The sequence below is a fragment of the Flavobacterium laiguense genome (assembly GCF_003097655.1).
GTDB classification, from domain to species: Bacteria; Bacteroidota; Bacteroidia; order Flavobacteriales; family Flavobacteriaceae; genus Flavobacterium; species Flavobacterium laiguense.
Genome location: NZ_QCZH01000027.1, coordinates 1 through 45,155, shown reverse-complemented (window position 1 = coordinate 45,155; position 45,155 = coordinate 1). Strand labels below are relative to the sequence as shown.

Here is a 45,155-nt window from a genome sequence, read left to right as displayed (position 1 = left end):
CCTCTTGTATTAGGCGGAGGTTCTCCATCAAGTGGTATTTATTCTGGAACAGGAGTCAGCTCGGGTATTTTTGATCCGAATGTCGCGGGAGAGGGTACTCATTTGATTACTTATTTTTATGTTGATGTTTACGGTTGCAATGATTCTGCATTTTCTTCCATCACAGTGAATCCAAAACCAATAGTATCTTTAAGTGGTTTTCCTTCCCTTTGTTTAGGAAGTGCCCCTCTTGTATTAGGCGGAGGTTCTCCATCAAGTGGTATTTATTCTGGAACAGGAGTCAGCTCGGGTATTTTTGATCCGAATGTCGCGGGAGAGGGTACTCATTTGATTACTTATTCTTATACCGATGCAAATGGGTGCAGTAATTCTGCTTTATCAACCATTACCGTGAATCCTTTGCCAGTTGCAAATGCGGGTGCTTCAACAACCATTTGTGGGGGAAATATTGTTCCGATAGGTGCAACGGCAGTGGTGGGCAGTACTTATCAATGGATTTCCAATCCTATTGGATTTACTTCTACAATGGCTAATCCTTCAGTTAGCCCAGTAGTTACTACCACTTATACGGTAACAGAAACAGTAACAGCAACAGGATGTGCAAAATCTAATGATGTAACTGTAATAGTTGCGGATGCTGAAAATCCAACTATCGTTTGTGCACCCGATGTCACCATCAATACCACACCGGGGTTAAGTACGGGAACAACTGTATTAATAAACCCAACAATAAGCGATAATTGTACTAATTCGTTTGGTAATGCACTGAATTTTGATGGGTTGAATGATCATATTTCTATTGCTAATACAAACTTACCCGCTGGTAATAGCCCAAGAACTTTTACCGTATGGATAAAAACTACTCAAACAGGCACAATAGGAGATATTATTTCCTATGGAAATGGTGCAAACGGGGAGAATTTTAACGTTGGAATATTAGGAGGCAGTATTTTTGTATCTAGCTGGGCAGATCCTCAGTACTTTGTACCGGCCAGCAATGTAAATAATGGTTCATGGCATCACGTTGCTGTATCTTATGATGGTACAAATGCTCAAACTTATGTAGATGGAATATTGCTTGACGACAGGGCTTTTGCAATCAATACGGTTCTTAATACTGCTAAAATTGGGGCAAGACGTGATGCGCTATTTGAATTTTTTGAAGGGTCAATTGACGAATTAAGTATTTGGAATATTGCGCTTACCCAAGGACAAATACAAGCAAACATGAATAGTGAGCTTGGTATACAACCCGGTCTGGTTGCTCTCTATCATTTTAATCAGGGTGTTGCAGGTGTCACGAATACAGGATTAACAACTGTCGCAGATACTTCAGCTAATAGTAATAACGGAACCCTGAATGGTTTTGCACTCACTGGATCAGCTTCCAACTGGGTTTTAGGAAATGTTGTTGGAGGGGAACTTAGTGTTACCAATGATGCTCCTAATGAATATCCGATAGGAAACACAACAGTAACCTGGACTGCGACAGATGCAAGTAATAATACAGCAACCTGTACGCAAAAAGTAACAGTAGTGGATACAGAAAATCCAACTATCGTTTGCGCTCCTGATGTCACTATCAATACCACGCCGGGGTTAAGCACGGGAATAACCACATTAATAAACCCAACGGTTAGTGATAATTGTTGTACCGTTGGAAATGCTTTAAGTTTTGATGGCGGCTATGTTGATGTGCCACATAACGATTTGCTTAATCCTATCGACCAATTGACAATTGAAACCTGGGTTAAAAGAATATCCAACGGCTTGCAAGAAAGTTTGATAGAAAAATATGCTAATCAAGCAGATACTTTTGGTTATTTATTACGAATTACAGATGCTAACAAGGCTTTTACCATGGTTTTAAATGCAAGCAATCAAGGTGTAGAACTCACCGGCTCCACAACCATTTTACCCAATGTATGGTATCACCTTGCAGCTACATTTAACCGAAATACAGGTGTTTTGAAACTGTATGTGAATGGCGTTCTTGACGGACAAATCACGGGCATAAGTGGATTACCCACAACACCGGGTGCTCAGTCGCTTAAAATTGGTGCAAGGGGAGATGATGCCGCAACACGATTAATAAATGGTGGTGTAATTGATGAAGCAAGAGTATGGAATATTGAACGCACGCAAGCACAAATACAAACTGACATGAACCGTGAACTTAGTGCACAGACAGGCTTGGTTGCTTTATATCATTTTAATCAAGGCATAGTTGGTGGCGCGAATACAGAATTGGCAACAGCTATGGACGATTCAGGTAATGGATTTAACGGTACCCTGAATGGTTTTGCACTCACTGGATCAACTTCTAACTGGGTTTTAGGAAATGTTGTAGGAGGGGAACTTAGTGTTACCAATGATGCTCCTAATGAATATCCGATAGGAAACACAACAGTAACTTGGACAGCGACAGATGCAAGTAATAATACAGGAACCTGTACGCAAAAAGTAACAGTAGTGGATACAGAAAATCCAACTATCGTTTGTCCGTCAGATGTCACAATCAATACTACTGCAGGGTTATGCACAGGAACAACATTATTAGTAAGTCCAGCAGTTAGTGATAATTCTATTAATTCTTTTGGGAATGCACTGAATTTTGATGGGGGCTATGTTGATGTGCCACATAATGATTTGCTTAACCCCATCAATCAATTGACAATTGAAACTTGGGTTAAAATTACTTCAGGTGGAAAAAGTTTAATTGAAAAATATTCTTATTATGGAAATGATTTTGGATATTTATTGAGAATTTCCCCTGAAAACAAGGCGTTTACTATGGTTTTAAAACCCTGTTGTGGTGGTCCGCAACTAACAGGGGCTACAACTATATTACCGAATGAGTGGTATCATCTCGCTGTTACATTTAATAGAACTACAGGGGTTTTAAAACTGTATGTGAATGGAGTTCTTGATGGGCAAATAAATGGCATAACTGATTTACCTGAAAATCCTGGTACTTTATCACTTAAAATCGGTGCTAGAGGAGACGATGCAGCGATATACAGCAATGGAGATTTAATGGACGAGGTAAGAATATGGAATGTAGAGCGAACCCAGTCACAAATACAAGCTGACATGAATAAAGAACTTAGTGCACAGGCAGGTTTAGTCGCTTTATATCATTTTAATCAAGGTATAGCCGGAGGAAATAATTCCGCTTCACCCGGGCCGGCAATTAATACAGCTATAGATGATTCCGGTAATGGATTTAACGGAACCCTGAATGGTTTTACACTCACCGGTGCAACTTCTAACTGGGTTTTGGGAAATACTATAGGAGGTGAACTTAATGTTATCAACGACGCTCCAGAAACATATCCAATAGGAAACACCACAGTAACTTGGACAGCGACAGATGCAAGTAATAACACGGCAACCTGTACACAAAAAGTAACGGTTGTTGATAATCAACAGTTAGCCAATGCTGGTGTTTCCTCCTCAATATGTTCGGGTAACAGTGTAGCTTTAGGAACTGCAACAGTAGCGGGACATACATACAGTTGGGTTTCCAATCCTTCAGGATTTGCTTCTACAGTTGCTAATCCGTCAGTAAGTCCAATTGTAACTACGACTTATACATTAACAGAAACGGTAACTGCTACAGGATGCTCAAAATCGAATGAGGTAACGATAACAGTTAATCCTTTGCCGGTTGCAAATGCAGGTGCTTCAATAGTTATTTGTAGAGGAAACAGTATTGTAATTGGAGCAACTGCGGTTTCAGGAAATACTTATAGTTGGGTTTCTAATCCTGCTGGATTTACTTCCACAGTTTCTAATCCTTCAGTTAGTCCAACTGTAACGACGAGTTATACTTTAACAGAAACAATAATTGCTACAGGCTGTTCAAAATCTAATTCAGCGACCGTTACGGTAAATCCATTACCGGTTGTAACTTTAAATGCATTTAGCCCTGTTTGTATCAGTGCTACAGCCTTTACATTGACAGGTGGACTACCAACTGGAGGAATTTATGCAGGTACTGGGGTTAGTTCAGGAATTTTTAATCCCTCGGTAGCGGGAGTGGGAGTACATCCAATTACTTACTCTTATACTAATATTAATGGTTGTACCAATTTAGCAACGGCTAACATACAAGTTAATGGTCCAATTGCAAATGCAGGAGCAGACGCAACGATTTATATTGGCTATACGCAAACTAAATGTGTTACACTGAGCGGTTCGGCCACCGGAGGTTTACCTCCCTATAAATATTTATGGAGTACTGGGTCAAAAAATACTAGTATCAGTGTTTGTCCTACCGTAAAAACAACCTATACATTAAAAATAACTGATGCTCAAGGATGTTTTCAGTCAGATGATGTTGTTGTTAATACAGTTGATATAACTTGTGCTAAAAACAGTGTGTATATTTGTCATAATGGAGTAACTCAATGTGTAAAAACGACTGATGTTAAAACACATTTGGCACACGGGGACTATTTAGGTTCCTGCATCAATACCGCTAGATTTGCATCAAATACGGATTTTTATGTGGTTGAAAATAGCGACACTTTTGTGATATATCCAAATCCTACTACTGGTTCCTTTACGGTAGAAGTTAATAAAAAAGATGTTGTAGAGGGAGCAATGATTCAAGTTCTCGATTTTAATGGAAGAATTATTTACTCTAAAGCACCATTTGTAATAGACGGTCACATGAAAGAAACTATTGAACTTAATGATGCATTACCGGTCGGTGTCTATTTTGTAAATTTAATAGTTGGAGAAAATGTAGAAACCAAAAAATTAATTTTGAAAGAATAATTTAGAACGAACATTGCGTTGATAGAAATATTTCGAATTTATTACTGTAATTAAAAAAGCCAGACAAAAAATAAATTGTGTCTGGCTTTTTTTATGATTTATGATGTTTTAGTACAAACTCGGAAACTTAGAAGGATTTACTTCATTCATCATAGCATATACCTTTTCATAAATATCTTCTGCAGAAGGTTTAGAGAAGTAATCTCCATCTGTTCCGTAAGCAGGTCTATGTTCTTTGGCAGTCAAGGTTTGTGGCTTACTGTCTAAATGATTGTAAGCATCTTGTTGTTCTATAATTTGCTGCAAAATATAAGCAGAAGCTCCACCGGGAAGATCCTCGTCAATAACCAACAATCTATTGGTTTTTGCAACACTTTTTATAATATCCTGATTCACATCAAATGGAAGTAAAGACTGTAAATCGATAATTTCGCAATCAATACCTGCTTCAAATAATTCATTGGCAGCCTGTTCTACTAATCGTAAGGTTGATCCATAAGAAACAAGCGTAATGTCAGTCCCTTTTCTCAACGTTTCCACAACTCCAATTGGCGTTTTGAATTCTCCGTAATTCAAAGGCATTTTTTCTTTCAATCGGTAACCATTCAAACATTCGATCACCAAAGCAGGTTCATCACATTCTAATAAAGAGTTGTAAAAACCAGCGGCTTGTGTCATGTTTCTTGGAACCAAAACATGGATTCCTCTAATGGCATTGATGATCATTCCCATTGGAGAACCAGAATGCCAAATACCTTCTAATCTATGTCCGCGGGTACGGATAATAAGTGGTGCTTTTTGTTTTCCAACGGTTCTGTATTGCAAAGTGGCTAAATCGTCACTCATGATTTGGATAGCATATAATAGGTAATCCAAATACTGAATTTCGGCAATCGGACGTAATCCTCTCAATGCCATTCCAATTCCTTGTCCTAATATAGAAGCTTCGCGAATCCCAACATCGGCAACGCGTAACTCTCCATATTTTTCTTGCATACCTTCAAGACCTTGGTTTACATCACCAATGTTTCCTGCATCTTCCCCAAAAATTAATGATTCTGGGTATTTAGAGAAAATAGCGTCAAAGTTATCTCTCAATATCATTCTGCCATCAGTATCTTCTTTGGCATTATCTGGATAAACAGGTAAAACTTCTTTAACAGAAAACACATTTTTATCAGAGTTCGAAAATAAGTTACTGCTAAATTTCTCCTGTGTTTTATTGATATAGTTCGTAATCCACCTGGATAATTCTAATTTGTCCTCTTCATTGATAATGGAACGCAACGTTTTTCGGGCCATTACCAATAATTCCTTTTTCAAAGGGGATTTTATGCCTTTTAAACTAGCAGTATTTCTAAGAATTTCTTCTTTTTTAAGGCTTGTTACCGCTATTCTTTCTAATATGGCAACCAATTCTTTTTGTTCTTCAACAATCGGCTCTATAAAAGCATTCCAAGCGGCTTTTTTGCCTTCAAAGACTTCTTTTTTCGCTTCTAAATCAATGGCTTCAATCTCTTCTGGCGATGCAATATTGATAGCAATCATCCATAATTTCATTTGGCGAATACAGTCAAAATCTTTTTCCCAAGCTAATCGGGCTGCGTTTTTATATCTTTCGTGTGAACCAGAACTAGAGTGTCCTTGAGGTTGTGTTAGTTGATTCACGTGAATTAACACTGGAACGTGTTTTTCACGCGCGATTTCAGCGGCTTTTTCGTAAGTGGCAATCAAATCGACATAATCCCAACCTTTTACTCTTAAGATTTCAAAACCGTTTGTTCCTTCTTCTTTTTGATACCCTTTTAAGATTTCAGAAATGTTTTCTTTGGTAGTTTGATGTCTTGCATGTACCGAAATACCGTACTCATCATCCCAAACACTCATGACCATAGGTACTTGCAATACACCAGCAGCATTTATGGTTTCAAAAAACAAACCTTCAGAGGTACTTGCGTTTCCAATGGTTCCCCAAGCAATTTCGTTTCCATCTATAGAAAAATTACTTGCATTTTCGATACCAGAAACATTTCTATATATTTTCGATGCTTGTGCTAATCCCAATAAACGAGGCATTTGTCCAGCTGTTGGAGAAATATCAGAACTAGAATTTTTTTGCTCTGTTAAGTTTTTCCAAGATCCATCTTCATTCAAGCTATGGGTGGCAAAATGACCTCCCATTTGTCTTCCTGCAGACATTGGTTCTTGCTTTATATCAGTATGGGCATATAATCCGGCAAAAAATTGTTGTATGGTCAATTCGCCTATAGCCATCATAAAAGTTTGATCGCGATAATATCCGGAACGGAAATCCCCATTTTTAAAGGATTTAGCCATAGCAAGTTGTGGAACTTCTTTACCATCTCCAAATATTCCGAATTTGGCTTTTCCGGTTAATACTTCTTTTCGACCCAATAAACTACATTCTCTGCTTATTATGGCGATTTTGTAATCATTTATGACTTCGGTTTTAAAGTCTTCAAATGTTAAACCAGTATTCACTTTCTCTTTTATCATAATATTTAAAAGTATAGCTTTTGAGCTGCAAATCTAATCAAAAACTATCTATATATCATTATACACTTTTGTATTTTTATAAATAATTAACAAATAATTTTTAGTAAAACAGTTTTATTTTTATTGAATATGTAATTTTTATTCCATTTATCGAATAATAATTCAATATTTTAAAGTTTTTGTTTTGAATTAAAACCATTTTCGGGTAAAAAGATTCATTAATGATTTAGGGCTAAATATGAAGATAAATCGCACTTTATCGCTGTATTGTTTTTGTGTTATTTCAAAACCATTTGAAGAATAGACTGGAAAGAACAATTCAAAATAATCTTGTACCAGATTTAGTCGTAATCCACTATCGTATATAAATGCATTATTTTGGCCTTTATTTTTGACAAACCCAAAATCGGCGTAAGCATCAACCCAATTCCAAATCGTATAACTCATATTAGTGGTGGTCATCCATTTGTTAGATTCTGATGGGGTTACAAACGATTTGAATCCGCCTTGTGCCAATATATATTGCTGACTTAAAATACCTGTGGTCTCAGAGCGGGCATAAATATTGTAATCAAAAAGATAATCATTGGGTCTGGATACTCCAAAATTATAGTTTTGGGTATTGTTGGTATTGTATAAAAATGTCCCTCCAAATACCCTAATATTAAAAAAACGTTTGTTGTTAAAAAGTTTTCGGTACTCCACGTCAGCGGATACTTTTCCGAAATAACCTGAAAATTGTACATCCGTGAAGAATTTTACATGACTCGTTACTTCGGTTTTAACATTGTAGTATTTTAGATTCAGAATAGAATAATTGTCTGTACTGTCAATTACAATAGCTGATGGTTCTTTGTTTATGATATTGTATTTTACAAAAATGGTTTGTTTTCTATTGTCTCTATAATTGGGCTCGCGTATAGACATGGTTAAACTGGGATTCAATTTCAAATAAGCGGCATCTGGTGCATAATGAAAATAAGAACCGTTTAGGGAGTATCGTACATTGTATAGTGTTCCAGTTCTATAATATTTATTAATGCCCAATGAATAACTACCCACAATTGAATTTGTGTTTATGGAATACATAGGATTCAGGTTAAACATAAATGGTTTATCAAAGAAGCTATAGTTGTAAAAACTAATTCCAGGCGAAAGTCCATCATAAAGATTATAATAAAAGGTAGGATTGTAAAAAAATTGAGAGCAATGCGGGTCTTCTAAATCCTGAAAAAAGGTTGGTTTTAAAGGCCGATTGAGTGAAAAGGTTTTCAATGATTTCCAATTGTTTCTCAAATTGAATTCGGGTACTTCATTATTATAATTGAGAACCAATTTATCCACATTTTTTCTATCGAATATAAGAGTAGTATCTATTTCATTGGTTTCTAACCATTTTTTGAATATAATTTGTTTTTTTTTAATCCCAAATATTGGCATAGGCACCAATGGAACTCCCTTGTTTTTTACAAAAAAAGTTACAGTGTCTTTTGTTTTAGATACATCTCCAAATTTGTAGTCAATAGTTTCTCGACTATCAATGATATATTTAAAAAACCAATCGATATTTTTGGGAGTACTTGATTTTAGTATATTTTCAAAATCGCTTCTTGAGGTTGTTTTTTCTTTGTTTAGCGTATAAAACTGTCGAATTCCGTTGGTAACCAATGTATCGCCAAGATAGGAGTCTAAATATTTAAAGCTCAATCCCGCTTTGTATTTATTGGCAATTTGAACATTGTATTTTATCAATGAATTTTTTGGTGCATTGAGTGGTTGGTCCAGGTTTTTCCGGGCCATGAGCATATAATAATAACTGTATTGCTCGTTAAAATCGGTTTGGGCCATTTTGAATCCCCGTAATAAGATAAATTTAGAAGCCGATCCCATCATCTTACTTTCAGGATGATATTTGTCGATATAATCGATCATGGTAAAAACCTGAATACCATCATAAATCCAGTTGTCTTTTCGGGCATCTAATTGCAAGCTGTTTTTTATAAAATTATTCAAATAGGTTTTTAAAAACTTTATTTCGAATATAAAATCGGAATGGAAAGGTCGCATGAATTTAGGCAGTTGATTCAGTCCATAAAATGGATTTTTTTCATAATCAGCTTCCGAAATGATTATTTTATCAAACGGATATTTTCCAATTTGGTTACTGCTAAAATCAACAATTTGTTTAATAATTGCTGTTTTTAATGAGTCTTTGAATTTTCCAGAATTGATATTGGTTAGGACTTCTAAATCTCCAATTTTATAACTTTTATAAGTGGGGTCTTTTTCAATAATGAGGCTAAAATCAGGAATGTTTTTGCCCGTTAAAGTGTAGGTTGTTTCAGCGCCAGTTTGGGTGGAGTCGCTAACATTAAGATCGGTAACCAGTGTACTGCTTTTTGGTATTTTAAAATGAATGTCAAAATCAGAAACAGCATTGGCAATATCATCTAAGTTTTCATTACTGTATTTAATAAATTGATGATCTTCATAACGAGCAGGAGTCAGGAACCAGTTTTTTAGGTTTATGCTTTTATCGTCCGAGTAGCCGTATTTAGTAAATCGATCACTCGGTATTTTACTGGCATAGGAAAGGTGTAAAGTGATTTTTTGGTTGGGTTCCAGTTTTTTGCTTAATGCGAGCTCAATATAATCAGGATGTCTCTTAGTTCGATCCCAAAGTAGGACGTTTTTGTTTTGGTCTTCAATTATCAAATTGATTGTTCCTCCTCGTTCTTCTACCGTAGCAAAATGAAAGTGATTGTAAAACTCATCCGAAAAACGCTTACCCAAAGGACTTTCTTTGTCGGAGAAAGCATTATTCCAATCATTCAAAACGATAGAAGACAGAGTATCATTGCTTGTATTGTAATACGTGATTTCTTGATGAACAAACAAGGTCTTGGCATCCATATTTACGTCAACAGACATTTGAGAGTGATGCTGTGCGTATTGTTTTTGTGAAACTAACAAAACAATAAGAAATAAGGTGATTTTACCGTAAGTTTTCAATCTGGGGGCTTATAAGATTACTTAAAAGTATAAAACTAATACAATTTACAAATAATTAAGAAAAGTTCAGTATTAAATAGGTCAAAATACGTAAAAAAAAAGAGCCGTTTTGGGAACGGCTCTTAGAATTTTAAAAATTAGGACTTAAATCGTATTTCTTATAGAAATTATCCAAAACAGCCACTACCTCGTCTTCGGTGTCTACTAACTTGAATAAGTTCAAATCGTCGGCACTTACCGTATGTTCTCTTTCAACTAATACTGCTTTTACCCAATCAATCAATCCAGACCAAAAACTAGTTCCTACTAATATAATCGGGAACTTACCTATTTTTTTGGTCTGAATTAAGGTAATGGCCTCAAATAATTCATCCATAGTTCCAAAACCTCCCGGCATGACCACAAAACCTTGCGAGTATTTTACAAACATTACTTTTCGAACAAAGAAATAATCAAAGTTCAAGTTTTTATCTCTGTCGATATACGGGTTAAAATGCTGTTCAAAAGGCAATTCGATGTTCAATCCCACCGAGGTTCCACCGCCTAAATGCGCCCCTTTGTTACCCGCTTCCATAATTCCGGGACCACCACCAGTAATTACACCATAACCTGCTTTACTTATTTTGTAAGCAATTTTCTCGGCTAGTAAATAATAATGATCCTCCGGTTTTATCCTTGCCGAACCAAAAATAGTCACACAAGGCCCAATACGACTCATTGAATCATATCCATTCACAAACTCGGCCATAATTTTAAAAATCGCCCAACTATCATTGGTTTTAATATCATTCCAAGTTTTTTGTTTCAGTTTGTCTTGGATTATTCTATCCTCGTCGTTGTCAAAATCTTCTAATCTCATATTGTATCTTATTATATTTTATTTAACCCTGAGCGAAGTCGAAGGGGAGCTATTTACTTCGTCAGTTCGCTTCGCTCGTGTCCAGCTATCCGCTTGTATCTTTATATGGTGAAGAAAAATCACCTTATAAAGGATACCGCTTCACACGAGCGAAGCGAATTGGCTTAGCAATCTGGGCTAGGGCATCCGTTTTTAATTCAACTTTTTGTTTTAATTTAAAGAACTTATTTTCTTCGGGTTTTCCATATTTGAGGATTTCTACTAGTGTGAAAAACAGCAAAAATTTCAACATAAAATAGATCTTCATTAATAGAATAATGAACTAAAAATGGGAACTTTTTTATAACCATACAATGTACATCATCATAACGTTTACTGCATATATTTGGATTCTTTTTTAAAGAGTTAATTTGAGATTTAACCTGCTTTTGAAAACGAGAACCCAAACCTTTTAACTGATTATTGTACCAATCTGTAATTTCAAGAATATCTTGAAAAGCTTCTTCATCAATTTTAATTTTAAATTGAGGCATTAATCAACTAGCTTTTTTGATACTTCATCCCAATCTAGCATTCTGTTTGGGTTTGCTTTACTTTTTTGGATTCTATCATTAACTAATTGTTGATGCTCCATAGGAATCTCGGTATCGTTATCCCAAATGGCTTCATTAAGTTTTAATTTTTCAGAAGGAGACAATTGTTTTACAACATCCAAGAGTTGTTGGAAATTCAAATCGACTTTTAAACTCAAACTATTCATAGCGGTTAATTTTATATTAATCTAAGATAACTCTTTTTTCAAAAACTGTGCCGTATAGCTTTTTTTATTTTTTATAATTTCTTCGGGCGTTCCTTTGGCTACAAGCTGTCCACCGCCTTTACCACCTTCGGGGCCAATATCAATAATGTAATCGGCTAGTTTGATTACATCCATATTATGTTCTATAATCAAGATGGTATTGCCTTTGTCTACCAATTTGTTAATCACATCCATCAACACCCGAATGTCTTCAAAATGCAAACCCGTTGTTGGCTCATCGAGAATATAGAACGTATTTCCGGTGTCTTTTTTAGACAATTCACCTGCCAGTTTGATGCGTTGCGCTTCTCCGCCAGAAAGTGTGGTGCTTTGTTGACCAAGCGTGATATATCCCAAACCAACATCCTGAATCGTTTTTACTTTTCTGTAAATCTTCGGAATCATTTCAAAGAAAGGAACAGCTTCATCAACCGTCATATTCAATACATCCGAAATGGATTTTCCTTTATAACGAATCTCCAAGGTTTCTCTGTTAAAACGTTTTCCTTGACAAGTCTCGCATTCCACATACACATCGGGCAAGAAGTTCATTTCTATCGTTCGTACTCCGGAACCTTCGCAGGTTTCGCAGCGTCCGCCTTTTACATTAAAACTAAAACGTCCCGCTTTATATCCGCGAATCATACTTTCGGAAGTCATCGTAAACAAGTTTCGTATTTCGGTAAAAACTTCTGTATACGTTGCGGGATTCGAACGTGGTGTTCGTCCAATTGGACTTTGGTCAATATCAATCACTTTATCAATATGCTCCAAACCTTCAATCTTTTTATACGGCTTTGGAATTTTAACGCCATTAAAATAATAGGCATTCAAAATAGGGTAGAGGGTTTCATTAATCAATGTCGATTTTCCACTTCCCGAAACGCCCGTAACACAAATCATTTTACCCAAAGGCAAATCAATAGTGACGTTTTTTAGATTATTTCCTGTAGCTCCAGTTAGTTTTAGGAATTTTCCATTTCCCTCGCGTCGTTTTTCAGGTATTTCCAACTTCATTTTTCCATTCAAATACTGAGCAGTAATAGTGTTGGAAGCCAAAGTTTCGGCAGGAGTTCCAATACTGATGATTTCTCCACCATATTTTCCTGCTTTTGGACCAATATCAATTACATAATCGGCGCGTTCAATCATGTCTTTGTCGTGTTCTACCACGATAACCGAGTTGCCAAGGTCTCTTAATTGTTCCAAAGAATGAATCAGTTTGTCATTGTCTCTTTGGTGTAAACCAATGCTTGGTTCATCCAAAATATACAAAACACCCACCAATTGTGACCCAATTTGTGTCGCCAATCGGATGCGCTGCGCTTCACCACCCGAAAGTGATTTTGAACTTCGGCTTAAGGCCAAATAATCCAAACCTACATTCATCAAGAAAGCCAATCTATCTTTGATTTCTTTAATGACTTCGGTAGCGATTCGCTTTTGTTTATCAGATAAATGTTGGTCCAAATCTAGAAACCAAGCTGTCAAATCCGAAATATCCATATCGCACAATTCGGATATGCTTTTTTCATAAATTCTAAAATAATTCGCTTCTTTTTTCAAACGGGAACCTTCGCAAACAGGGCATTTTATTTCATCCATAAAGGCCGCAGCCCAACGCTTTATAGTAGTTGATCCGCTTTCGTCGTGTTGGTTTTTGATAAAATGGGCAATTCCTTCAAAGTCAATTTTATATTCTTTGGTAATACCTGCAGTTTTTGATTCAATACTGAATTTTTCTTTTCCACCATTCAAAATCATTTCCATCGCTTCCGCTGAAATACTTTCAATGGGATCCGTCAATTTAAAGTCATATTTCTCGCCTATAATTTCCAATTGCTTGAAAATCCAAGACGATTTGTATTCGCCCAAAGGCGCAAAACCACCCGCTTTAATCGATAATTTGGGGTTGGGTATAATCTTTTTGACATTGATTTGGTTTACCGTTCCCAATCCGTTGCAAGAATCACAAGCTCCTTTTGGGGAGTTGAAAGAAAATAAATTGGGTTCCGGATTCTGATACGATATTCCGGTTGTAGGACACATCAAATTCCGACTGAAATAACGAACTTCATTCGTGTCTTGGTCTAGAACCATCAATACATTATCGCCGTGATGCATGGCGGTGTTAATGCTTTCGGACAAACGTTTTTCGTTGTCTGGGGTATCGTCGATAACCATCCTGTCGACAACAATTTCAATATCGTGGGTTTTGTAACGGTCTAGTTTCATTCCGGAAACTAAATCCTGAATTTCGCCATTGACGCGTACTTTCAAAAATCCTTGTTTGGTAATTTGTTGAAAAAGCTCAGCATAATGTCCTTTTCTGGCTCGAATAACCGGAGCAAGAATGTTGATACGTTTTCCTGCAAAATCTTGAATAATCAAGTCTTTAATTTGATCATCCGAGTAGGATACCATTTTTTCGCCAGTATTATAACTGTAGGCATCGGCACCACGGGCATAAAGCAAACGCAGAAAATCATAAATTTCGGTAATGGTACCAACGGTAGAGCGCGGGCTTTTGCTGGTCGTTTTTTGTTCAATGGCAATAACAGGGGAGAGTCCGTCAATTTTATCGACATCGGGACGTTCCAATCCACCCAAAAACTGTCGTGCATAGGCCGAAAAAGTTTCTACATAACGGCGTTGTCCCTCGGCATAAATAGTGTCAAATGCCAATGAGGATTTTCCCGACCCCGAAAGACCTGTAATGACTACCAGTTTTTCTCTCGGAATGGAAACATCTATATTTTTAAGATTGTGAACGCGTGCACCTTGAACTTCAATCGTATTGTCTGTATCTAGCATAATTTTTGCAAAAAAGCAAAGTTACCATTTTGGTTGCTACTTTTTATAGAACAGTATGGAAGTTTGTGTTAAAAATTGAGCATAAAAAAAACGCTAACTCAAAGCTAGCGTTTTAAAATTTGATGAATTTTAAAAATTATTCTGCAACAAATTCTGCATATGTTTTAAGTACAAATGGTAAACTTTGTTCTTTAGCTTGTTTTAAATAAGTCGCTTCATTTTTAGATTTTAGTGTTTTGAATTCAGTCATAGCACTATCAAATCTTATTAGAATTGCTTCTTTATTTTCCATTTGGGATGCGGAAGGAGCTGTGAAATTACCAGCAATAGAAGCGTATAAATCTCCTAGTTTTTCTCTCAATTGAGGTTCAGCTGCTCCTACATAAGAGTCTCCTGTTGTAACAACCATTTTTGCTTTTAAAGTTTCAAAATCAGTTTTGATTTTTGTTCCTTGTTTGGCAAAACTTTTGTTTTTTACAATTATTTGGTCTAATAATTTTATGGTTTCATCTATCTCATAAACTGTATAAGCTAATTCTTCATTTTTATTAAAGAGTTCGCGAGTAGTTTCTTTTTGTTTTAAACGATCAGAAGCTGATATACTACTTTTAGGATCATTTAATACTTTTAAATCATGGGTATAGGTTTCTTTTCCTTTGGTCAATATCACTTTATAAGTGCCTTCTTGAACCCTTGGAGCTGTAAAACCAGAATAGGAAAGGGTTTTTCCTGCAGCAATCTTAGGGTTTTTCATGTTGTAATCCCAATTTACTACATTAATTCCTTTTTGTTTTCCTGCTGATAATGAAATGATTTTAGCACCTTTTTCATCCTGAATTTCAATATCCATTTTACCTAAAGTGTGTCTTTTTTTCAAATAATAAATGATTTGAGCACTAGTAGAAGGATTACGACCAACAAACTCTAATTCGGTAGCTGTTCCACCAAAACTAGATTCTTCTTCAATAATTGCGGGTTTTAAGTCAAAAAAATGTAGGTCTTTTGTAAGTATATCTTGATTTATTTGTCTTAGTGGAGTGATATCATCTAATATAATTATACCTCTACCATGAGTAGCCAAAATTAAATCGTTTGTTTTTTTACTCAATTCTATATAATGGACAGCTACATTTGGCATTTTGTTTGTAAAATGGGACCAATTGCTTCCACCATCAATAGTTATATACAACCCCTTTTCGGTTCCTAAAAACAATAAATTTTCATTTACAAAATCTTCTTGAATATTTCGGACAAAACCATCTACATCTGGAGTAATAATTGATTTCCATGTTGCTCCAAAATCAGTTGTTTTATAAGTATAAGGAGTGTAATCATTTTTGGCATGACCTTCAAAAACAGCATAAGCAGTTCCTTCTCCAAAAACACTAGCTTCAATATGATAACACCATGTATTTTTTGGTAAACCAATAATATTTGCAATTACATTAGTCCAAGATTTTCCTCCATCTTTTGTTACTTGTATGTTTCCATCATCAGTACCAGCCCAAATAACATTTTCGTTCTTTGGAGATTCAGCAATTGTAAAAATGGTACAGTGCTTTTCGGCTCCCGAATTGTCAACAGAAAGTCCTCCTGATTTTTCAGTATTGTATTTTAAAGGATCATTAGTAGTTAAATCGGGTGAAATTTTGGTCCAAGTTCGTCCCATATCTTCTGATTTATGTACAAACTGACTCCCCATATAAAATCGATCCGCTTGTTTTTTACTGATTTCCATTGGAGCATTCCAGTTAAAACGCAATTTTGGATCTCCTTTCACTGCAAGGGGTTGAATTGTGATTAGCTCTTTTGTATCGGTATTAAAACGCCAAACATTTTCGGCACCTTGCATTTCGCTATAAATAATGTTTTTAGTAGGGTGTTTGATTACTCTAAAACCATCTCCTTGACCAATTCGTGTCCAATCTCTAGATTCTATACCACCCGGACTTTTGGTAGGTCCGTACCAAGATCCATTATCTTGTAAACCTCCATAAACATTATACGGTTCTTTGTCATCTATACTAACATGATAAAATTGTGAAACTGGAATATTACTTACCATTTCCATAGTACTACCACCATCCCAACTTCTGTAAACACCTCCGTCAGTTCCGCAAAACATTCTATTGCTGTCTAAATTATCAAAAGAAATATCATGTATGTCGGCGTGCATGTATCCTAAGTTTTTGAACGTTTTACCACCGTCTCTACTTATAGAACCACTCAAGCCTCCTTTTACAACAATGTCTGGATTTCTAGGATCAACAACTATTCTAGAAAAATAGAAAGGCCTAACTACTAATCCAAAATCACTATTTAGGTGTTTCCAATTGGCACCAGCATCATCAGAACGATACAATCCATTTAATTCTGGTTTTTCAGTTTCTAATACTGAATATAAAATATTTGAATTTGAAGGTGCTACAGCAATTGCAATTCTACCCAATTTTCCAACTGGAAATCCTGTATGAATTTTGCTCCAAGATTTCCCACCATCAATAGATTTATACAAAGCAGAATTAGATCCTCCTGAGCTAAAAGACCATCCTGATCTTCTGAATTCCCAAAAGGAAGCGTACATTATATTGGTGTTTTTTGGATCAACAATTAAATCAGAACAACCCGTTTTATTGTCAACAAAAAACACTTTGTTCCAGGTAGTTCCACCATCTGTTGTTTTGTAGATCCCTCTTTCGTCGCTATCACCCCAAAGTGCTCCAAGTACACCAACCCAAACAATATCACTGTTTTTAGGATCTATTATAATGGAACTAATTCGATCGGATTTTGGCAATCCCATATTTTTCCAGTTTTGCCCTCCATCTGTCGATTTATAAATACCATCTCCCATTGAAACGCTATTTCTCGTCCAAGTTTCCCCTGTACCTACCCAAATGTTTTGGTCTGGTTTAGAAGGGTCTATTGCAATGCAACCTATAGATTGGATATGTTCGTCAAAAATGGGGTTGAATGAGGCTCCTCCGTCATTACTTTTCCAAACACCACCACCAGCTGTGGCTGTGTACATAATTTTATTGTTTGTAGGATGCATCTCTAAGTCAGTAATTCGACCGCTCATTAGTGCAGGGCCAATGTGTCTGGCTTTCATGTCACCAAACAATTCTTTTCCTTTCAAAACAATTTTTTCTTGAGCAAATAGGGTTGTTACAGATAGTAATCCAATGCAAGCAACCAGAAGTCCTGTTTTTTTCATAACTAAATTTTAAAAAAAAATCCTTATCTATAAAATAAGGATTTTAATGATTTTTGAAGGTTTTTATTGTACTGGAAAAGCAAATGCTTTTGCGTCTACCGTTGGGTTAAGTGTTATTTTTTTAATTTTCATTTCTTGACCTCCTTGATTCATTGAGAAAGGAAAATAAAGACCTTCAACTTCTTGATAGTCACTCATTGTAGATGCTGATTTTTGCCCTTTTGATGGTCCTTGTTTAATTTCAGATTCTGTTGCAATTGGCAGGTTGTTTTCGGTTTCAAAAAAGTAATAGGTAATATCATCTGCTTTTACTCCATCAACAGTGATTGGTTTTTTTGTGAACTTTACTTTAAAACATTCTGTTCCTTCTTTGGTTTCTTTACCTACAAATTCAGCAGCATATCCTTTTGCTTTGTAGTCTAACATCGCATCGGGGAAATCATTATTATTAAGTTTTGAATTTGCTGTAGTTTCAGCGTCAGATTTTTCAGCTTTCATAGTCATGAAACTGGTACTCCAAACTGTTTCTCCATCAGAAGCCATTTGAGTAATTTCTTTTCCTTGTAAATTGATTTTTACATACATTTTACCGCCAGTTTGTTGTATAAATTCAACTGGAATTTCCATCCCTTGTGCATTTATAACCATATCCATTTTTATTCCTTTTAATGCTTTTAGTTTTTCTGCACCACCTATTGTAGTAATATATTTTGATATAATTTCATCTGCAGTTTGAGCAAATGCTCCAGAATTTGTTCCTAAAACAAAAAGGAAAATTAATGATGATTTTAGTGCTTTCATAAGTTTTTATTTGGTTAAATTGTTTTGTAAAAAAAGTTAGTCTTTTAGGTAGTAAAATTGTTACAGTATTCTTTTGCTATTTTTTAAGAAAAAATAAAATTTATTCCGTTTAATTTTTTGAATAATCCATATAATATCAATTTCCGGTCAATAATCTATTCTATCGTCATTGATCTTAACTTGGTTCTATAGGCCTCGAGTGCTATAGATTTCGAGATAAAGCCGTAATAGATACCGTTTTTGAGTACAGGCAGGAATGATACTCTTGTTTTTTCAAATTTATCCATTACAATTTCCATGCTATCGGTAGGGTATATAATGTCAATTGAAGTTTTCATTATTTCTTTTACCAAAGTGTATTTTACTCGATATGGATTAAAAATAATTTCTCGGATGTCATTAAAATGGACTATCCCTAGGAGTTGTTTTTCTTTGTTGACTACTGCGAAAATCACTTGATTCGAATGGGAAATCAGATCAACTAATTTTTCTAAATTTTCATCAGCAGAAATGGTTAGATAATCCGTTTGGATAATGGTATTGGTGTCTAATGTAGAAAGGACATTCGTGTCTTTATTACTCGTAAAAGCATGTCCTTTTCGGGCTAAACTTTTTACATCCAAAGAATGTTTTTCAAACGATTTTGAAATAGCAAAACTAATGGATGAGACAATCATAAGAGGAATCATTAATCCATAACCTCCAGTGATTTCGGCGATCAAAAATATGGCGGTCATAGGCGCATGAAACAATCCGCTTAATATTCCGGCCATACCGACCATAGTAAAATTACTTACGGGTAATTTGGTTAAGCCCGTTAAGTTTAAAAATTTAGAAAAGAAAAAACCAACATAAGAGCCTAAAAATAGGGAAGGGGCAAAATTCCCACCGTTTCCGCCACTTCCTAAAGTGATTCCGGTGGCAAACGCTTTTAGCATAAAAGAGCAACCTACAAAAGCAAGCAAAGCCCAATTGTTATTTCTAAAATCACTGAAAAGGGTGTTTTCCAATAATTGCCCTGGGTCGCTCTCTGATAAGGTTTTGATACTTTCATACCCTTCTCCAAAAAGCGTTGGGAAAATAAAGATTAAAAGTGCTAAAATGGATGCGCCAAAAAAAGCTTTTTTATAGGGGGAAATTTTGATTCGGCTAAAAAAATGTTCTGTTTTTTGAAAATTTCTGGCATAAAAAATAGCCACGAATCCAGTAAGAATGCCTAAAAGAATGTAATAAGGGATGTTATGGTAATTAAAGGTTTGTCTCCCTGTAAAATTCAACAAAATGGTTTCGTCTAAAACCATTGCAGAAACTAATGCTCCTGTTGCTGCAGCAATCATGATAGGAGTAAATGCCGAAATACTAACATCTACAAGTAATACTTCTATGGCAAACAAAACTCCTGCAATAGGAGCGTTAAATGCAGCTGCTATTCCTGCTGCAACTCCACAACCAATGAGTAATGTTCTGTCTTTGTAGTTTAAACTGTATTTTTGGGCATAATTGGATCCAAAAGCAGCTCCCGTAATTACAATTGGACTCTCAAGTCCCGCAGAACCACCAAGCCCAACGGTAAGTGAACTTGTTGCTATTTGGGCATACATTTGTTTCCTTGGAATGATACTTGCCTTTTTTGCTACTGCATACAAAATTTGAGAAGTTCCTTTTTCAATTGTGCCTCCCAAAAACCTTTTTACTACAAACACTGTAAGCATAATACCAATTACGGGTAACATTATTTTAAGTAATCCAACCTTAAAAAAGTTGACATGAAAGTTCACATAAGTGGCAAATCTAAAAACCCAGTGTGCAAATGTTTTTAAAACTATTACGGCAAATGCTGATGAAATACCTACCAAAACACTGGATAAGAAAATAAACTGTTTATTGGTTAATTTATCTTGAGCCCAAACAACTAGGTATTCGAGTTTATTGATGATTTTTGTGATCATTTTGTATTTGAAAAGAAGGCTAATTTAATAAAATTATTTAGTTTAACTTAGATTTTTCAAGGCTTCTTTTTTGCTTAGAGGCATTAAAACTGTTTGGGCAACAAAACTCCGTACGGCTTTAGGATTTGTTTTTGCATATTCCCTTAACGCCCAGCCAATGGCTTTTTGTATGAAAAATTCGGTTGACATTTTGTGTTTCTCACAGACCAATTTTAATACATCAAAATTTGTTCTATCTTTATAACTCAACTGAAAAAGAATGGCAGATCGATTAAGCCACATGTTTTCGGAAGAGGAGAATTTTAAAATCACGGAATCCGTTTCTCCAGGGAATTGCAATAAATAGTTTCCCAATAGATATTTGGCCAGAAATCGACGTTATCCCACCATGAGTTAGTAATAATTAATTTTTCGATAAGTTGAATATCCTCTTTTATGTATTTTCTGTTTAGTTCTTGTATCAGAATTTCAACGGCACAATAGTGAAATTCCCGCTGCTGTTTTTGAAATAATTCTAGGGCAATTTCTCTGACGTTTAGAGAAACTTCCTGCTGATTTGCTTTCCATAATTTTTTTAAAATTTGTCTTCTGTCATTTGTTTTTATTCCAAAAAAAGGAAAAAGATTTCTCATGTATTTTGACATGGCAACAGCATTCTCGACATTACTATTATATTTAAATGTTTTTTCTAAGGAGGATATAAAATTCATATAATAAAAAAATCAATGTCAATATCAATGTCAATGGCAATGACAATAGGGAAAAAATCTACAATCTAAAACCCCACCGCTTTATTATCGGCTCTTTTATCAGCTCCTCCTTCTAGTTTTCCATTTGGAAGCATCAGTATCGCATCAACTTGGCCAATGATTTGATTGTTTTTCTCATTGATGATATATTCTTTCTTTTTTAAATCTTCGAGTAATGATTTTGTAAAGGAATTGGGTTCAAAAACAACTTCATCAGGCAACCATTGATGATGAAAACGAGGAGCATTGACTGCTTCTTGCATACTCAAATTAAACTCATAGACATTCAAAATCGTTTGCAAAACCGAAGTAATAATAGTTGATCCTCCTGGAGTTCCAACGACCATAAAAAGTTTTCCGTTTTTCTCAACGATAGTTGGTGACATAGAACTCAACATCCTTTTTTGAGGAGCAATACTATTGGCTTCAGTTCCTGTAAGTCCATATAAATTGGGTACTCCCGGTTTGGCACTAAAATCATCCATTTGGTTGTTTAAAAAGAAACCCAATTCATCACAATAAATTTTCGAACCATAATTGTCATTTAAAGTTGTAGTGACTGAAACTGCGTTACCCTCAGCATCTACAATCGAATAATGAGTAGTTTGCTTGCTCTCGTAACCTTGAATTGCACCATGAGCAATATCGGCCGATTTTGTGGCTTTATCGAATGAAAAATCACTCATTCTGTTTTTTAAATAAGTTGGATCTTGCATTTCTTTCAATGGAAGTTTTACAAAATCAGGATCTCCCAAGAAATAGTTTCTATCTGCATAGGCTCTTCTTTCGGCCTCAGTAATTACCTGAATGGCTTTCGTACTATTATGTCCCATTTCGGCGAGATCATAAGGTTCAATCATTTTCATAATTTGATTCAAACAGATTCCGCCACTACTTGGGGGTGACATAGAAATAATCTTTAGATCTTTGTAATTAAAAGTGATTGGAGTTCTCCATTTCGCTTGGTATGTTGCTAAATCTTCGAGAGTTATAATTCCCCCTTTTTTGTTTAAAAATGAAACTAATTTTTGTCCAGTTTCCCCTTTATAAAATTCAGCTGCACCATTTTTTGAAATTCGCTTCAAGGTTTCAGCCAAAGCTAAATACTTGATGGTATCATTTACTTTATACACTTTCGAAAATAGACTATTGGGTCCATTTGCTTTTATAATCAAAGCTCTATGCTCTGCTAAATTCTGTGCCTGATATTGAGTAACGACCACACCTCTTTCCGCTAAAGCAATGATAGGTTTTAGAATCTCACTTATAGGTAAGGAACCATATTTTCTATGTACTTCAAATACACCGGCAATTGTTCCTGGAATCCCAGAAGCCAAAGCGGTTTCAGTACTTTTTCCCTCTATAACATTTCCTTTTTCATCGAGATACATGTCTTTTGATGCTGACAATGGTGCTTTTTCTCTGTAATCCAAAGCTCCTGTTTCTCCATTGGCTTTTCTAAAAACCATAAATCCTCCGCCTCCAATATTTCCTGCTTGAGGATGGCTTACCGCCAAAGCCAATTCTGTGGCAACCATGGCATCAAAGGCATTCCCGCCTTTTTTTAAGATTTCTGTTCCAATTTTGGAAGCTTCTTCCCGTGCCGAAACCACCATAGCTTTAGACGTTACTAAACCTGTAGGTTCGACTATTTTTTCATTCGATTTACAGCTTAAAAAAAGGACTGTAAGTAGTAGGATGTATTTTCTCATAGCGTTATTAATTTTTGATGGGATTGTTCTTTTAAATCTTTAAAAAAAGTGGTAAACTCTTGTTCAAAATCGGTATAGTATTCAATAAGTTCATGGGTGGCAAACCGCATTTTCGACTCATTTTTGGTTCGGCTGTCCATCTGGGTTAAAATTCTATTAATCCCTTCTGTGGTTTGGTAACTCACTAACCAATTTTGATTAATCATATAAGGCATCATTCCTTTGGTTCTTTCGGATAAAAACTCATAATTGTCCTGCAATGATTGGTAAAAACGGGCAACATATAATTCTAAATTTTCATCGGAATAGTGATTCCAATTTTTTGCCAAAAAATGATCGTAAAATACATCTACAATTACTCCAGCATAGTGATGGTATTTTTCGTGTAACCGTTTGGTGCTTTTTCTAAAAACAAGATGTGCATCCGTATAAGTATCTATAAATCGATGCAAAATAATTCCTTTTTGAATTTCTAAAGGATAACCTTCAAAATGTTTTCCACGAATACCATCGGCCATAAAGTTTCCGATTTTTATCAAATCATTGTCTCCTGATAAATAAATGTGAGCTAGGAAATTCATTCAGTAAGTTATGAGTTTAGGAAGTTGAGAAAGTTTAGGTTTTGTAAATTTAGAAAATACTTTGAATAAACCCATTATGCAATTGTTTAAGTTTAATTATATTTGCTTTCAAATAATCTAAACCTTCTAAACTCATAAACTTTTAAACATAAATTAAATGACTTTAATAAAATCAATATCTGGAATTCGAGGAACCATAGGTGGGAAAGTTGGGGACAATTTGACTCCGGTAGATGCCGTAAAATTTGCTTCGGCGTATGGAACATGGCTGAAAGAATATTCAAAAAAAGACAAGCTAACCGTTGTTGTAGGTCGTGATGCCCGTATTTCTGGGCCTATGATTCACAATTTGGTTATAAACACACTTATAGGTCTTGGAATCGATGTAATTGATTTAGGGCTTTCTACAACACCAACTGTTGAAGTTGCGGTTCCATTGGAAAAAGCGGATGGTGGTATTATTCTAACGGCTTCTCATAATCCAAAACAATGGAATGCCTTGAAATTATTGAATGAAAAAGGAGAGTTTTTGAATGGTGCTGAAGGAGAAAAAATTCTTCAAATTGCCGAGGATGAAGCTTTCGATTTCTCGGATGTAGATAATTTAGGCGAAATTACTCAAAATGATGCCTACATGGATATTCATATCGATGAAGTATTGAACTTGCCGTTAGTTGATGTTGAAGCCGTAAAAGCAGCCAAGTTTAAAGTAGTTGTTGATGGTGTAAATTCATCAGGAGGAATTATTATTCCAAAATTATTGGAGTTGATGGGTGTTGAAGTGGTAAAATTATACTGTGAACCTAACGGGCATTTTCCTCATAATCCAGAACCTTTAAAAGAACACTTAACCGATATTTCTGAGTTAGTAGTTAAAGAAAAAGCGCATTTAGGTGTTGTTGTAGATCCAGATGTAGATCGTTTGGCTTTTATTTGTGAAGATGGAGAAATGTTTGGCGAAGAATATACTTTGGTAGCTTGTGCTGATTATGTTTTGAGTAAAACTTCTGGAAATACAGTTTCTAATATGTCATCTTCCCGTGCCTTGCGGGATGTAACGAACAAACACAACGGAACTTACGAAGCGAGTGCTGTAGGTGAAGTAAATGTAGTGGAATTGATGAAAAAGAACAATGCCATCATTGGAGGAGAAGGTAATGGCGGAATCATTTACCCAGAATCACATTATGGTCGTGACAGTATGGTAGGTGTGGCTTTGTTTTTGACACATTTGGCCAACAAAAAAATGTCGGTTTCGGCTTTGCGTGCTTCGTATCCCGAATATTATATGAGTAAAAACAAAATTGAATTGACACCACAAATAGATGTTGATGCGATTCTTGTTGCTATGACTGAAAAATACAAAAATGAAGATATTACCACTATCGATGGAGTTAAAATTGACTTTGCCGAAAACTGGGTGCATTTAAGAAAATCAAACACCGAACCAATTATTCGTATCTATACGGAAGCATCTAGTCAACAACTGGCAGATGATTTGGCTTTGCGAATTATTGACGAGATAAAGGCTGTGGCTGGGATTTAGAACCACTTTTTTATAGAAATAACACCTTCAGAGTTCAAAACTCTGAAGGGGTTTTGTTTTAGAACGAAAGATTGGGATTCTTTTGGAGATATTGTTTTCGCTATAAACAAAGTTCACTGAAGTCCTATGAAAATAGACGTAAAGTGAAATAATCGGGGCTCATCTCTTTGACGAAGTTAAAAATATGAAATGTATCTTTGAAATACAACAATTGATAGGCAAAACGGAATGGCCAAATTCTATCACCATGCCCGCCACATTATTAAGTATCATGTCAATGCTAATTCAGATGATGTTTCCATAACGTATGGAACTGAAATGATTAAACTTCAACAATCGTAATTTGCTGCTCATATTTTTGTAAATTTACTTGTAAAAACTTGTAAATCAAATAAAAAGGTCATGAGAAAAATTTTAATATTCATCGTGGTTATATTTATTTTTTCCTGTAAAAAAGAGCCTCAAAAAAATGAGGATGCAGTAATTAACCAAGCTAAAAAATCCTCTTACGGGTGTGCGCCACAAACCACTGATTCGGACTGGTATTTAACTAACAGTAAAGCTCCGATTTTTAAAGGGCTCGATGTTATTGATTATCCGATAACCACCAAAAATGCTCAAGCCCAGAAGTATTTCAATCAAGGATTGGCTCTTGCCTATGGCTTCAACCATGCCGAAGCGGCGCGTTCTTTTTACTATGCGACAAAACTGGATCCTGAATGTGCCATGTGTTATTGGGGATTTGCTTATGTTCTTGGTCCAAATTATAATGCAGGAATGGAACCGGACAATTACGAAAGAGCCTATAAGGCCATCCAAAAAGCAATAACGCTTTTAGATAAAAATTCTAAAAAGGAGAAAGCATTAATAAATGCATTGGCTAAAAGATATGTTGCAGAACCCATTGAAGATAGAAGCAGTTTGGATATTGCCTATGCTGCCGCGATGAAGAATGTAAATAATCAGTTTTCAGAAGATACCAACATCAATGCACTGTATGCGGAATCTATCATGGATTTACATCCTTGGGATTTATACGAAAAAGACGGAACGTCAAAGAAATGGACACCGGAAATCGTTTCCATATTGGAAAAAATATTAAAAAAGGATCCCAAACATATTGGGGCAAACCATTTTTATATACATGCCGTAGAGGCATCAAACACTCCGGAGCGAGGCAATAATTCGGCAAAAGCCTTTGATGACGGATTGGTTCCGGGTGCCGGGCATTTGGTTCATATGCCCTCACATATTTACATTAGAACCGGTGAATATCATAAAGGCACAATGGCCAACATTAATGCCGTAAAAGTGGACAGTAACTATGTCACCATGTGTCATGCGCAAGGTGCTTATCCTTTGGCCTATTATCCGCACAATTACCATTTCATGGCCGGGACAGCAACGTTAGAAGGCAATAGCAAATGGGCAATGATAGGCGCCAATCAGGTGTCGAAACATGTTCATCCGAAGACCATGACGGAACCTGGCTGGGGAACGCTTCAACATTATTATGTGATTCCCTATTATGTCGCGGTTAAGTTTGGGAAATGGGATGACATTCTTAAAATGAAATTGGTTACCGACACTTTAAAATACCCCGTTGCCGTTGCGCATTATGCAAGAGGCATGGCTTATTTGGGGAAAAATGATCTAAAAAAAGCCAAGCAGGAACTGCTTCAACTCGAAGTAATAGCCAAAGATAAAAAACTGGAACAAATAACAATTTGGGAATTAAATTCTGTTTCCACTTTACTACAAATAGCCAAACGGGTTTTGAAGGCCGAAATAGCTGCAAGTGAAAAAAATTACAATCAAAGTATCGCATTGCTAAAAGAAGCGGTTGGGATTGAGGACTCCCTAAATTATAACGAACCGCCGGATTGGTTCTTTTCCGTGAGACACCATCTGGGTGCGGTACAAATAGAAGCTGGAAAATATCAGGATGCCGTAAAAACGCTTGAAGCCGATTTAATGCGATTGCCAAAAAACGGATGGGCGCATCACGGACTCCAACTTGCCTATGAAAAAATGAATAATAAAACAAAAGCCAAAGAGATTGAAAAACTTATAGAAAAAAGCTGGGCGACCGCCGACATAAAAATCACAACATCTAGGATAAAATAATAAAAATTCAAGCAGGCACAATAAACAAACGACCTCATTTTCAATTCAACAAAAAAAGAGTAAATTTGCCTCAAACACAATTGATAATGACTACAACCGAATCAACAACACAGTTAGAGCTATACTTTCAACAATTTCGCAACAACATAATAGGAATCAACCAAACGTTTGAATCACCTTACGGTTCACAAAAAATTATCTATACCGATTGGACGGCCAGTGGTCGTTTGTATCGTCCTATCGAAGAAAAGCTGATGAATGAGTTTGGTCCTTTTGTGGCCAATACCCATACGGAAACTACTGTTTCTGGTACGGCTATGACCAAATCCTATCACCATGCCCGTCACATTATCAAGCATCATGTCAATGCCAATTCAGATGACGTTTTGATAACCGATGGAACCGGAATGACTGGTGTAGTCAATAAATTTCAAAGAATTTTGGGATTAAAAGTGCCTGAAAATTTAAAAGACTTTATTGCTATTCCAGCTGATAAAAAACCAATCGTTTTTATTTCGCATATGGAGCATCATTCTAATCAAACCTCTTGGTTAGAAACGATTGCCGATGTAGAAGTGATTCCTTCAACAGAAGATGGTCTTTTTAGTTTAGAAAACCTCACTGTTTTATTGGATAAATATAAAGATAGAACCTATAAGATTGCCTCGATAACTTCGTGTTCGAATGTAACGGGAATTAGAACGCCGTATCATCAAGCAGCCAAACTGATGCACCAAAATAACGGGGTTTGCTTCGTAGATTTTGCCTGTTCAGGTCCTTATGTGGAAATTGACATGCATCCCGAAGATTCAGAATCGTATTTGGATGCTATTTTCTTTTCGCCACACAAATTTCTTGGTGGGCCTGGAACTTCTGGGGTTTTGGTTTTTAATAAAAAATTATACCACAATATGGTTCCGGATTGTCCTGGAGGAGGAACTGTGTCTTGGACAAATCCTTGGGGAGAACATAAATACATCGATGATATAGAAGATAGGGAAGACGGAGGTACTCCTGGTTTTCTTCAAGTAATCAAAACGGCATTGGCGATTCAGTTGAAGGAGCAAATGGGTATTGAAAATATTTTGAAACGAGAACACGAAATTGTGAATTATGTTTTTGAATCATTAGAAAATATTTCCAATATAAAAATTCTTGCGGGTCAACATCACGATAGATTAGGGGTGATTTCTTTCTTTATAGAAGATTTACACTTTAATTTGGGTGTGAAATTATTGAATGATAAATTCGGAATCCAAACCCGTGGCGGTTGTAGTTGTGCGGGTACGTACGGTCATTTTTTATTGCATGTAGATCAGGAAACATCGCATCGATTGATAGACGAAATTACCTTGGGTGATTTAATTGGAAAGCCAGGTTGGATTAGAATGTCGATTCATCCTACTACGACATCAGCTGAAATAGAATACGTTTGCAACGGCATCAAAGCTTTGGCCGAAAATCATAAAACTTGGGCCCTAGATTACAATTACAATAAGGATACCAATGAATTTGTGCATAATAAAGCGCAGTCATTAGAAGATGAACTGGTGAAGAATTGGTTTTCTTTATGAGGATCTAAATACTAAGTTGCCAAGCACTAAGATTCTAAGTCGCTAAGAAATAAAAAACACCTTTTCAGAAATTTTATCTTGAAAAGGTGTTTTTTATGTTTAATCTGCAATCTGCTATCTCCTGAATTTCCATCTTTTATGCGTCCATAAATAATATTCTGGAGCTTCGTAGATTTGTTTTTCCAAAAGTTTTACGAATTGGTCCGTAAGATCATAGTTTGGAACTTCTATTGGATTCTCTGAAAGAATTTCGAGAGTCGCTTCATAATGTCCACGTTTTACTTTTTTTGTATTCAGATAAACTAAAGCCATATTGTATCGCTTGGATAGCATTTCTGCACCCGTATGGACGGGAACTTCTATTCCCATAAATTTTGTCCAGTGATATGCTGAGTTTAACCTAGGAGACTGGTCACTTGCAAAACCGTATAAAGACAACACATTGTTTTTAGTGTTTTCAATTATAGTAGGAATTGTTTGTTTGGTAGTGATTAATTTCGCATTGAATTTAGAACGTATTTTATGAACTAATTTATCGAAATATGGATTTCTAAGTTGCTTGTAAATTCCGTGGGCAATAAAATCAGAATAGTAATTCATGGATATGATCCATTCGTAACTGCCGTAATGAGAGCAGATTACAGCGATGCTTTTTTCTTGTTTTTCAAGTTCTTTATAAACTTCGATATTTTTGAAAACAAACCTTTTGCAAATTTCATCTTTAGAAATGTTCATTGTTTTTATCATTTCAAGAAACATATCACACATATGTTGGTAGAATTTTTTCTCGATGATTAATCGCTCTTTGTCTGATAAATGAGGTAGGGCCAAGGCAAGGTTTTTACGAACTGTCCTTTTTCGATAGCGAACTATTCGGTAAACTATTATGTAAACAAAATCGGAAAAGAAATATAATATTCGAAAAGGAAGCATCGAAATTATCCAAATGAGTGGGTATACTAGTAAATAGACAAGGTATTGCATGTATTCAAAAATTTATGCAAATATAATTAAATATTTAATTTTCGAATTGGCTGTAATTTGAGAATTATTGTTTTGGCTGTATTTTTTCAGGCTATTTCTTGTGTTTCCATCGCTTATGAGTCCATAAATAATATTCTGGTGCCTCATAGATTTGCTTTTCAACCAATTTTAGGAATTGATCAGTTAGTTCATAATTTGGAACTTCACTGCTGTTTTCTGAAAGTAGTTCAATGGAGGCTTCATAATACCCCCTTTTTATTTTCTTGGTTTGCAAGAACACAACATTCATATTGTATCTTTTAGCCAGCATTTCGGCTCCAGTATGTACGGGAACTTCAATGCCCATGAATTTTGCATAATGAAAAGCGGTGTTTGCTTTCGGGGATTGGTCGCTTGCAAAGCCGTAAACGGATAATATGTTGTTGTTGTTGTTATTAATTATTGTTGGTATTGTTTCTTTGGTAGTAATAAGGATTGCTTTAAATTTGGATCGAATTTTATGGACTAATTTGTCAAAATAATCATTGCTTATTTTTTTGTAAATACCATAGCTTTTATATTTCGAGTGATAATTCAGTGAAATAGCCCATTCGTAGCTGGCATAATGGGCGCACATAATAGCAATACTTTTTTCTTTTTTTTCTATTTCTTTATAAACTTCTATGTTCTTAAAAACGTATCTTTTGCATATTTCTTCTTTAGAGATAGTCATTGTTTTTATCATTTCCAGAAATAAATCACACAGATGATGGTAGAATTTTTTTTCTATAATGTATCGCTCTTTTTCTGACAAATGAGTTAAAGTCAGAGCCATATTTTCCCTAACTGTTTTTGTTCGATAACCGATGATGTGGTATACTATGATAAAAATAAAATCCGATAAAAGATAGAGTAATGGAAAGGGAAGTATTGAAATACACCATAAAAAAGGGTATGTAATCAGATAAATAATGTATTTCATATGTAGATAATATTGTTTTTGTTGGAATATGGTATCGCTAAATCTTCATAGGCGTTTGCGACAACTGTTGTTATGGCGATTTCATATTTTTAGTTTCGCCAAATATAGAGTAATAAAAACTAAATCGTATAGTTTATGATTTCTTTGTCATTAGAAATTATAATATTAATTAGATTTACACTAAAATTTAAAAACCTACATTTTATGAATATCATTTTGATTGGGATTATTGTTGCTAATGTACTTATAAGTTATAAAGGATTTAATGATTTTTCTTTTTTTAGAAAGTATGAATTTCATGTAGGGAGTATTCGGGCTGGAGAGCATATTAGAATGATTTCTTCGGGATTTCTGCATGTTGATATGGCTCATTTGGTATTTAATATGCTGACACTCTATTTTTTTGCTCCCGTAGTTATTAGTTATTTGGGTGTTTTTTCATTTGTATTGGTCTATTTCGGAAGCTTAATCTTCGGTAGTTTATTGACGATGTTATTTCATAAAGATGATTATAATTATCGTGCAGTAGGGGCATCGGGAGCAGTAACAGGTGTATTGTATTCAGCTATTTTATTGCGTCCCGATATGATGTTGGGATTGTTTTTTGTTATACCAATTCCAGCATACTTATTTGGAATCCTATATTTGTTGTATTCTATCTATGGAATGAGAGCCAAGAATGATAATATTGGCCATACCGCTCATTTTGGAGGGGCTATGGGTGGTTATTTAATCACACTTCTGAGTAATCCTCAATTACTGGAAGAGCATACTTTAATGGTCGTGCTTTTGGCTATTCCGATAGTGATTCTTTTCGGGATGGAAAAAATGGGAAAAATTTAAAATTCAAATTAAACCAATTCAAATCAATTCAAATCAATAATTATGAAAAAAGTAGTGGTATTAATCGCTTGTCTATTTACAGTTTTGACTTACGGTCAAGAAACAAAACAAATTCCACAGATAAATGTGTCTGGAGAAGGAAAAGTAAAAGTAACTCCCGATCAGGCATTAATTTTGGCAACAGTAGAAACAAAGGGGAATAATAGTAAAGAGGTAAAAAAACTGAATGACCAACAAATGGAAACGGTTTTAAAGCTGGTTAAGAGTATGAATTTAGCTCCGGCAGATTATAAGACCAAAAGAGTTTCCTTAATGCCGCAATACGATTATGAAAAGAAAAAAACGAGTTATATTGCTACCCAAACTATTGAGATCATATTGAGAGATTTGGCAAAGTATGATGCTTTGATGGAAGGTTTGGTTGACCAAGGAGTGAATAGAATTGACAATGTAACGTTTCAGTCGTCAAAATTGGCGCAATACCAATCTGACGCAAGAAAACTGGCTATGAAAGAGGCTAAAATGAAAGCAGAGGATTATGTGTCAGTTTTAGGGCAAAAAATAGGATTGGCGGTAGTTATAACAGATAGTTCACAAAATTATTACCCACAACCCGTATATGCAGCTATGAAAGGTGCTATGAGTGCTCAGGAAGATGCCGCAACAAGAGAAACGATGGCTGTGGGAGAAATTGAAATTGTAGCCAATGTTGCTGTGAGTTTTAAATTGGAATAAAGTTTAGATTTTTTAGATCTAAAATTTCCCATCTTGTTTGAAAAAATGAGGTGGGATTTTTTTTGTTTTTTATGCAAAAAAAAACGCTTCAATTTCTTGAAGCGTTTTTGTGGGGAGAGTAGGATTCGAACCTACGAAGACGTAGTCAGCAGATTTACAGTCTGCCCTCGTTGGCCGCTTGAGTATCTCCCCTTGGCCGTATTTGGTAACGCTTATTGCGTTATCCGGGTGCAAATATAGAGACTGTTTTTAGTTCTACAAACTTTTTTTGCACTTTATTTTAGTATTATTTTAGTATTATTTTTAATGCATTGGTATTGAATAAAATAAAAAATAGCCGGTAGAGATATTTTTTATTTTGGAATGCAAAAAGGGGTAGTTTTACGGATAATTCTATGTTTTTTTGTTCAGTCTATGTACCTAATGATACCATTTTGCTTTTGATTTTATTGTTTTAACTTCTCGCAGATTTAGCTTATCAAGCAAATTGTAATCTGCTAAATCCCCAAAATCTGCGGAAAACAATTTAAAAGTTATCGAGGTAATTTCTAAGGTTAATGGGTCAGGGCAAACCTACGTTTTCTTTTGTCGGAGATTGCTTTTAAAACTCATGCGCTTGACTTGAGCTAAATAGTATTATATGACTATCCGTAATGAGTACCAAGAGTGTTTTTTATTAATTAGATTATAATCCGTCAACTGCCGAAGGCGGGATAATCCGCTATTTTCAACACATTCTAAATTAAAATCCGTTTTTATCAGTGTTTTCGCTTTAGCGAATCAGTATAATCCGTGTTCCATTGTCTGTTTATATATTTTTGGTACAAGTCACGGATAGTCATATAGTATTAAATCTTGTAATACTGTTTTTGAGAGCTAAATATTATTGAAAATAAAAAAATCTCCACTAGGGAGATTTTTTTATTTTTGAATATCAAAAGGGGTTATTTCCCTAATAATTCTATGATTTTTGCTTTAAGTTCGTCGCCTCTTAAATCTTGTGCTACTACATTTCCTGATTGATCAAGAATGAAAGTTGCCGGAATTGATTCTACTTTGTATTGTTTAGCAATTGGATCTTCCCAACCTTTAAGATTAGAAACTTGTGTCCAAGTTAATTTGTCTTTAGCTATAGCCTCTTTCCATTTTGCAGGATCTTCATCTAGAGAAACACCAATTATGTTAAGTCCTTTGGAATGCAATTCATTATAAATCGCAACTACATTAGGGTTTTCTTTTCGACACGGTCCGCACCATGAAGCCCAAAAATCAACGATTGTTACTTTTCCTAAGCTTTCTTTGAGGGTAATTGTTTTACCTTGAGGATTAGGAGCAGAGAAATCAGTCCTTCATTTAGTTGCTGGAGCTGCTGTAGCACCAACAGAAGGAGATTTCATCGCAGTAAGTTTTTCTTTTACGGCTTTACCTGGTTTAGCGTTTTTTAGAGATTCATCAAGACCATTAAACATTGATTCTAATTTTTTAGAATCTACAGTTGGGTCACTGCTCATTCCTTGAATGATTAAAACACTGATAAAAGATTTTGGATGAGTAGAAGCGTAATCTACATATTTAGCTTTTGAAGTAACACCAATTTCAGCTTGAATTTTAGAATATTCTTTCATCAATGAATTGATTACAGCAGTGTCTTTGGTTTGTTGAGCAGTTTGCATTGTCTGCATGTTCTTCGTTTGAAAATCCATTAATGGTTTTTGAACTTTAGTAAGCTCTTCATTGAATTTAACGAATTCGTCATTACTGTATGTTCCAGAAATTTTAGATTTTTGAATAGTATCTTTGTTTACTACGATAGTAATATCTCCGTTTTCAAGTATAAATGGAATTTTACCTTGAGCTCCTTCGATTTGTAAAGTATGAAAAGCTGGTTCAGCCACTTTTCCTTCAATTTCGAATTTACCATTTTCTATTTTTACTGTGTCAACAGCAATTAATCCCATTCCTTTCTCATCTTGAGTTTCCAGAATAACTGTTTTTCCATTTTCAAATCCAGTAGCAGTTCCTGAAATTGTGTATTTATCTTTGCTACAAGAAGTTAAGATTGCTGCAGCACTAAGAAATAAAATAATTTTTTTCATTTTAATTAGTTAATTGATTTAAGGTTACAAAAGTATTTAAATTTATAAATTAACAATAACTTTAGACCCTAAATTTATGTTATAATTTGGATTAAAATCGAAATACACTTCTTACTATTAATTTAATAGCAAAAAGTGTATTTGATGTTTGAAAATATTTGCTTAAAAATAGATTTGTTGTTAGACTGAAATTTTTAAATTGTTAAAATGTTTTTCTAGAATTATACTTCACATTTAAATATGTGAGATTCAACGTGTTCAATCTCATTTAGTGTTATTTTTATGTCAAGATTGACTGTTCTTAATTCTTTGTGCAAGTGTGAACAAATAGGATCTGAATCTAGTTTAAAATCAATTTCAGATTTTTGCTTTTCCAGTGTTTTCAAGGTTTCTTTGGCTTTGGCGTATTGCCTTTCGTACAGATTGTGTTGGTCTTTCATTTTTTTTGGTTAGGTTAATGTTAGTATCGGGTTGGCTAATATATACAATAACTGATTAAAATAAAGTTAACAACTGGTTTTTTTGTAATATTAATTTGACATACTAATTATTCGCTTTGCATAAGTTATAGTCGAATTTAAAACTTGATGCTTAAGCTATCTATTTTATTGATTTTCAATAATTTATGTTTATTTTAAAAAAAAAACAAATCGAAATGGCAATTCAGTTCCGAGTATTAAGAGTGAATTTTTATTGAAATCGCAAGATTAACAATTGTTGAAAACAACAAAGTTATTAACAGTCAGGGTGTTAAATGTTATTTTGAGGTGTTTTTTGGAAGGAAGAGTGATTGTTTACTGTTTTTTAAAGCAAAAAAAAAGCACTCGTTAAAGAGTGCTTTTGTATTTGAAATGGTGTGAAAACTAGTCTTGATTGATTGTTTTTCTCCAAGTAAAGGCGTTAAGAATGTGTCTTTTAGCGAATCTTCCAGGAGATTCTGCATTGACCATTTTTACGTAAGTAGCTTTTGGTACACTGATGTACTCATAAACACTTCCGTTTGAGAAATTGATAATTAATCTACCTTCAACGAATTTATAATCTGTAATTGTTGATGTAGAGATCGTTTCAGTATACTCTGGTAAGTTTTGTTTAACTGTCTCAGGATTGATACTTACCAAAAAGTGGTAGGCTTCAATAATTTTTTTACTGTTTTCTTCAGCTGCTTTTAATCCTGCATCATCCCCTTGAAATTTATCCGGATGCGCATCTTTCATCGCATTGCGATAGATAGTTTTTAATTCTTTAAGCTCTACTGTTTTTTCTACGTTAAGCAGTTTGCGGTATTCAACTATTTTTTTCATAAATAAGGTAACTACTTGTCTTTTACTATTCAACCAAAATTATTTGGCTGAAAATCGACAATTTTTTGCAAAGGTACACTTTTTTTTAACTTTTTAGTTTAGACGAAAAAAAAAATCAAAAAAAGCACTTCTTTTTTTGATTTTTTTCAATGTGTTTAATGCTGTAATAGCTTATTGCTGAGGCTTATTGTTGGCTTTATCAAAGTTTTTTGACTTTTTTGGATATTTGTTATAGCTAATATCACTAGGGTTTTCGATGATACTTTTTATGGTAATCCAATCGCCTAAATTGTGTTTTTGAGCCATTTTGAAGTCTAAAAGATACACACCACAAAAATAATTGTTGTTCTCATCTTGCTCCATTATTCCTGTAAAAACGCCTTTTTGTAACATTCTTTCTTCGTCTGCTTTGGTCATAATCTCTGTATTTAAAATAAATCTGGGTACAAAGTTAAGCATTTATTGGGAATTATTGCGGGATTGGAATTACAATGAAGGATTTGGTTTTATTGAATGTGCATGAATTTGTCAAACTTGATTAGTTTTATAAATGGCGATGAAAAAATGGCACGCAGATTTACGCAGATTGGTTTGTGCGAATATGTCGTTTTTAGATTATTTTGAATTTCAGTTGTTTGGTTTTGTAGTTGATGTGGTTTTATTTATGGTTTTTCGGAATTGGTTTTTTTCGGGTTTGTACTGATGGTTATCGCGTGAGCGTGAGGGGTAGAAGCTGGTTACCTTGTAACGCGGATGACCCGACCGCATTAGGAAAGAGGCCGAATAAGCGGTGCTAGAAGTAGGCCTTTTTCCTAATGCGGTCACGCCCAAATGGTTTTGAAAACGAATGATGTTTGGGTTGATTTTGGAATTGATTTGGTAGATACGGCAGTTTGTGATTACCTTTGTTTTATGGAAAAAGTGTTTCGCCCGAGTCCAAAATCTTTCAAAAATACGTTTTGTGTTTTTCATGAAGTGCTTCCTGAAAGGATTGAAGGTATGCCGGTGCAGTATGACAGTAAATCGGGGAGTAAATATTATTATACCAAGAACGGTATGTATCGCTTGTCGAATCATTGGGGGCGTTTGGCCAACAGTAAATGGCGTTTGGAGCAGATGGAGCCCGAAACGGATTCAAAATTTAAAATAGGATTTGCGGCTTGGAACGAATTTTATCCCGATAATGCGGAAGAAGAATTGTATTATTTAGAAGCGAATTACGTTAAGAACACTGCTAATTATCAACATAAAAAGAACCCAAATTACGATTCGAAAGCTATACTGAGAACGAGTTTTGATACAGCGAAAAGAATCAAACAAATTCGGAATTTATTTGAACTTACCTCGTGGGCCAAGTATTTTGACTATGACGATATTGATGAATTACGCAAGGAAATTATAGAGGAACTAATTTTTACCAATAAAACATTGGAAGAAATAAAAAGAGAAATACAATGAGTAGAAATAACGAAGGGAACATCAAAAAACACAACGATAAACTGCATAAAGCACAAGATAAAGCCAAAAAAGCAGCGATGGATCGTAAAGAAAAGCTAAAACAGATTACTAAAAAATTCAATGAAGGTAAGTCTTCAGAGAACAATTAAACACCGACATTATGGATAAAAATAAATTTAGCGAATTAAAAAGCGGTGTTCAGGAAATAATTGATCTTATTGCCAGTAAAAATGGGAGAGAAGCCAACAATAAATTAGTGGAAGTTAGCGAAGAATTAGATGAGATGCTGGATCATACCGATGAGGATGAGGAGCTTATGGAGATTAGTAGATATCAAGTATTATTGAATCAATTACATCAAAGAATAGTTTCGCTTGACGGACAATTATAATGGTATTGATTCGTTTTTTATAAAAAGAAATATGACTCTTAATAAATGCTACTGTGGTTCTTCGGAACCTTTTGAATCGTGCTGTAATCTTTATATTAATGGTGACCAAAAAGCACCTACGGCTTTGGCATTGATGAAATCGAGATACTCGGCCTATGCAATCCATCAAGCCGATTATTTATTGGAAACTACACATAGTTCTGAAAGGAAATATTATTCGCGAGAAGAAATTTTGAATTGGGCAACAGCCAATCAATGGCAAAAACTCGAAATCATTTCAGCTACAGAAAATACAGTGGAGTTTAAAGCTTATTTTTTGGATGAAAATAATGTGAATCAAGTGCATCATGAGTTTTCTACTTTTAAACAAGAAAACGGAAGTTGGTTTTATGTGGATGGAACGTTTAAGTAATTTTAAATTTTTAAATAGAAAATTATGTGGAAATGGATTCGATTATTTGCAATTGTTTTATTTATTGTAAGTTGCAAAAGTAGTGCAACAGCACCGAAAGAAGTTGTGCAGACCGAGCCTACATTTGCCTACAAACAACAAATGGAAAATTTGGAGAAAGGGATTTATTTTAGAGCGAATGGTAATGAACCCGATTGGAGCCTCAAAATATCCGAGAAAGCTATCGAATTTACTTCTCTTAAACTTGGTTTTGAATCGATAAAAGGTACCCATGTAGATCCCATTCGAGCTATGGATGCCAATGTAAAAATGTATCGTGTCGCTACCGCAAAAGGAACAATGAGTATTCAAATACAACAGCAAGAATGCATAAACACTATGTCTGGTGACAAATCTCCTTATTCTGTTCGAATTGAAATTGAGAAAGATAATAACTCAACGAACTTCAATGGTTGTGGGAGTTATGTAACTGATCCCCGTTTGCATGATATTTGGGTTTTAGAAAAATTACATGGAGAAGCGGTAAGCATGACCAACTTCAATAAAGAATTGCCTAATCTTGAAATAAACAGTTCAACCAATCAATTCATCGGATTTGCGGGCTGTAATCGCATGAATGGGGCAATTTTCTTCGAAAAAGGATTGCTTCGATTTTCCAACACCATTACCACAAGAATGGCATGTGGTGCGAATAATAAAGAAAACGAATTTCTTAAAGCATTGCAAAGTACAACAGGTTATAAAGTAGAAAATATGCGTTTGACATTAAGCAATCCATCAGGAATGGAGTTAGTCTTTAAAAAAGTAGACTAACTATTTTGAGTCTTTAAACTTTTTTGAGCAAAAGCGATTGTTAGTCCAATGGTTTTGGAATCACTTTTAAACCAGAGTTCGATTATCAATCAAAGAGTTGCTAATCGAACTCTGGTTTTATTAAAATGTTATTTAGCCTCCAATAATATTTGACTATAGTAAGCGATTTCGGAAATTATTTTGCCCTTATCATTAAAAGTATCTATAAACATCATAGGTAGCACAATATTCTTCTTATCCGATTTTCGGATTAGCCTAATTTTCCACCACGATTGAACTACTCTTGCATCATCCAATTCATAATGTAAATAATCGGGGTATCCTACTTGATCAATACTCAATATATCAAACATTTCGAATATTTTTTTATCATTTTCTTTTTGTTCGGTCAATGTATACTCTTTATTAATATCGATTGAATTGATATCACTAAAAGTAGCTTTCTCATCATAAAAGCTATAGGATTTATCAAAATCTTTATTTTCAAAGGCATGAACCATTTTACGAACCGTATTGATGTTTTCATGATGATTGTAGATTTTTCCATTGGTTCTCTCTGCAAAACTTTGATTGATTTCATCGCTAACAGTACTTGTAGAATAGTTAATCATCATTTTGATTTTATTGTTTTTATCTACCGTAAATAAACGGTGTATAGGTCTGTCAATTTTTACGCCCGTTTCCTTCTGCACTCCTTTTACATCTTCCCAAGTTTGTACCCAAACTAAATCTTTTTGATCAGCATCTTTATATTCCAGCGCGTCAGGATAAGCTCCTTTTGAGCGTTTAATGCTTGGATAGTCAATATTGTCTTTCCATGTTTTTACACTCTTTAAGAATGCCTCTTTGTTCATTCCTTTATCATCCTTATTTGTTGTAGTTCCGCTATATGATTTAAAATCATCAGCCAAGTAGCTGGCAACTTTGTTTGCGTCTCCACTAACAAAGGCTTGGGTCATAGCCTCTACGGTGGTTATAGCGGGATGCTCTACATAAATTGTGCCATTTGATTTTTTTTGGGAGTACGTGATGCCTGTCGCGATCAACAATACAATTGAAATACATTTTTTCATATTTATTAAAATATTTAGTTAAAAAAAAGGATTAAATTTAACAAAAAATTATTGATTATCAGTGCTTTGTGTTTATTTTGTTTTAAATATCGTAATGCTGATTTTAATTAGTCTACCTTGTCCCGTTGGAACTATTTTCAGTCCATCACAATTGGATATGGAAAACAGCTTTGAGGCTTTGATTGCTACTTATATTGAAAATAAAGTAGGCATATCTGAACACTTTTTGAGTAATGATTTGGCCAATAACTTAAAACAGAATTTATTCGCTTTAAATGAAAGTAGTCAATTAGCTGCTGCTGGGATTGGCAATTCAGAGAAGCTGTCATACGATGGAGCTATTCGAAGCGATTCCATTTATTGGCTTGACAAAAAACACAATAATGCTTTCGAGAATGAATTTTTTGCGCAAATAGAAGCGTTTATACTTTATTTGAACGAAAGTTGTTATGCTGGAATTACAGGGTATGAATTTCATTACTCGTTATATGAAGCAGGTGATTTCTATCTAAAGCATCTCGATCAATTTAAGAACAACCCAAGTCGAAAGTATTCTATGATTAGCTATTTAAACAGTGATTGGCAAGAGAGCGATGGGGGTGAGCTACTCATTCATCAACTGGATAACAATCAAAAAATTAGCCCTACTCAAGGCAAAACCGTTTTTTTTAAAAGTGACGAATTGGTGCATGAGGTTTTAGTTACCCAAAATACTAGAATGAGTATTACCGGTTGGTTAAAGAGTGATTAACCCGTTGGGTGTAATTGTTTTTTACCACATAGAAGCATATAATTTTTAGTTTTTGAAAAGAGTTTGATAGATGTTTCACTTTTCACATAGTCAATCTATGTGAAAAATAGTGCTATTTTCTATTCTTTCTTTAATTATTAGTTATAAATCTATGTATCTATGTGGTTTATTTTTTATTTAAACAGAATTACACCCAACGGGTTGATTAATAAAATTATATGACTATCCGTGACTTATCCCCAAAATACATAAACGGAGAATGGAACACGGATTATACTGATTCGCTAAAACGAAAACGCAGATAAAAACGGAGTTTGATTTAGAATATGTTGAAAATAGCGCATTATACCACCTTCGGCAGTTTACGGATTATAATCAAATTGATGAAAAACACTCTTGGTACGCATTACGGACAGTCATATAAAATTATATTGGCATTATTTAAGGCTCCGAAAAACAATTTCCAGAAATCATTACACATATAAACTGTATTTTTGCGGGATAAATATAGAACTATGCTATTCTTGATTCTGAGTATTATTTGCAGTGTAACTGTTGGTGTGATTTTTAAATTTACCCGTGTTTATTCGTTAAGTACGATTCAAATTGTAGCTGCCAATTATGCTGCAGCTCTTGTCCTTTGTTATTTGTTTTTTAGTCCAGATTTAGGAGCCTTAGACGTTACATCACCTTGGGGGATCTATACCGCTCTTGGTGTTTTTTTGCCATCGGTATTTCTTTTTCTGGTGGCATCCATCAAATATATGGGAATAGTAAAAACCGATGCGGCACAACGATTATCCCTTTTTATTCCTATTTTGGCAGCTTGGTTTCTTTTCGGGGAGCATTTTACTTCCCTTAAAATCGCTGCTCTTTTAGTAGGATTCCCAGCATTATTGCTCATTTTGGCAAAGCCCACTTCAAACCAAGAAAACAAATGGATTTATCCAGCCTTGGTATTATTGGGTTTTGGAGTAATCGATATCTTATTCAAGCAAATTGCCTTGTATACAACTCTTCCCTTTACCACCTCTTTGTTTGTGGTTTTTACCATTGCGTTGGTTATAATGGGGACAGCTGTAGGCTACGAAATACTGTTTAGGAAAGCTAAATTAAACTTCAAGAGTTTTCTTTTTGGAGGCTTGGTTGGAATTTTCAACTTCGGTAATATATTTTTCTACCTCAAGGCACATCAGGCTTTTGCCGAAAATCCATCAACCGTATTCGCAGGAATGAACATGGGAGTCATCGTATTAGGCAGTCTTGTGGGAATCGTTATTTTTAAAGAAAAAATAACCAAGCTAAATGCAACAGGACTCTTTTTAGCCTTACTGGCAATTGTTTTAATTGTGGTTTCACAAGTAAACTAAGAAGCATCTCAAACCAAATTCGTTTAGTGTCAGCATTATTTACTTTGTCAGTTCGCAAAAGCTCGTGTGGGCGTGACCACATTAGAAAAAGAGGCCAACTTTTAGGAGCGCCTATACGGCCACTTTCTCTAATGCGGTCGGGTCATCCGCGTTACAAGGTAACTTGCTTCTACCCCTCACGCAAACTTCCGGTAATCCAGTTATTTACTTTAAATTATCATAAAAAAGGAAAATAAATTGCTATTGCAAAACTAGAGCTTAAAAAAATCAGTGAAAAAGTAATGCGATCATTATCTCCAGAAAGATTAGTATAATCACAATCCATTCTAATCTTGAGCTTTCCCGTACATTCAGAACATCTGTAAAAAGTCTAAGATTATCTTCAACAATGCCGAGTCGATAATCAAGATCCTTGAAACGCGGATTGATGTCAAAATTTGTTTTTAAATGACGGTTTAATAAATTGAGTTCTTCATTGTCCCATACTAAATTGGGGTCATCAAGTATGTAAAGATTATCAACAATGCTGTTTTTAACATTCAATACTTTGCCGATATATTTGAGTAAATTAATTTTAGAAATGCTTAGTTTTCCGTGTAGTTCTAATTCCAATATGTATTCTTTAGAAGAGCTGATGAGCTCATTGGTAAGAATCTCATAATAGTCTAAGGCAACAGACTGCCCAATATTAAGCATTACTATCCTTAAAACGGAAGGATCAACATAGGGCACCAAAACATAGTCGTTTTTGATGACTACTTTTGATATGGTTTTATCAATTTCTATTCGATATTCTTCAAATAAATCCAAATGGACAGCAGTAGTGGTATAATTTTGGAGAAAATTGATAAGTTCTTTTTTTTTGGCTTCTGTATAATTAGCAAAAACAACTACTCCATAATCAAATATATAGAGGTATCTTTTTTTATTCCCCAAAGTATAAAAAATTTCGGAAGGTGAACTGGAATAAGCTTCAATTCCAAATTCAGCCCTTAATTTTTTAATATTAAAAGCTTCCGCTATTTGAATGGCTTCAATTTTGATTAAATCGGCTTCTTTCATAAGTAGATACTATTTTTTTTGCGGTATCCTGATAAAGTAGTTTAAAGTTAGCCATTTATGTTTTAGGAATGAAATATGCAACGCCATTTTTGTTTAAAAACAGATAAATCTTATTTTTTTATATGTTTTAAAATGATTAAGACATTAAAAAATGATCAAAAACAGTATTTCGAGTAAAGATTTTGATGCTTATATAAGAGCAGGAGTATAAATATGGAACTTTTTCAAAGGATTTAGTAAGTGTTTTGTTTAAAATTGGTAACTTAGTATGTTGTAAATCAGTAAAATAATATCAAAATGAAAGAGCAAGACCATACATCAGATTCAAATGGCTTAAATCCAAATAAGAAAGATAAATCCAAATTACCGGATTCCCTTTTGTATCCTCCAGAAGAAGATATTTATAGAAAATTCCATAAAGAAAGTGAAATAGACCCAGAAGATATCTCTAAAAAGAAAGCACCGGTTGAAATCAATAATGTTAGTAAACTAAACGAAAAAGATTTCGATGAAGATATGTCAGGTGGGGATTTGGATATTCCAGGTTCTGATTTGGATGATGAATTTGAAAACACAGGGAATGAAGACGAGGAAAATAATCATTATAGCATAGGTGGAGACAATCACAGTAATTTAGATGAAAATACGGGAAATGAAGGTTGAAAGATTTTTGATTTGAGATTAGTGATTCTTGACCCGAGCAATAGCGAACTGTCGAAGCATTTAAGATTTAGTTGGTCATAATTCAAAAGCGTCTATTTTTTTGATATTTTTACGGATGAACAATAAACGATACCAGTGCAAGTAAAAGACTAAATAAAATATGCCGCAAAGAGACAAAACGAAGCAGTTGCCTATTTATCAAAAGGCAGAACAAATATTTAAACTTACTGAAGGTTTAATACAAATCATTCCAAAAGAGGACGAATTTTTGCAAGAAACTACCGTTCGATTTATGATGGAAGACGCTATGACCATCCCTGCCAAGATTGCAGGTGCTGAAGCAGCTGATTTGTACGATTTACGTATGGAAAATGCAGCAATTATCCGTAAAGCAGCGCGGGAATTATACGTTCAGGCCGGAAGTTTGCGATATCATGGAGTCGATAATGTAGAATATATTGATTTGCTTCGAAAAGAAATTGATGAGTTTCGTTTGCTGTTCATTGACTGGGTGGCGAGTTTTGATGTGTGGAATTACATCAAAGATGACTGGGGTCTGTTCAATCCACCCGGTGTAAATGCTCATGACAAAGACCCGGACGATGATATCCCTTTTAATCCGGACGATTTTTTTGATTTTGATCCCGATGCCGATTTTGATGAGGACGAAGATTAAGGATGTTGTATTGGGTATATTTAGAATTTCTTTTACTTCCCGATACAGTAAGTGTCCACTTGATATCTATATAATGTATTAAAGTTGATGTTAAACGCTAAATAATACTATGGAATTAATAAAAAGGGGCGTTATTCAAATATCAATATTGCAAAACAAACAATGACTATAAGAAAACTCCTTAAAAAGAATAAAATAGCTAAAACCTAAATTTAGCGTTATCAGATTGTTAAGAAAAAGTTTTAAAAAATATTGAAATTATATAAAGAAAAGGGTTGTAAATGGGAATTAAGGAAGTACTTTTGCACCCCGCTAAACGCGCAACGTTCCTTGACAAACTGCTAAGAAAACTTGAAGAAAACGAAATTAAATTTTCAAAAAAAAACTTCAAAAAGTTCTTGCCAGTTACAAATAGAAGTTGTAGTTTTGCACCCGCTTCGAGAGACACACAATGTGAGTTAAACGAGACGAAAAAACAAGAAGACACGTTCCTAGACATATTGAATTGACAGCCGTTTTAA

The 45,155-nt window shown here is 34.7% G+C and carries 36 protein-coding genes, 1 tRNA gene and 1 pseudogene; 15 read left to right on the top strand and 23 right to left on the bottom strand.

What is annotated here, in order from left to right; genetic code table 11:
• Positions 1-4,785: LamG-like jellyroll fold domain-containing protein (locus DB891_RS16085; protein WP_116764601.1), on the top strand; the 4,785-nt coding region annotated here is incomplete at its 5' end.
• A 108-nt stretch (positions 4,786-4,893) separates the two neighbouring features.
• On the opposite strand, the gene DB891_RS16080 is transcribed toward DB891_RS16085, so the two are convergent.
• The 13 genes from DB891_RS16080 to DB891_RS16020 all read right to left on the bottom strand — a co-directional run bounded on the left by DB891_RS16080 (position 4,894) and on the right by DB891_RS16020 (position 23,795).
• A complete protein-coding gene (locus DB891_RS16080) occupies positions 4,894-7,302 on the bottom strand; it encodes an alpha-ketoacid dehydrogenase subunit alpha/beta (RefSeq protein WP_116764600.1) in 2,409 nt (802 codons plus the stop codon).
• A gap of 189 nt (positions 7,303-7,491) precedes the next feature.
• Positions 7,492-10,314, bottom strand: coding sequence for a gluzincin family metallopeptidase (locus tag DB891_RS16075; RefSeq protein WP_317046012.1), 2,823 nt, complete (start codon positions 10,312-10,314; stop codon positions 7,492-7,494).
• A gap of 130 nt (positions 10,315-10,444) precedes the next feature.
• Complete coding sequence (locus tag DB891_RS16070) at positions 10,445-11,173, bottom strand: LOG family protein (protein WP_116764599.1); 729 nt, start codon at positions 11,171-11,173, stop codon at positions 10,445-10,447.
• 224 nt (positions 11,174-11,397) lie between these two features.
• Entirely contained in the window at positions 11,398-11,706 is a 309-nt protein-coding gene (locus DB891_RS16065; RefSeq protein WP_116764598.1) for a type II toxin-antitoxin system RelE/ParE family toxin, read from the bottom strand.
• Positions 11,706-11,933, bottom strand: a complete 228-nt coding sequence (locus DB891_RS16060) for an addiction module protein (RefSeq protein ID WP_116764597.1) — start codon at positions 11,931-11,933, stop codon at positions 11,706-11,708. Before DB891_RS16060 ends, DB891_RS16065 begins: the two co-directional genes overlap by 1 nt.
• A gap of 21 nt (positions 11,934-11,954) precedes the next feature.
• A complete protein-coding gene (gene uvrA / locus DB891_RS16055) occupies positions 11,955-14,786 on the bottom strand; it encodes an excinuclease ABC subunit UvrA (protein ID WP_116764596.1) in 2,832 nt (943 codons plus the stop codon).
• Between the two features lie 136 nt (positions 14,787-14,922).
• Positions 14,923-18,003, bottom strand: coding sequence for a WD40/YVTN/BNR-like repeat-containing protein (locus DB891_RS16050; RefSeq protein WP_116764595.1), 3,081 nt, complete (start codon positions 18,001-18,003; stop codon positions 14,923-14,925).
• A gap of 63 nt (positions 18,004-18,066) precedes the next feature.
• The gene (locus tag DB891_RS16045) at positions 18,067-18,804 is read right to left on the bottom strand and encodes a LolA-like protein (protein WP_116764594.1); all 738 of its coding nucleotides are present in this window, start codon (positions 18,802-18,804) and stop codon (positions 18,067-18,069) included.
• 155 nt (positions 18,805-18,959) lie between these two features.
• Positions 18,960-20,753, bottom strand: a complete 1,794-nt coding sequence (locus DB891_RS16040) for a chloride channel protein (RefSeq protein WP_116764593.1) — start codon at positions 20,751-20,753, stop codon at positions 18,960-18,962.
• Positions 20,754-20,795: 42 nt separating this feature from the next.
• Positions 20,796-21,065 carry a DNA alkylation repair protein gene (locus DB891_RS17910; protein WP_262497842.1) on the bottom strand — a complete coding sequence of 90 codons (270 nt, stop codon included), beginning with the start codon at positions 21,063-21,065 and terminating at the stop codon, positions 20,796-20,798.
• Complete coding sequence (locus tag DB891_RS17905) at positions 21,062-21,463, bottom strand: DNA alkylation repair protein (RefSeq protein ID WP_116764591.1); 402 nt, start codon at positions 21,461-21,463, stop codon at positions 21,062-21,064. The genes DB891_RS17910 and DB891_RS17905 overlap by 4 nt, the downstream gene beginning before the upstream one ends.
• Positions 21,464-21,528: 65 nt before the next feature.
• Positions 21,529-23,214, bottom strand: a complete 1,686-nt coding sequence (gene ggt, locus DB891_RS16025; RefSeq protein ID WP_116764590.1) for a gamma-glutamyltransferase — start codon at positions 23,212-23,214, stop codon at positions 21,529-21,531.
• A complete protein-coding gene (locus tag DB891_RS16020; protein WP_116764589.1) occupies positions 23,211-23,795 on the bottom strand; it encodes an acyl carrier protein phosphodiesterase in 585 nt (194 codons plus the stop codon). The genes ggt and DB891_RS16020 overlap by 4 nt, the downstream gene beginning before the upstream one ends.
• 157 nt (positions 23,796-23,952) lie before the next feature.
• Here DB891_RS16020 and glmM point away from each other — a divergent pair, with 157 nt between their 5' ends.
• The 3 genes from glmM to DB891_RS16005 all read left to right on the top strand — a co-directional run bounded on the left by glmM (position 23,953) and on the right by DB891_RS16005 (position 29,042).
• A complete protein-coding gene (gene glmM / locus DB891_RS16015) occupies positions 23,953-25,341 on the top strand; it encodes a phosphoglucosamine mutase (protein ID WP_116764588.1) in 1,389 nt (462 codons plus the stop codon).
• A gap of 402 nt (positions 25,342-25,743) precedes the next feature.
• Complete coding sequence (locus DB891_RS16010; RefSeq protein WP_116764587.1) at positions 25,744-27,468, top strand: tetratricopeptide repeat protein; 1,725 nt, start codon at positions 25,744-25,746, stop codon at positions 27,466-27,468.
• 86 nt (positions 27,469-27,554) lie between these two features.
• Positions 27,555-29,042 (top strand): aminotransferase class V-fold PLP-dependent enzyme, encoded by a 1,488-nt coding sequence (locus DB891_RS16005; protein WP_116764586.1) that lies wholly within the window; start codon positions 27,555-27,557, stop codon positions 29,040-29,042.
• 114 nt (positions 29,043-29,156) lie between these two features.
• Here the strand turns inward: DB891_RS16005 and DB891_RS16000 are convergent, their stop codons facing one another.
• Positions 29,157-30,026: a lysophospholipid acyltransferase family protein gene (locus DB891_RS16000; protein WP_116764585.1), complete on the bottom strand. Its 870-nt coding sequence runs from the start codon at positions 30,024-30,026 to the stop codon at positions 29,157-29,159.
• Between the two features lie 91 nt (positions 30,027-30,117).
• Positions 30,118-31,017 carry a lysophospholipid acyltransferase family protein gene (locus DB891_RS15995; protein WP_223256126.1) on the bottom strand — a complete coding sequence of 300 codons (900 nt, stop codon included), beginning with the start codon at positions 31,015-31,017 and terminating at the stop codon, positions 30,118-30,120.
• A gap of 174 nt (positions 31,018-31,191) precedes the next feature.
• Here DB891_RS15995 and DB891_RS15990 point away from each other — a divergent pair, with 174 nt between their 5' ends.
• Positions 31,192-31,830 (top strand): rhomboid family intramembrane serine protease, encoded by a 639-nt coding sequence (locus tag DB891_RS15990; protein WP_116764583.1) that lies wholly within the window; start codon positions 31,192-31,194, stop codon positions 31,828-31,830.
• Positions 31,831-31,872: 42 nt separating this feature from the next.
• Positions 31,873-32,565, top strand: a complete 693-nt coding sequence (locus DB891_RS15985; RefSeq protein ID WP_116764582.1) for an SIMPL domain-containing protein — start codon at positions 31,873-31,875, stop codon at positions 32,563-32,565.
• A gap of 110 nt (positions 32,566-32,675) precedes the next feature.
• Here DB891_RS15985 and DB891_RS15980 read toward each other — a convergent pair.
• From DB891_RS15980 to DB891_RS15960, 6 genes and pseudogenes are all read right to left on the bottom strand, one after another.
• A tRNA-Tyr gene (locus tag DB891_RS15980) sits at positions 32,676-32,757 on the bottom strand.
• A 752-nt stretch (positions 32,758-33,509) separates the two neighbouring features.
• Positions 33,510-33,896: pseudogene (locus tag DB891_RS17645) on the bottom strand (TlpA family protein disulfide reductase); the annotation flags it as partial.
• Positions 33,897-33,914: 18 nt separating this feature from the next.
• Positions 33,915-34,661, bottom strand: coding sequence for a DUF4369 domain-containing protein (locus tag DB891_RS17640; protein WP_189337159.1), 747 nt, complete (start codon positions 34,659-34,661; stop codon positions 33,915-33,917).
• 221 nt (positions 34,662-34,882) lie between these two features.
• On the bottom strand, positions 34,883-35,101 hold the full coding sequence (locus DB891_RS15970; protein ID WP_116764581.1) for a hypothetical protein: 219 nt from the start codon (positions 35,099-35,101) through the stop codon (positions 34,883-34,885).
• A gap of 423 nt (positions 35,102-35,524) precedes the next feature.
• Complete coding sequence (locus tag DB891_RS15965; protein WP_116764580.1) at positions 35,525-35,965, bottom strand: KTSC domain-containing protein; 441 nt, start codon at positions 35,963-35,965, stop codon at positions 35,525-35,527.
• 171 nt (positions 35,966-36,136) lie between these two features.
• A complete protein-coding gene (locus DB891_RS15960; RefSeq protein WP_116764579.1) occupies positions 36,137-36,382 on the bottom strand; it encodes a hypothetical protein in 246 nt (81 codons plus the stop codon).
• 495 nt (positions 36,383-36,877) lie between these two features.
• Here DB891_RS15960 and DB891_RS15955 point away from each other — a divergent pair, with 495 nt between their 5' ends.
• Genes DB891_RS15955 through DB891_RS15935 form a run of 5 tightly spaced genes read left to right on the top strand, consistent with a single transcriptional unit; the run spans position 36,878 to position 39,039 of the window.
• Positions 36,878-37,423 carry a hypothetical protein gene (locus DB891_RS15955; RefSeq protein ID WP_116764604.1) on the top strand — a complete coding sequence of 182 codons (546 nt, stop codon included), beginning with the start codon at positions 36,878-36,880 and terminating at the stop codon, positions 37,421-37,423.
• Positions 37,420-37,572, top strand: a complete 153-nt coding sequence (locus DB891_RS15950) for a hypothetical protein (protein WP_116764578.1) — start codon at positions 37,420-37,422, stop codon at positions 37,570-37,572. Before DB891_RS15955 ends, DB891_RS15950 begins: the two co-directional genes overlap by 4 nt.
• Before the next feature lie 11 nt (positions 37,573-37,583).
• A complete protein-coding gene (locus tag DB891_RS15945; RefSeq protein ID WP_116764577.1) occupies positions 37,584-37,814 on the top strand; it encodes a hypothetical protein in 231 nt (76 codons plus the stop codon).
• Between the two features lie 31 nt (positions 37,815-37,845).
• Entirely contained in the window at positions 37,846-38,226 is a 381-nt protein-coding gene (locus DB891_RS15940) for a YchJ family protein (protein ID WP_116764603.1), read from the top strand.
• 24 nt (positions 38,227-38,250) lie between these two features.
• Positions 38,251-39,039 carry an META domain-containing protein gene (locus tag DB891_RS15935; RefSeq protein WP_116764576.1) on the top strand — a complete coding sequence of 263 codons (789 nt, stop codon included), beginning with the start codon at positions 38,251-38,253 and terminating at the stop codon, positions 39,037-39,039.
• Positions 39,040-39,167: 128 nt separating this feature from the next.
• On the opposite strand, the gene DB891_RS15930 is transcribed toward DB891_RS15935, so the two are convergent.
• Entirely contained in the window at positions 39,168-40,112 is a 945-nt protein-coding gene (locus DB891_RS15930; protein ID WP_116764575.1) for a nuclear transport factor 2-like protein, read from the bottom strand.
• A gap of 94 nt (positions 40,113-40,206) precedes the next feature.
• Between DB891_RS15930 and DB891_RS15925 the strand changes: the two genes are divergently transcribed.
• A complete protein-coding gene (locus DB891_RS15925) occupies positions 40,207-40,863 on the top strand; it encodes a 2OG-Fe(II) oxygenase (RefSeq protein WP_223256125.1) in 657 nt (218 codons plus the stop codon).
• A gap of 515 nt (positions 40,864-41,378) precedes the next feature.
• Positions 41,379-42,233, top strand: a complete 855-nt coding sequence (locus tag DB891_RS15920) for a DMT family transporter (RefSeq protein ID WP_116764574.1) — start codon at positions 41,379-41,381, stop codon at positions 42,231-42,233.
• A gap of 267 nt (positions 42,234-42,500) precedes the next feature.
• On the opposite strand, the gene DB891_RS15915 is transcribed toward DB891_RS15920, so the two are convergent.
• Entirely contained in the window at positions 42,501-43,295 is a 795-nt protein-coding gene (locus DB891_RS15915; protein WP_116764573.1) for an RMD1 family protein, read from the bottom strand.
• 297 nt (positions 43,296-43,592) lie between these two features.
• Here DB891_RS15915 and DB891_RS15910 point away from each other — a divergent pair, with 297 nt between their 5' ends.
• Both DB891_RS15910 and DB891_RS15905 read left to right on the top strand, forming a co-directional pair.
• Positions 43,593-43,958, top strand: a complete 366-nt coding sequence (locus tag DB891_RS15910; RefSeq protein WP_116764572.1) for a hypothetical protein — start codon at positions 43,593-43,595, stop codon at positions 43,956-43,958.
• A gap of 160 nt (positions 43,959-44,118) precedes the next feature.
• A complete protein-coding gene (locus DB891_RS15905) occupies positions 44,119-44,634 on the top strand; it encodes a hypothetical protein (RefSeq protein ID WP_116764571.1) in 516 nt (171 codons plus the stop codon).
• Positions 44,635-45,155 lie beyond the last annotated feature (521 nt).

Bases quoted from the DNA above. Each gene is read 5' to 3' on its own strand.
- DB891_RS16040 (WP_116764593.1), bottom strand. From the start codon at position 20,753: ATGATCACAAAAATCATCAATAAACTCGAATACCTAGTTGTTTGGGCT.
- DB891_RS15930 (WP_116764575.1), bottom strand. From the start codon at position 40,112: ATGAAAAAATGTATTTCAATTGTATTGTTGATCGCGACAGGCATCACG.
- DB891_RS16065 (WP_116764598.1), bottom strand. From the start codon at position 11,706: ATGCCTCAATTTAAAATTAAAATTGATGAAGAAGCTTTTCAAGATATT.
- DB891_RS17640 (WP_189337159.1), bottom strand. From the start codon at position 34,661: ATGAAAAAAATTATTTTATTTCTTAGTGCTGCAGCAATCTTAACTTCT.
- glmM (WP_116764588.1), top strand. From the start codon at position 23,953: ATGACTTTAATAAAATCAATATCTGGAATTCGAGGAACCATAGGTGGG.
- DB891_RS15965 (WP_116764580.1), bottom strand. From the start codon at position 35,965: ATGAAAAAAATAGTTGAATACCGCAAACTGCTTAACGTAGAAAAAACA.
- DB891_RS15985 (WP_116764582.1), top strand. From the start codon at position 31,873: ATGAAAAAAGTAGTGGTATTAATCGCTTGTCTATTTACAGTTTTGACT.
- DB891_RS15905 (WP_116764571.1), top strand. From the start codon at position 44,119: ATGCCGCAAAGAGACAAAACGAAGCAGTTGCCTATTTATCAAAAGGCA.
- uvrA (WP_116764596.1), bottom strand. From the start codon at position 14,786: ATGCTAGATACAGACAATACGATTGAAGTTCAAGGTGCACGCGTTCAC.
- DB891_RS16045 (WP_116764594.1), bottom strand. From the start codon at position 18,804: ATGAAAGCACTAAAATCATCATTAATTTTCCTTTTTGTTTTAGGAACA.
- DB891_RS15940 (WP_116764603.1), top strand. From the start codon at position 37,846: ATGACTCTTAATAAATGCTACTGTGGTTCTTCGGAACCTTTTGAATCG.
- DB891_RS15990 (WP_116764583.1), top strand. From the start codon at position 31,192: ATGAATATCATTTTGATTGGGATTATTGTTGCTAATGTACTTATAAGT.
- ggt (WP_116764590.1), bottom strand. From the start codon at position 23,214: ATGAGAAAATACATCCTACTACTTACAGTCCTTTTTTTAAGCTGTAAA.
- DB891_RS16020 (WP_116764589.1), bottom strand. From the start codon at position 23,795: ATGAATTTCCTAGCTCACATTTATTTATCAGGAGACAATGATTTGATA.
- DB891_RS16050 (WP_116764595.1), bottom strand. From the start codon at position 18,003: ATGAAAAAAACAGGACTTCTGGTTGCTTGCATTGGATTACTATCTGTA.
- DB891_RS15950 (WP_116764578.1), top strand. From the start codon at position 37,420: ATGAGTAGAAATAACGAAGGGAACATCAAAAAACACAACGATAAACTG.
- DB891_RS15955 (WP_116764604.1), top strand. From the start codon at position 36,878: ATGGAAAAAGTGTTTCGCCCGAGTCCAAAATCTTTCAAAAATACGTTT.
- DB891_RS16070 (WP_116764599.1), bottom strand. From the start codon at position 11,173: ATGAGATTAGAAGATTTTGACAACGACGAGGATAGAATAATCCAAGAC.
- DB891_RS17905 (WP_116764591.1), bottom strand. From the start codon at position 21,463: ATGAATTTTATATCCTCCTTAGAAAAAACATTTAAATATAATAGTAAT.
- DB891_RS15915 (WP_116764573.1), bottom strand. From the start codon at position 43,295: ATGAAAGAAGCCGATTTAATCAAAATTGAAGCCATTCAAATAGCGGAA.
- DB891_RS15960 (WP_116764579.1), bottom strand. From the start codon at position 36,382: ATGACCAAAGCAGACGAAGAAAGAATGTTACAAAAAGGCGTTTTTACA.
- DB891_RS15935 (WP_116764576.1), top strand. From the start codon at position 38,251: ATGTGGAAATGGATTCGATTATTTGCAATTGTTTTATTTATTGTAAGT.
- DB891_RS16005 (WP_116764586.1), top strand. From the start codon at position 27,555: ATGACTACAACCGAATCAACAACACAGTTAGAGCTATACTTTCAACAA.
- DB891_RS16010 (WP_116764587.1), top strand. From the start codon at position 25,744: ATGAGAAAAATTTTAATATTCATCGTGGTTATATTTATTTTTTCCTGT.
- DB891_RS15920 (WP_116764574.1), top strand. From the start codon at position 41,379: ATGCTATTCTTGATTCTGAGTATTATTTGCAGTGTAACTGTTGGTGTG.
- DB891_RS16060 (WP_116764597.1), bottom strand. From the start codon at position 11,933: ATGAATAGTTTGAGTTTAAAAGTCGATTTGAATTTCCAACAACTCTTG.
- DB891_RS16080 (WP_116764600.1), bottom strand. From the start codon at position 7,302: ATGATAAAAGAGAAAGTGAATACTGGTTTAACATTTGAAGACTTTAAA.
- DB891_RS16000 (WP_116764585.1), bottom strand. From the start codon at position 30,026: ATGCAATACCTTGTCTATTTACTAGTATACCCACTCATTTGGATAATT.
- DB891_RS15925 (WP_223256125.1), top strand. From the start codon at position 40,207: ATGCTGATTTTAATTAGTCTACCTTGTCCCGTTGGAACTATTTTCAGT.
- DB891_RS15970 (WP_116764581.1), bottom strand. From the start codon at position 35,101: ATGAAAGACCAACACAATCTGTACGAAAGGCAATACGCCAAAGCCAAA.
- DB891_RS15945 (WP_116764577.1), top strand. From the start codon at position 37,584: ATGGATAAAAATAAATTTAGCGAATTAAAAAGCGGTGTTCAGGAAATA.
- DB891_RS15910 (WP_116764572.1), top strand. From the start codon at position 43,593: ATGAAAGAGCAAGACCATACATCAGATTCAAATGGCTTAAATCCAAAT.